51 protein-coding genes and 1 pseudogene (1 of these 52 running past the window's edge) are annotated in these 57671 nt (G+C 33.5%); 21 read left to right on the top strand and 31 right to left on the bottom strand.

The window, feature by feature from the left end; genetic code table 11:
- The 5 genes and pseudogenes from ACKI42_RS01885 to ACKI42_RS01905 all read right to left on the bottom strand — a co-directional run.
- Window positions 1-144 (bottom strand): annotated as a pseudogene (locus ACKI42_RS01885) (short-chain dehydrogenase/reductase); the annotation flags it as partial.
- Window positions 145-813 (bottom strand): hypothetical protein, encoded by a 669-nt coding sequence (locus ACKI42_RS01890; protein WP_407401873.1) that lies wholly within the window; start codon window positions 811-813, stop codon window positions 145-147.
- A 1-nt stretch (window position 814) separates the two neighbouring features.
- Entirely contained in the window at window positions 815-2032 is a 1218-nt protein-coding gene (locus ACKI42_RS01895) for a 3-phosphoshikimate 1-carboxyvinyltransferase (RefSeq protein WP_407401875.1), read from the bottom strand.
- A 70-nt stretch (window positions 2033-2102) separates the two neighbouring features.
- Window positions 2103-2429, bottom strand: coding sequence for a nucleotide pyrophosphohydrolase (locus ACKI42_RS01900; RefSeq protein ID WP_407401877.1), 327 nt, complete (start codon window positions 2427-2429; stop codon window positions 2103-2105).
- The gene (locus ACKI42_RS01905) at window positions 2429-3838 is read right to left on the bottom strand and encodes a hypothetical protein (protein ID WP_407401879.1); all 1410 of its coding nucleotides are present in this window, start codon (window positions 3836-3838) and stop codon (window positions 2429-2431) included. Before ACKI42_RS01905 ends, ACKI42_RS01900 begins: the two co-directional genes overlap by 1 nt.
- A gap of 186 nt (window positions 3839-4024) precedes the next feature.
- On the opposite strand from ACKI42_RS01905, the gene ACKI42_RS01910 reads away from it, so the two are divergent.
- Window positions 4025-4276, top strand: coding sequence for a type B 50S ribosomal protein L31 (locus ACKI42_RS01910; protein WP_407401881.1), 252 nt, complete (start codon window positions 4025-4027; stop codon window positions 4274-4276).
- 175 nt (window positions 4277-4451) lie between these two features.
- Complete coding sequence (locus ACKI42_RS01915; RefSeq protein ID WP_407401883.1) at window positions 4452-5612, top strand: GlmU family protein; 1161 nt, start codon at window positions 4452-4454, stop codon at window positions 5610-5612.
- Between the two features lie 40 nt (window positions 5613-5652).
- Here ACKI42_RS01915 and ACKI42_RS01920 read toward each other — a convergent pair whose 3' ends face one another.
- The gene (locus tag ACKI42_RS01920) at window positions 5653-6474 is read right to left on the bottom strand and encodes a hypothetical protein (protein ID WP_407401885.1); all 822 of its coding nucleotides are present in this window, start codon (window positions 6472-6474) and stop codon (window positions 5653-5655) included.
- Between the two features lie 159 nt (window positions 6475-6633).
- On the opposite strand from ACKI42_RS01920, the gene ACKI42_RS01925 reads away from it, so the two are divergent.
- The 4 genes from ACKI42_RS01925 (at window position 6634) to guaB (ending at window position 10773) form a co-directional block, all read left to right on the top strand.
- Window positions 6634-7149, top strand: a complete 516-nt coding sequence (locus ACKI42_RS01925; RefSeq protein ID WP_407401887.1) for an RNA polymerase sigma factor — start codon at window positions 6634-6636, stop codon at window positions 7147-7149.
- Window positions 7118-7780 carry a hypothetical protein gene (locus ACKI42_RS01930; RefSeq protein ID WP_407401889.1) on the top strand — a complete coding sequence of 221 codons (663 nt, stop codon included), beginning with the start codon at window positions 7118-7120 and terminating at the stop codon, window positions 7778-7780. Before ACKI42_RS01925 ends, ACKI42_RS01930 begins: the two co-directional genes overlap by 32 nt.
- A 10-nt stretch (window positions 7781-7790) precedes the next feature.
- Entirely contained in the window at window positions 7791-9071 is a 1281-nt protein-coding gene (locus ACKI42_RS01935; protein WP_407401891.1) for a DUF4252 domain-containing protein, read from the top strand.
- 241 nt (window positions 9072-9312) lie between these two features.
- Window positions 9313-10773, top strand: a complete 1461-nt coding sequence (guaB, locus tag ACKI42_RS01940) for an IMP dehydrogenase (RefSeq protein WP_407401893.1) — start codon at window positions 9313-9315, stop codon at window positions 10771-10773.
- 145 nt (window positions 10774-10918) lie between these two features.
- Here the strand turns inward: guaB and ACKI42_RS01945 are convergent, their stop codons facing one another.
- Window positions 10919-12001, bottom strand: coding sequence for a DUF4407 domain-containing protein (locus tag ACKI42_RS01945; RefSeq protein WP_407401895.1), 1083 nt, complete (start codon window positions 11999-12001; stop codon window positions 10919-10921).
- 222 nt (window positions 12002-12223) lie between these two features.
- On the opposite strand from ACKI42_RS01945, the gene ACKI42_RS01950 reads away from it, so the two are divergent.
- Window positions 12224-14134 (top strand): zinc-dependent metalloprotease, encoded by a 1911-nt coding sequence (locus ACKI42_RS01950; protein ID WP_407401897.1) that lies wholly within the window; start codon window positions 12224-12226, stop codon window positions 14132-14134.
- A gap of 112 nt (window positions 14135-14246) precedes the next feature.
- On the opposite strand, the gene ruvC is transcribed toward ACKI42_RS01950, so the two are convergent.
- Window positions 14247-14801, bottom strand: coding sequence for a crossover junction endodeoxyribonuclease RuvC (ruvC, locus tag ACKI42_RS01955; RefSeq protein ID WP_407402051.1), 555 nt, complete (start codon window positions 14799-14801; stop codon window positions 14247-14249).
- 92 nt (window positions 14802-14893) lie between these two features.
- Complete coding sequence (locus ACKI42_RS01960; RefSeq protein ID WP_407401899.1) at window positions 14894-15655, bottom strand: hypothetical protein; 762 nt, start codon at window positions 15653-15655, stop codon at window positions 14894-14896.
- A 210-nt stretch (window positions 15656-15865) separates the two neighbouring features.
- Here ACKI42_RS01960 and ACKI42_RS01965 point away from each other — a divergent pair, with 210 nt between their 5' ends.
- Genes ACKI42_RS01965 through ACKI42_RS01975 form a run of 3 tightly spaced genes read left to right on the top strand, consistent with a single transcriptional unit; the run spans window position 15866 to window position 17518 of the window.
- Window positions 15866-16189 carry a PadR family transcriptional regulator gene (locus tag ACKI42_RS01965; RefSeq protein WP_407401901.1) on the top strand — a complete coding sequence of 108 codons (324 nt, stop codon included), beginning with the start codon at window positions 15866-15868 and terminating at the stop codon, window positions 16187-16189.
- Window positions 16186-16800, top strand: a complete 615-nt coding sequence (locus ACKI42_RS01970) for a hypothetical protein (RefSeq protein ID WP_407401903.1) — start codon at window positions 16186-16188, stop codon at window positions 16798-16800. The genes ACKI42_RS01965 and ACKI42_RS01970 overlap by 4 nt, the downstream gene beginning before the upstream one ends.
- A gap of 4 nt (window positions 16801-16804) precedes the next feature.
- A complete protein-coding gene (locus tag ACKI42_RS01975; protein ID WP_407401905.1) occupies window positions 16805-17518 on the top strand; it encodes a hypothetical protein in 714 nt (237 codons plus the stop codon).
- A 3-nt stretch (window positions 17519-17521) separates the two neighbouring features.
- On the opposite strand, the gene ACKI42_RS01980 is transcribed toward ACKI42_RS01975, so the two are convergent.
- Window positions 17522-18634: a serine hydrolase domain-containing protein gene (locus tag ACKI42_RS01980; RefSeq protein WP_407401907.1), complete on the bottom strand. Its 1113-nt coding sequence runs from the start codon at window positions 18632-18634 to the stop codon at window positions 17522-17524.
- 99 nt (window positions 18635-18733) lie between these two features.
- Window positions 18734-22081 (bottom strand): methylmalonyl-CoA mutase family protein, encoded by a 3348-nt coding sequence (locus ACKI42_RS01985; protein ID WP_407401909.1) that lies wholly within the window; start codon window positions 22079-22081, stop codon window positions 18734-18736.
- Between the two features lie 214 nt (window positions 22082-22295).
- On the opposite strand from ACKI42_RS01985, the gene ACKI42_RS01990 reads away from it, so the two are divergent.
- The 5 genes from ACKI42_RS01990 (at window position 22296) to rpsB (ending at window position 26269) form a co-directional block, all read left to right on the top strand.
- A complete protein-coding gene (locus ACKI42_RS01990; RefSeq protein ID WP_407401911.1) occupies window positions 22296-23819 on the top strand; it encodes a membrane-binding protein in 1524 nt (507 codons plus the stop codon).
- A gap of 1 nt (window position 23820) precedes the next feature.
- Window positions 23821-24153 (top strand): hypothetical protein, encoded by a 333-nt coding sequence (locus ACKI42_RS01995; RefSeq protein ID WP_407401913.1) that lies wholly within the window; start codon window positions 23821-23823, stop codon window positions 24151-24153.
- A 314-nt stretch (window positions 24154-24467) separates the two neighbouring features.
- A complete protein-coding gene (gene rplM / locus ACKI42_RS02000; protein ID WP_407401915.1) occupies window positions 24468-24923 on the top strand; it encodes a 50S ribosomal protein L13 in 456 nt (151 codons plus the stop codon).
- Window positions 24924-24928: 5 nt separating this feature from the next.
- Window positions 24929-25315: a 30S ribosomal protein S9 gene (gene rpsI / locus ACKI42_RS02005; protein ID WP_407401917.1), complete on the top strand. Its 387-nt coding sequence runs from the start codon at window positions 24929-24931 to the stop codon at window positions 25313-25315.
- Between the two features lie 186 nt (window positions 25316-25501).
- The gene (rpsB, locus tag ACKI42_RS02010) at window positions 25502-26269 is read left to right on the top strand and encodes a 30S ribosomal protein S2 (protein ID WP_407401919.1); all 768 of its coding nucleotides are present in this window, start codon (window positions 25502-25504) and stop codon (window positions 26267-26269) included.
- Window positions 26270-26347: 78 nt separating this feature from the next.
- On the opposite strand, the gene ACKI42_RS02015 is transcribed toward rpsB, so the two are convergent.
- From ACKI42_RS02015 to tsf, 9 genes are all read right to left on the bottom strand, one after another.
- On the bottom strand, window positions 26348-26779 hold the full coding sequence (locus tag ACKI42_RS02015; RefSeq protein WP_407401921.1) for a DUF6759 domain-containing protein: 432 nt from the start codon (window positions 26777-26779) through the stop codon (window positions 26348-26350).
- 5 nt (window positions 26780-26784) lie between these two features.
- Window positions 26785-27492: a DUF6759 domain-containing protein gene (locus ACKI42_RS02020; protein ID WP_407401923.1), complete on the bottom strand. Its 708-nt coding sequence runs from the start codon at window positions 27490-27492 to the stop codon at window positions 26785-26787.
- A 20-nt stretch (window positions 27493-27512) separates the two neighbouring features.
- Window positions 27513-28193 (bottom strand): tRNA (guanosine(46)-N7)-methyltransferase TrmB, encoded by a 681-nt coding sequence (gene trmB, locus ACKI42_RS02025; RefSeq protein WP_407401925.1) that lies wholly within the window; start codon window positions 28191-28193, stop codon window positions 27513-27515.
- Between the two features lie 94 nt (window positions 28194-28287).
- Window positions 28288-29067, bottom strand: a complete 780-nt coding sequence (locus ACKI42_RS02030; RefSeq protein ID WP_407401927.1) for a DUF6759 domain-containing protein — start codon at window positions 29065-29067, stop codon at window positions 28288-28290.
- A 134-nt stretch (window positions 29068-29201) separates the two neighbouring features.
- On the bottom strand, window positions 29202-29996 hold the full coding sequence (locus tag ACKI42_RS02035) for a hypothetical protein (protein WP_407401929.1): 795 nt from the start codon (window positions 29994-29996) through the stop codon (window positions 29202-29204).
- Between the two features lie 161 nt (window positions 29997-30157).
- Entirely contained in the window at window positions 30158-33583 is a 3426-nt protein-coding gene (locus ACKI42_RS02040; RefSeq protein ID WP_407401931.1) for a T9SS type B sorting domain-containing protein, read from the bottom strand.
- A gap of 112 nt (window positions 33584-33695) precedes the next feature.
- Window positions 33696-36509, bottom strand: a complete 2814-nt coding sequence (locus ACKI42_RS02045; protein ID WP_407401933.1) for a T9SS type B sorting domain-containing protein — start codon at window positions 36507-36509, stop codon at window positions 33696-33698.
- Window positions 36510-36648: 139 nt separating this feature from the next.
- Window positions 36649-39723 (bottom strand): gliding motility-associated C-terminal domain-containing protein, encoded by a 3075-nt coding sequence (locus ACKI42_RS02050; RefSeq protein WP_407401935.1) that lies wholly within the window; start codon window positions 39721-39723, stop codon window positions 36649-36651.
- A 325-nt stretch (window positions 39724-40048) separates the two neighbouring features.
- The gene (gene tsf, locus ACKI42_RS02055) at window positions 40049-40873 is read right to left on the bottom strand and encodes a translation elongation factor Ts (protein WP_407401937.1); all 825 of its coding nucleotides are present in this window, start codon (window positions 40871-40873) and stop codon (window positions 40049-40051) included.
- 150 nt (window positions 40874-41023) lie between these two features.
- On the opposite strand from tsf, the gene ACKI42_RS02060 reads away from it, so the two are divergent.
- Window positions 41024-41743 carry a DUF6759 domain-containing protein gene (locus tag ACKI42_RS02060; RefSeq protein ID WP_407401939.1) on the top strand — a complete coding sequence of 240 codons (720 nt, stop codon included), beginning with the start codon at window positions 41024-41026 and terminating at the stop codon, window positions 41741-41743.
- Window positions 41744-42102: 359 nt separating this feature from the next.
- Here ACKI42_RS02060 and ACKI42_RS02065 read toward each other — a convergent pair whose 3' ends face one another.
- Together ACKI42_RS02065 and gltX are read right to left on the bottom strand one after the other, a co-directional pair.
- A complete protein-coding gene (locus tag ACKI42_RS02065; RefSeq protein ID WP_407401941.1) occupies window positions 42103-43059 on the bottom strand; it encodes an acetyl-CoA carboxylase carboxyltransferase subunit alpha in 957 nt (318 codons plus the stop codon).
- Window positions 43060-43107: 48 nt separating this feature from the next.
- Window positions 43108-44619: a glutamate--tRNA ligase gene (gltX, locus tag ACKI42_RS02070; RefSeq protein WP_407401943.1), complete on the bottom strand. Its 1512-nt coding sequence runs from the start codon at window positions 44617-44619 to the stop codon at window positions 43108-43110.
- A 119-nt stretch (window positions 44620-44738) separates the two neighbouring features.
- Here gltX and ACKI42_RS02075 point away from each other — a divergent pair, with 119 nt between their 5' ends.
- Genes ACKI42_RS02075 through ACKI42_RS02085 form a run of 3 tightly spaced genes read left to right on the top strand, consistent with a single transcriptional unit; the run spans window position 44739 to window position 46887 of the window.
- Window positions 44739-45083: a phosphomannose isomerase type II C-terminal cupin domain gene (locus ACKI42_RS02075; RefSeq protein WP_407401945.1), complete on the top strand. Its 345-nt coding sequence runs from the start codon at window positions 44739-44741 to the stop codon at window positions 45081-45083.
- Window positions 45084-45092: 9 nt separating this feature from the next.
- On the top strand, window positions 45093-46253 hold the full coding sequence (locus ACKI42_RS02080; RefSeq protein WP_407401947.1) for a glycosyltransferase family 2 protein: 1161 nt from the start codon (window positions 45093-45095) through the stop codon (window positions 46251-46253).
- Entirely contained in the window at window positions 46246-46887 is a 642-nt protein-coding gene (locus ACKI42_RS02085; protein ID WP_407401949.1) for a glycosyltransferase, read from the top strand. The genes ACKI42_RS02080 and ACKI42_RS02085 overlap by 8 nt, the downstream gene beginning before the upstream one ends.
- On the opposite strand, the gene ACKI42_RS02090 is transcribed toward ACKI42_RS02085, so the two are convergent.
- The 4 genes from ACKI42_RS02090 to ACKI42_RS02105 all read right to left on the bottom strand — a co-directional run bounded on the left by ACKI42_RS02090 (window position 46884) and on the right by ACKI42_RS02105 (window position 50891).
- Entirely contained in the window at window positions 46884-48182 is a 1299-nt protein-coding gene (locus ACKI42_RS02090) for a glycosyltransferase (protein WP_407401951.1), read from the bottom strand. The two genes, ACKI42_RS02085 and ACKI42_RS02090, sit on opposite strands and share 4 nt — an antisense overlap.
- Window positions 48183-48613: 431 nt before the next feature.
- Window positions 48614-48979 (bottom strand): hypothetical protein, encoded by a 366-nt coding sequence (locus ACKI42_RS02095; RefSeq protein WP_407401953.1) that lies wholly within the window; start codon window positions 48977-48979, stop codon window positions 48614-48616.
- Window position 48980: 1 nt separating this feature from the next.
- Entirely contained in the window at window positions 48981-49913 is a 933-nt protein-coding gene (locus ACKI42_RS02100) for a glycosyltransferase family 2 protein (RefSeq protein ID WP_407401955.1), read from the bottom strand.
- Complete coding sequence (locus ACKI42_RS02105) at window positions 49914-50891, bottom strand: hypothetical protein (RefSeq protein WP_407401957.1); 978 nt, start codon at window positions 50889-50891, stop codon at window positions 49914-49916.
- A 61-nt stretch (window positions 50892-50952) separates the two neighbouring features.
- Between ACKI42_RS02105 and ACKI42_RS02110 the strand changes: the two genes are divergently transcribed.
- Window positions 50953-52032 (top strand): glycosyltransferase family 4 protein, encoded by a 1080-nt coding sequence (locus ACKI42_RS02110; protein WP_407401959.1) that lies wholly within the window; start codon window positions 50953-50955, stop codon window positions 52030-52032.
- Here ACKI42_RS02110 and ACKI42_RS02115 read toward each other — a convergent pair.
- The 4 genes from ACKI42_RS02115 to rocD all read right to left on the bottom strand — a co-directional run bounded on the left by ACKI42_RS02115 (window position 52029) and on the right by rocD (window position 55726).
- Window positions 52029-52772: a polysaccharide deacetylase family protein gene (locus tag ACKI42_RS02115; RefSeq protein WP_407401961.1), complete on the bottom strand. Its 744-nt coding sequence runs from the start codon at window positions 52770-52772 to the stop codon at window positions 52029-52031. The two genes, ACKI42_RS02110 and ACKI42_RS02115, sit on opposite strands and share 4 nt — an antisense overlap.
- Window positions 52773-52775: 3 nt before the next feature.
- Window positions 52776-53528 carry a glycosyltransferase family 2 protein gene (locus tag ACKI42_RS02120; protein WP_407401963.1) on the bottom strand — a complete coding sequence of 251 codons (753 nt, stop codon included), beginning with the start codon at window positions 53526-53528 and terminating at the stop codon, window positions 52776-52778.
- Between the two features lie 70 nt (window positions 53529-53598).
- Window positions 53599-54357: a glycosyltransferase family 2 protein gene (locus tag ACKI42_RS02125; protein ID WP_407401965.1), complete on the bottom strand. Its 759-nt coding sequence runs from the start codon at window positions 54355-54357 to the stop codon at window positions 53599-53601.
- Between the two features lie 136 nt (window positions 54358-54493).
- A complete protein-coding gene (rocD, locus tag ACKI42_RS02130; protein ID WP_407401967.1) occupies window positions 54494-55726 on the bottom strand; it encodes an ornithine--oxo-acid transaminase in 1233 nt (410 codons plus the stop codon).
- A 638-nt stretch (window positions 55727-56364) separates the two neighbouring features.
- Here rocD and ACKI42_RS02135 point away from each other — a divergent pair.
- Window positions 56365-57054, top strand: coding sequence for a hypothetical protein (locus ACKI42_RS02135; protein WP_407401969.1), 690 nt, complete (start codon window positions 56365-56367; stop codon window positions 57052-57054).
- 51 nt (window positions 57055-57105) lie between these two features.
- On the opposite strand, the gene accC is transcribed toward ACKI42_RS02135, so the two are convergent.
- Window positions 57106-57671: the 3' portion of an acetyl-CoA carboxylase biotin carboxylase subunit gene (gene accC / locus ACKI42_RS02140; protein ID WP_407401971.1), read on the bottom strand. It continues 790 nt past the right edge of the window; 566 of the gene's 1356 nt are visible here — the last part of the coding sequence; its start codon lies beyond the right edge, outside the window; the stop codon is at window positions 57106-57108.

The raw sequence follows: 57671 nt of genomic DNA on the forward strand, positions 1-57671 counted from the left end.
ATCTGTAGGAATAGACTTGAAATACTCACTTTGTGTAAATTTTCTACTGAGTCCATATACTTGATGTCCTTTTTTTCCGAAATATTCGGCAAGCGTAAATCCGATTCCTGATGATGTTCCTGTAATTATAATGGTTTTTGACATTTAATAAGTAATTGTTTTATTTGTATTGGGAACTTTTATACTGTGTTGTCCGCTAATAAATTCTCTGAAACTAATAAGTTTTGTAAATTTATGAATAAACTCTTTGTAAATGCTGTTTGTCTTTACGGAACTATCATCTTCGCAAACTTCATAATCTTCTTTTAAGATGCATTTACCTGTTGAAAAATTTATTTCGTTTACAATTTCTCCATCACAATTTTTTTGAAAGTAAATTCTTGAACCTATTAAAAAAAGATCATTGTTTTGAAATCTAAAGGTAAAATGATCTATTTCTGTTGTTTTTGAATTCAAATATAATTTTTGATGTATGGTTAATACATTTTTTTTAACCTTTATTTCAATTGTATTATCGTCAGGATAAAAACCATCTCGTGACGAAATAAGAAAATCTCCACCTGTCTTCCAGATTTCATATTTACTATTTTTCTTTTTATAGATTAATAGTTCTCTTTTAAAATTAGCATTATCAATACCATCTAACAGGACATCTGTATTTGCTAAAATTATTTTTTCTGCTACACCATCATTATCAAGATCACCTTCTAATTCTTGTACAAGATTATAGTTTTTTGGCAATTTAAATTTATTTTGCGCTGTTACAAAAATTGTAATGAAAATAAAAAAGAAGTTGAAAATATTTTTTTTCATATTATTCTAATATTTTGTGGATATCTTCCCAAAATTGAGGGTATGATTTTTCTACCACATTTTCGTCTTCAATAGTAATTTCGGAAATCAAGCAATAAGGAGCAAAACTCATTGCCATCCTGTGATCTTGGTATGTTTTTATAGAAATATTAGGTTCTGGTTTTACAAATTCCAAAGATTGTATTGTAGAATTTGTAATGTAAGTTTTTGCACCAATCTTTATGAGTTCGTTTTGAAGAGCCAAAAGTCGATCTGTTTCTTTTACTTTTAAAGTTCCTAATCCAGAAATTTCAAAAGGAATCTGCAAAGCCGTTGCCGTTACGCAAAGAGTTTGTGCAATGTCTGGGCAATTATTCATATCCAAATTGATACTTTCAGGAAAAGAAAAATCCTCAATAGGTTCTAATGTTAAAAGCTGTTGAGATGAATCGAAAATCGTTTTTAGACCAAAAAACTTTTCGTAAATCTTAGCAATTGCAGAATCTCCTTGTGTAGATTTTGGATAAAAACTTTTCAGAGAAATTGTTTTTCGTCCAATGGTTGCAAAAGAATAAAAGTAAGATGCCGAGCTCCAATCGCTTTCTACTTCATATTGCTGATTTTCTGTAGAAGAATCTTTGTAATAATCTACTTTTATGGTATTGCCTTCGAATGTATTTTTTATTCCAAACTGATTCAGAATTTCTAAAGTCATTTCAATATAAGATCGAGAAGTAATTTCCCCAACCAAGTTTATTTCTAAACCATTTTCCAATTTTCCAGCAATAAGTAGGAGAGATGTGATAAACTGACTCGAAATATGTGCCGGAACATTTACTTTTTCTACTGAAATTTTTTCACCAACAATTTTTAAAGGTGGAAATCCTTCATTTTCTAGATAGGTAATATCAGCTCCTAGATTTTGTAGAGCCTTTACCAAATCCTTTATAGGACGTTGTTTCATCCTTTCAGAACCCGTAAGAATTGTTGTTTTACCTTCTTTTATTGCATAGTAAGAAGTGAGAAAACGCATCGCTGTCCCAGCATGATGGATATCTATCAATTCGGTCTCGGTTTCTAACGCTTTTTTGAGCAATTGAGTATCTTGAGAATTGGAAAGATTGGTAATACGAATGGCACTAAAAAGACTTTCTAAAATCAACAAACGATTCGAAATACTTTTCGAACCGCTGATTTTTATGAGTTTATTTTCAAGTAATTTGGAGTGCAGAATCTTCATTGTTTTTCTTACTTCTAAGGTGAATTTAAAGATTCATTTTGGCTAAAAATTAGAACGAATCTTTACGCTATTATTTTAATTTTTCATTGTTGTGATGACGGTCTTTATCTCGTTCTGTCCTCACTTTCATTTTCTTGTCAAATGCTTCTTGCAAATTGGTACCTGTTTGATTTGCAAGACATAAAGTAACGAAAAGAACATCGGCCAACTCCTCACCTAAATCCTTAGTTTTATCGCTTTCCTTCTCGCTTTGTTCGCCATATCGGCGGGCAATTATTCGGGCAACTTCACCTACTTCTTCGGTAAGCATTGCCATATTGGTAAGCTCATTAAAGTAGCGTACGCCAATGGTTTTTATCCATTCGTCTACTTGGTTTTGCAGTTGAGTTATTTCCATTATTGATAAGCGCCTAACGTTGGATTTGTGGTTCTAGAAACGCCTACAATATCTGTAGGAACTGTAGCAGCGATGGAAGCATTACCCTTGTTCTTAGCTGGCGAATCTGTTTTTACTCTAAGATTCATCTGCGCTGCAAAATAGTTGATGAATTTTGGGTCGTCATTCTTCGTACTTTGGATGATACTCGCATTACTGTCAAAAGGAAATCCTGCATCTGAAGTGTTAGAATATTTTAATAAAGAATTTTGAATTAAAAAATTAAATTGTTGCCCTGGCATTTGCTCGAAATTCACGGCATTATCTCTATCAGAATACACAATACTATTCAGAATATTAAGCTGCTGCAGAGCGCCTTGTTCTGGTTGTCCTGCGTCATTTTTCCACTCGTTAGTAGCAAAAATTCCTACTCGATTTCTAGAAACCATTAGATCTGAATAGTTGGCAATAGTAGAATGGGTATACTGATGGTTTCCACCTTTGAAAATCCCTACGCAAGATTCCCCGCAATTACTCATTACCAAATTGCTTGCAAGTACCTTGGAGGCAACCGCATGTATTCCATAATCGTAAAAAGTGTGGATCATCGAATTGTTGATATTAGCATTAGCTTGTCTCAAATCTAGACCTGTAGTTCCTCCGAATAATCGGGTGTGGTTCATATTCAGTATGGATGCAGCTTCCATTCTTATAGAATTCCAATTTCTTGGGATGGTATCATAATAAGTATCATTTCTATCACCACGAAGAACAATTTGTTTGTCTTTAGTTCCATTAAGATTTAGAGTTCCTCCATTCAATACCTTCATTCCACTATTTTTATGGAAATAGATTTTCGTTCCTGGTTCTACATCCAAGGTAATATTAGGATTAACAGTTAGATCTCCATAGATAATCTTTGCCTTATCACTTGTCCACGTGGTATGAGTGGATAGTACATTAGGATTAGTAGGAGTTTCTATGAAAAATTCTGCGTCTTGTACTACCGAAAATAAGGTTACATGCTGTTGTCCATTTGCCGTAGAAAATAGGACTCTATCTTCTGCTATCGCTTCTGGGCCGGTAGCTTGTGGTGCAATCTCCACAAAAATATATAAACTGTCTTTTTTTCTCAGGGGTACATTCTTGAAGTCGTGTCCAGATTTTCCATCCACATTTATTTTATAGAGTGATGCAGCGCCTTTTTCCAAATTAATTCTAGGTATCATCACATCTTTATCCTCATTATTGAAAACTTTCACTACATAGGTTTCAGAACGTACTTGGTGATAAACGGTATCACAAAATACAGTGTCTCTAGAAAATCTAAGATCTTGCGTAGGCGCATCAAAAGAGATCTCATCCTTGTTACAAGAAATGGCCAATAACAGCATCCAGAAGGAACAAAACAACAGTAATTTGAATTTCATTGATTGCATAATTTTGATAAGTTTCAAATTTAACGAAAATACTTTAGATTTCTTATAAACAAAAAAATTATGTACTTCTATTTGTATATTATAAAAAATATTGTATTTTTGCAACCTAAAATTTAGCAGAGAAATACCATTACTATTTCAGAAGCAAAAACTTTAATTTTTTTTAAAAATTGTATTATGAAAAAAGGAATTCACCCAGAAAATTATAGACTAGTTGTTTTCAAAGATATGAGTAACGACGAGGTATTTCTTAGCAAATCTACTGCTGAGACTAAAGACACAATCGAGTATGAAGGACAAGAGTATCCTTTGATCAAGATGGAAATCTCTTCAAGTTCTCACCCATTCTACACAGGAAAAACTAAATTAGTGGATACTGCTGGTAGAGTAGACAAGTTTATGAATAAATACAAAAAATTCGCTAAGTAATTTTTTGATTTTAAAGATATCAAAGTCTTCCAAATTTTTGGAAGACTTTTTTTATTGTATTTTTGTATGGAAAAATATCTGATAGATTGATGATGAAACTTTCTAGAAAAATGATAAAATCCTTTTGTACAAGAGCTTTCAGATTATTATTAAACCAAATAACTTTATATATAAAATGCAAATAGTTTTTTCAGACGCACAGTATTGGGAAGATTTTCTTCCTCTTACTTTTACTAGACCTGTAGCAGAAATGCGATGTGGCATTCTGACATTTACAGAAAGATGGATGAAGATTTTAGGCAACGGTGAGATTTCTTTTTTTACAGAACTTTTTTTGCAAACCAAATATAATAGTCCAGACGATGTAGAAAGTTTATTTTTGGTTCCCAATTTTCTACCTACATCTACGGTGATTCAGCAAATAAAAGATCTAAAGCTAGGTGAAGCTTTGGTTTATGAAGATGAGCTGGTTGCTGCAAGAATAAATATGAAAGGCTTTTCTCTCAATCAAATAGAGAAAATGACAGATATTACAGAAAACTTAGTATTCTTTAAAAAACCTACAGATTTATTCACCTTCAATAAAGACGCTATCGATTTCGATTTTGAACTTTTGACCAAAGATAAAATTTCTCAGGAACTTTCTGAAACCAACGGGTTCTTAGGCAATAAGCAAGATCTTTTCATTGAAGAGGGCGCGCAAGTAGAATTTTCTACAATTAATACCAAAACCGGTAAAATCTATATTGGGAAAAACGCTGAAGTAATGGAGGGCTGTAATCTGCGTGGACCCATTGCCTTATGTGAAGAATCCAAATTTAATCTAGGTGCAAAAATTTACGGTGCTACAACCATTGGCCCACATTGTAAAGTGGGTGGAGAAGTAAGTAATATTATTATTTTTGGATATACCAATAAGGGGCATGATGGTTTCATTGGGAATTCTGTAATAGGAGAATGGTGTAATCTTGGTGCCGATACCAACTCATCTAATCTCAAGAATAATTATGGCAATGTAAAATTATGGAGCTACAGAACTAAAGCTTTTCAGGATACAGGGTTGCAATTTGCTGGTGTTATCATGGGAGATCATTCTAAAACTGCTATTAATACCCAACTAAACACAGGTACAGTAATTGGTGTGGCATCTAATATTTTCAAGGCAGGATTTCCTCCAAACCTAATTGATAGTTTTTCTTGGGGTGGATTTAGAGACGATGAAAAATTTAAACTAGATAAAGCATACGAAGTGGCTGAAAAAGCAATGGCAAGAAGAAAAATACCTCTTACCGACGACGACAAAGCAATTCTTAAACATATTTTTAACGAATATTAAAAGAAATAGCTAAAAAACTTCAAATTATTTTGAAGTTTTTTTAGTTAGAAAATAGCAACCTTACAACATTAATATAACTTTTATTGGCTACTACGTTAGCTTCTTTGCCACTGAAGATAAAGAATTGATATTCTGGATGCTCTTTTCTAAGGTTTTCGAATTTTCTTTCGCTAATGCTTTTTCCGTTAAAATAATAGTAATCTGGCGGACTTTCTACCATTATTGCTATTCCTCCAATATAAACTTGTTTAGATTCTATTTGAAATTCTTTATCTCTTATATTATCGTTTTTAGAAAAGAAAATAGTAGCATTTTCAAACAAATCATCATCTATAACAATCGGCGGTTTTCTTTCAGGTTTATTTCTGATTTGAGAATTAATTTCATCAAAATTTATATATAATAAATTGTTTTTTTCTAAAATAGTGGTAGGTATTTCTAAAGAAAATTCACCATTTTCTGCGGAAAAAGTTTTTAAGTATTGTTTTTTAGAAACAAAAATTATTCCAGCATTTGCAATAGCTTTCTTTTTTGTTTTGTGAACGATTTTCCCCGATATTCTTGTGGTATTAGTAATTTTCTGTTCGGTAGTAGAGCCAAAATTATTTTTCGCTTGTGCTTGAGCAAATGTAAGATTTGTCATTAAGACAATTCCCGCTGCTGCGGCAGATAATGACTTTGTTGTAATTCTACCACAGATTTCATTTCCATTTTCTTTCTTTAGAAAATTCTCAATTTGTTCTTCTGTTTTATCAGTAAAATCAATGACGCATTTAGAACATTTATCGCAAAATTTTCCATTAGGATCGTCTTGCATACTTTCCCAAAGTACTGAACATGGATTTTGGAATTTAATTTTCATCAATTTTTTTAATTAAACTAAAGATAAGTAAATTATTATTCTTTAAAAAGAAAAATTAATTAAATGTGTTTTTAGGAAGATGTAGACTTTTAAATGTTTTTTTAGTTTTAGATGTAATACTTTAGCTTAATAGATTGTCTTACTTATACAAACAAAAATATGACCCAAGAGATTTTCAAGAATACGGTTTTCATTCTCAAAGATGAGATGTATCGTTTTGCGAAAAGATTTGTGGTGAGTAGTGATGAAGCGGAAGATATAGTACAAGATTTGATGATTAAATTGTGGCAGAAAAAAGAAGAGTTGGCACAGTTTGGGAATTTGAAATCTTATATTTTAAAATCTGTAAGAAACGAATGCCTAAACCGATTGAAACATCATGATGTAAAATTGGGTTTCGCAGATCTACAGCTTTATCGGTCCGAATTGTACAGCATGGATGTGAATAACCTAAAAGAGCATATCATCGGATTTATCAATAAACTTCCGGAGAAACAAAAAATGGTGATCCATCTGAAAGATGTAGAAGAGTATGAAGTTTCTGAAATTTCTAAAATGATAGATATGGAAGAAAATGCAGTAAGGCTAAACTTGATGCGCGCTAGACAAAAAGTAAAAGAACAAATTTCTCAACTGATGAGTTATGAACAAAGATCAATCTCAGGAACAATATAACCAAATCTTTCAAGACTTAAGGGAGGAGAAAATGGATTGGGATTTTGAAGATTTTCTTCAAAAGGCGGAAAATATTGAGGAAGTTCCAATTATTCCTATTCACAAAAAACCATCGTTGCCAAAATGGTTTTGGATGGCTGCCAGCGTACTATTAGTTGCTAGCTTAGGAATTGTGTATGGTTTATTCTTTCAACAAAATCTAGAAGAGCAAGGTAAGTATGTAGAAAGTGAAATTATTAAGCAAAAATCTAAATTTATAAAAGAAAATCAGGATCACGAGCATCAAGTAGCTGTACATCTTCCAGATTCTATTGTTGGTGCCAAGAAAGATTCTATTTTCCAAGAAAATACCATCGCCGAAAAAGATGTTTTGGATGATATTTTGTCTAAAAGAGCAAGAATTAAAAAAGAATCTAAACCTCGTTTTGTAGATAATAAACAGTTGAAAAATACCACTTCAGAAGATTCTACCCAATACCAATCTTCATATGTCATCGTTAATGGTAAGAAAATAACCAATGAGGAGGAAGCATTGGAAGTGACACAATACTCTCTGATGAGATTAGGCAATAAGTACCAAAAATCGGTGGCGAGTGCACATAAAAACGAAAATTATAATGAAGAATACTAAAACTAACTACATGAAATATATACTTTTCCTACTCACTATTTTTTCTACCAGCTTTGTGTTGTGTTCTGCACAAACAGAAAAACTGGATGAGTTTTTCCGAAATTTCGAAAAATCGGGTAAAGTAACTTCTATCGATATTAAAAAGCCGATGTTTAGCCTTCTTAAAAGCATTGATATAGATGATGATTATATTAAAAATATAAAACCTATTCTAAGCCAAGTGGATGGTGTCAAAATGTTAATTTTAACCAAAGCCACTTATCCAGAAAGATTAAAATCTGAGAATATCGAAATCGAAAAATTAAATGTTCAAAAAGTAGATCGTGTCAATGCTGCTTTAAGGAAATTAGATTTTGAAGAATTGATGTCGGCTAATAATAACGGTTCCTCCATAAGGTTTCTAGCAGAAGGAGAAAAAGGGGGCTATTTAGAGAATTTGATATTTAACATTGATTCCAAAGAAGAAAACATTATATTTTTATTAAATGGAAAGATAAAAAAAGTAGATGTTGACAAAATGATTTCGGCTAGTAATTTCACATTTCTTAATCCTTCAACTAGCAAAACTGAAACTATTGCAGATATTAGTAATTATCTGAATGGAGAAACAAGAAACGTTGGCGAATTTTCAGCTTTACATGTTAGTACTGGTGTAAAAGTAGTGTATAAACAAGAATCTAAAACTAGCGTTAAAGTAATTGCAGATGCAGATAAACTGGGAAATATTATCACGAAAGTAGAAAATGGAACCCTTAAAATTTATATTGATAATAAAGGTAAGAACAATTTAAGATTCAAGAATTTAAGCATCAATGTTTCTGCTCCTCATCTGAAAAACGTTAAAGCATTATCGGGTGCTCAGCTCACCATTGTAGATGAACTAAGTATGGATAATTTTGATCTTGAGACTTCATCTGGTGGTTCTGTAGTAGGAAAATTGAAAATAAGAGATGCCCTTATTATTAATGCCAGTTCAGGATCTAATGTGAAAGCTAACATTTCATCACAAAGAATTAGTGTGAAAAATTCTAGTGGTGCCAATGTAGAACTAAAAGGAAGTGCTAATGAGGGATTTTTTGATGTGAGCAGTGGTGCTTCTTTAGATGGTGTAGATTTTAGAACCAATAATACCATTATAGAATCGACCTCAGGAAGTAGTGCTAATGTAAATGTAAAAGACAAAATGAAAGTAAAGGCTTCTTCTGGTGGATCTGTTCGATACAAAGGAAATCCAGAAATAGAATCCAATATTAGCAAAGTTTCTGGAGGAAGTTTAAAACAAATCAATTAGCCAATTGATGTTGCTTTCTACAGAGCAAAAACAGATTTTGGATACCAAACGCAGTTTTATGGAGCTTCACTTTGGTATTTAGCATAAAAACGAATTCATTTCCTACTATTAATATTGTTTAAACTGTGTCCTTAGGATGCGGTTTTTTCAGTTTTAATGGTGTTTTATTAAATAAAATGTAAACTATCAAAAAGTATTTTCGTATCTCGCCAAAAAAACTTAATTTTGCAAGAAAGTAAAGATGTCTATTCATAACAAAATTGTAGAGACAGCCATCACTTTCGATGATGTTCTTCTAGTACCTTCTTATTCAGAAATTTTACCGAATCAAGTTTCTTTAAAATCACGACTTACCGACAAAATTACCCTTAACGTACCTATCGTTTCTGCTGCCATGGACACAGTTACCGAAGGCGATTTGGCGATTGCATTAGCGAGAGTTGGTGGTTTGGGTTTTATCCATAAAAATATGACGATTGCCGAGCAAGCAAGCCAAGTAAACATGGTAAAACGTTCTGAGAACGGAATGATATCAGATCCTGTTACATTAACGAAAGACCATACTTTGGCTGAAGCTAAAGAAACAATGGCTCGTTATAAAATTTCTGGTCTTCCTGTGGTAGATGCAGATAATGTATTAGTTGGTATTATCACCAATAGAGATGTGAAGTATCAGGTAGATCTAGATAGAAAGGTAGAACAGATCATGACCAAAGAAAATCTTATCACTTCAGATAAAGATACCAATCTAGAGATTGCCAAAGAGATCCTACTTAAAAATAGAGTAGAAAAATTACCTATCGTAGACAAGGAAAACAAATTGGTAGGTCTTATCACCATCAAGGATATCGATAATCAACTAGAATACCCAAACTCAAACAAAGATGATAAAGGTCGCCTTATTGTAGGAGCAGGTGTAGGGGTAGGAGAAGATACAATGGATAGAGTAGCTGCACTGGTGAAAGCTGGCGTAGATATTATCGGTATAGATTCTGCACATGGACATTCTAAAGGAGTTTTAGATAAAATTTCAGAGATACGTGCTGCTTATCCAGAATTGGATATTGTAGGTGGAAATATAGTAACTGCAGAAGCGGCAAAAGATCTTATAGAAGCAGGTGCAAATGTAGTAAAAGTAGGGGTAGGACCAGGTTCTATCTGCACAACTAGAGTTGTAGCTGGTGTAGGAGTTCCTCAGTTATCAGCAATCTACAACGTATACGAATACGCAAAAAGCAAAAACGTTACCGTAATCGCAGATGGAGGGATCAAACTTTCAGGTGATATTGTAAAAGCAATTGCTAGTGGAGCAGGAGCAGTAATGCTAGGTTCACTTTTAGCAGGAACAGACGAAGCTCCAGGAGAAGAAATTATCTTCCAAGGTAGAAAATTCAAGTCTTACCAAGGGATGGGAAGTCTTTCTGCAATGAAGAGAGGAGGTAAAGAAAGGTACTTCCAATCTGAAGCTAAGAAATTTGTTCCAGAAGGTATAGAAGGTAGAGTTCCTCACAAAGGGAAAATAGAAGACGTGATTTTCCAATTAACAGGAGGTCTTAGGGCAGGTATGGGGTACTGTGGTTCTAAAGATATTACAACTCTTCAAAACGAATCTAAAATGGTAATGATTACAGGAAGTGGTCTTAAAGAATCTCATCCTCACGACGTTATTATCACACAAGAAGCGCCTAACTATTCTCTATAAGAATTCAGTTTTTAGAAGCTAATTCCCGCTTTCCACTGTATCTTTTTTGGCCCAGCTTGCCAAAAGCTATCAAAAAAGGATGCCGCTACAATCGGGGCTATAAAATATAATAGGCTTACAGATTTCCTGTAAGCCTTTTTTGTTTTCATGAGGATGAATTTTCATCCAAATCATCCTCAAATTTCCTTATTCGATTATCTGTTGCTAAACTTCCCTTGGTTATTTTCTCTTTAGCATACAATTTATATTCGTTTTCAGTTTTTTCCAATAGATAATCATAAGGTCCAACGCCAGAGATGAGTTTTATCAAAACAGGAGAAATTTCCAAACAGATAAATAAGCCCATGATAAAGGCTGCTGCAGTAGCTATAATCGCAGAATTTTTCCCCAATTCATCTAGCGCTTGAAGTCTAGCCGCAAACCCATTGTATTTATCTTCAAACGTTTCTGTAGATTTCCTTTCTGTTTCTAGGTTGGTATATACTTTAGAAATTTCTTTATCAAGATAATCCAATCTTGGAGCAATTTGTTTTTGGTAATTTTCCAAATCTCGGAAACGCTGTTCTTTCAGTTCTTGTTTACGCTTGGCATTGGTTCCGAAGCCCACCTTACCACTCGTCAGCCCAGATTGTTTACCCAAAATTTCTTTCTCCAATTCTACTGCTGCCGAATCATAAGATTTTTGGTACAAAGCTATTTTATCGGAAATTTGTTTCTTTTCAGTTTCGAAAGGTCCACTTTGCTGAAGAATTCTGCCACTCATTTCCCCTTGCAATTGTTTTTTATTCCTTTGGATAATGGTATTCAGTTGTTTATTCACCTCTTTTTCGAATATTTTTAATTCTAAAGGTTTAGAAATAATAATTCCTAAAAATGTTGCCAAAATCAACCTCGGAATAGACATTAATATTTGGTTCCACCAAGTTCCCGTTTTTTTAATGGACGAAACAATATATCGATCTAAATTAAAAATCATTAATCCCCACAAAATCCCGAAGCTAATCGCAATCAGAAGATCATCAAATACAGTGAACATAGCATAACCTGCAGACAACGTAGCAAACACGGCAGTGAAAAGTACAATCCCTCCAATACCCGCAAATTTATTCCATTCGCTAGGAGTTTTCTTTAGGATATGAAGATTAGCTCCAGAACAGATCATCAAGAATTTCTGGAACCCATTGCTGGTATAACCTACCTGATTTATAGGTTGTTTAGTGTTTCGCATTTCACAAATAAATTATACCCTTATCATAGTAAAAATCATACCAATGTTACAACAAGTAATAGGTTTTGCCAAGTAGATTTTTATTTTCTTATTTAAACAAAGATTTTGTAGACATGTAGAATTATAATAATTTTTAATAATAAATTAAATTACCCTAATCGTTTGCTTATCATTAAAAAAAGATTAGATTTGTTGCCAAATAATCAAAAAAAATCAGAGGGAATGAATAAAATTGGTATACTGGCGCTTTTGGTATTCTTTAATCAGGCTTTTTCGCAAACTTTTCAGGGCGAGAAATGCGGTTTTGATGCTGTGATGAGCAGACTGGATAAGAAATATCCTGACCTAAAAAAGAATAGAGATGCATTCAGCGAGCGCATGGCAGATTCTAACATGAAAAAATTATTACTAAGCAAATATGGTGAATCTACTTATGCTAACGCTTTGTACACAGGACAAGTGTATGAAATACCAGTAGTAGTGCATGTAATAGAGTCATCAGCGACTTCGAATTCTAATCTTTCAGTGACGGATACAGAAATTACCAATTGGATCGATCGTGCGAATTCTATGTATGCTACTACGTATGGAAATGGATTTTATACTGAGGGACCAGGGCCAACAGGTGGTTCTGTGATGCCATTCCGTCTAGTATTAGCTAAACGTGCTCCGAATTGCGAAACTACGAGTGGTATAGTAAGATACAATGGTAGTACAATACCAGGATACGATGATTATGGAGTAAGTATGCAAACTTCTAATGGTGCAGACGATTATTTGATAAAAACACAAGTTGCCCCACATTGGCCAGAAAACTCATACTTTAATATCTACGTAGTTATAGGATTTGATGGCCAGCAACAGCTTACCTATGGTTTGATGGGATATGCTGCCTTCCCAAATTCTTACGATTTCGATTATGAAAGTTTTATGAAGGTGGCAACCATAAAAAATACAAATGATACTACACTTACACATGAATTAGGACATGCTTTTGGTCTTTATCATACCTTCCAAGGAATAGGTTATACCATTCAAAACGCTTGTCCACCTAATGGTAATTGTGCCACTACGGGAGATGGAGTATGCGACACATCGCCTTCTAGAAGTATGTACGGTGTAACAGTGCCCAATAATAATGCGATAGATCCATGCACCAATGTCAACTATGATGGGACGCAATATAACATCATGAATTATACGAGTGTTGAAAGAAAATTTACAGATGGGCAAAGAGATCGTGCGATATTGAGCATGATGGAGTATAGAAAAAATTTGATAAATTCTACAGCAGCAAAAGATCTGTCTGCTATTCCTCCTTCTACAGTCTCGGTAATCCCAGCAGTTTGTAATCCCCCTACTACATTACATCCTACTAATAACAATTTTGCGATAGGACCAACAAAAGTTAATTTCGGCTCTATAAGTAGTACGACCAATGGATATGATTCTGATGAGATAGCACCGGTATTCTTTGCAGATTTTACTGCAGCGAGTTGTATTAGACCTGCATACAGCACAGATATAGCGGTGGGTACAGCAACACCTTTGGAAGTTACTTATCTTAACGGATTTAGCATACCCAATAAATTTAGAACTAAAGTTTGGATCGATTATAATAATAACGGAAGTTTTGAAGCTAGTGAATTGGTTATCAATCATATTTCTCCTGCTAATGTAGCTTCTAATTCTTATCCTATCATCACGGGTAATGTAACGGCTCCAGCAAATGCTGTGAAAAATACTTATCTAAGGATGAGAGTAGCAGTAGATGCTGCTACATTTCAGACCACTACAGCATTGCCCGATTTCGATGCTTGTTCTCCTTTGCAATACGGACAAATGGAAGATTATGCGGTAAGAATTTTGGATGTTTTAGGAACTTCTGATGTGAAAGACAATGTGGATACGAAACTTGTTTATCTTAAAAATGAAAACAAACTAAAATTGATGGGAAGTAACAATGCGTATTTCGGAGAATATCAAATTTATGATATGAGTGGTAAATTATTTCAAAAAGGAAATACGAAAACCAACGAAATTCAAATAACCAACGAATTACTGAAGGGTTCTTACATCATCAATTATTCTAATGATAAAATTAAAGAATCTAAAAAGTTTTTGAACAACTAAAATTTTAGCAAACATACTTGCTATGGTCATGAAAAAAAGAGTTTGGTACAATGCCAAACTCTTTTGTATTTATAAAGGTTAGCGAATCTACCTTTTTATTTTATATTATAGGTTATTTCAAGCGTTCAGGGTTCTGTTTTAGGAAAGCATCCCAACCTGTATAAGATTTAGAATCGGATATCGTCCCAGAATTGAAGTGATGGCAAACGGCAACCGCCAATCCGTCTGAGGCATCCAAATATTTGGTAGGAAATTCTTTAAGGTTGAGAAGAGTTTTTAGCATTCCTGCAACTTGCTCTTTACTTGCGTTTCCATTTCCCGTAATAGCCATTTTTATTTTCTTGGGAGAATATTCTGTAATTGGGATATCTCTGTGTAAGCTTGCTGCCATGGCAACCCCTTGTGCGCGACCCAATTTCAACATAGATTGTACATTCTTACCAAAAAATGGCGCTTCCAAAGCTACTTCATCAGGATGGTATTCGTCTATAAGAGCCAAAGTTTTATCAAATATATGCTTCAGCTTAGTTTCGTGGTTAGGGTGTTTTTTTAGAATCAACTCGTGGATCGAGACCATCTTCATTTGTCCTTTTATCACAGAAATAATCCCGAATCCCATAATGGCAGTTCCGGGGTCTATTCCTAATATTATTTTCTCTGCTACAATCATCGTAGGCAAAGATAAGGCTTCTCTTATTTATTTAAATAGACAGAAACTCAGAATCTTTATTAATTTTTAACCATCGAAAAAAATGAGAATTACTCTTCCAAGCTTTTTCCGAATTCTATCAATCCTTTTGCCATGCTCGCTTTTCTACTTCCCAATTTTATCGCTTTGTCCCATTCGGAGTTTGCCTTCTCTTTTAACCCTAATATATGATAGTAACTTCCCAAGACGGTGTATCCTTCTGGATTTCCTAGGGCAACTATTTTTTTGGATAAGGCTATTAATTCAGGATGAGGTTTCAGCTTTTTAGATGCAATTTTCTCAGGTTCATTAAGAAGGGCTGGTGTATACTCTAGCATTTTCATTCCGAAGAGATTCATGCAAGATCTAGACAGCCCTTTATCACACATTTCCTGGTAAACAGGATTTGTTTTGCCAGAAAATAAGTCTTCTAAACTCGATTTTGCTTTTGTTCTGTCATAATATTCAGCTAATAATTGGGCTTCTCGCTGAGCTTGTTGCTCATTTTTTCTATTATTTGTCACAATAGAATCCTTGATAGGCTCCCAAATTCCTTTCTCTACCCAATCTGAAATTCCTTTGATTGTTTTATTTTTCTGAATTTTAAATATAAATAAGCTTTTGTCTGGATATACAATAATGCTGTCATTTCTGGTAAAAAAGTCTCCATAATCCAAACCTGCGATAAGCACTTTGCCATTGCCATCAAATTCAAATTGCTTATAGAAGGTATTGTCTTTTTTCTCTTGATAAAAGCCATGAAATGAATTGTCTACTTTCTGTGCATTTGCAAAAAAGGAAAGTAAAACAAAAATAAAAATAGGTGTTTTCATTTTGTAAAAATACAGAATTGGCTACTATTGACGAGGTTAATCCATTGCGTAATAGATATTTCACTATAAATAGTGAGAAGGATTTTTACCTTGTTAATTAGAAACGAATCTTTTAGTTTAAATAAAACTTATGAGAAATCTAAGTTTTTAATTAAAAATAAATACATAAGAAAATTATACATAATTTTACGATGTATTAATATTGGCATCTTGAAGAAAAATAGTTTATATAAAGGAACGCTACAAAATATCATTTTGAAATTGCTTTCAAAAGAAGTAAAAATGTATGGTTACCAAATGACACGGCGTGCGAAAGAGCTTACCGAAGGCGAACTAGAGATGACGGAAGGTGCGTTGTATCCATTGCTCCACAAATTGGAAGCTGATGGACTTATCTTTTCCGAAACTCAAGAAGTAAACGGAAGGAGTAGAAAATATTATCTACTGACAGAAAAAGGGAAGAAGCAACAGGCGACGCAGGAAGTTGAAATGAAATCGTATTTGTTTAATCTAAATACAATTTTTAATAGATGATCACAAACCAAGAACTACTACAAATTAAACATTATTTGAAAAGTAGAAAACTTTCTGATAATGTATTGAATGAGGTTTTAGATCATTTTGTGCCTCAAATTTCAGAACTAATGTTTTCGGAAAAAATAAATTTCCAAGAAGCTTTTATCAAAATCAAAATCTTGTGGAAGTACGATTTGGAAATGGTGAAAGCAGATATTTTTAGCTTTAAAAAAATAGCCAGGATAGAAAAAACCATTTTGCAAATGAGATTCCGAAGAATAATGGGGATTTCTCTAGTGATATCTTTAGGAATTATTGGTTTGTATGTGCTATTTCCAGATTCACTATTGTATTCTATGCTTGGTCTCAGTGCGATTCTTTTTATTTATCTTGGGTATGGATTTTTATTTAAGAATCTAAAATTTAGAGATTTAGTCGCCTTCAATTTTCATCCATTAATTATAAGAAATCAGATTTTTGCTTTGATTATTGGAATTGGATTTATGGTAAGTAGAACATTTTTCGAGGTTGAATCTATCACTTATTTTCTAATATTTTCTGTATTTGGAATTTCTACACAAATACAAATGACTTATTACAAAATGAAAAACACAACTATTTTACTTTAGAAATATGAAAAAAGAAGAACTTAAACAAATTGAAGATTATCTGTTGCTGTACAAGCTTCCATTGGATATTCTGCTAGAAGTAAAAGATCATATGTCAACACAAATTGCAGAAATACAAGCCGAAAAAGAGATTACATTCGAAAATGCATTTACCGAAACTAAATTGGCTTGGGAAAAAGATTTGAAACCAACGAAATTTAAGTTGCTTTTTCAAGATGAAGTGCCAATGATTGTAAAGAAACTGAGCAAAGAAAAATATTGGGATCTACTTAAAAAATCAATATTAGTTGCATCAATTTCTTTAGGCTTGAATCTTATTTTCGTGTTTATCTCTAAAGATGTAGATGTATTTAGTGTGCTTTTTAGGATTCAAAATGGGATTTTTGTGATACTACCAATTATTGTGTGGTTGTCTCATCTAAAAATGAAAAAATATATGAAGTATGATTTTAAATTTAGAGGCAAATCATTTTATACGATATATCAACAAAATGTAGGTTTACTACTTACAAGTAGTGGACTGATGGCTCAGGTTACGTTAAGAGATGGTTCGTTTCTATATAATTACCTACAAGGTTCAGAACATTCTCACCTGATTGGATTTCTGATGACACTATTTATACCTATAGTAATACAAATAAATGTTTCATTTGCTATTTTCAATTTTATAAACCACAAGCAAACACTCAAGAAAATTCAAAATTATATAGTAGAGTAATTGTTATTTTTTAAATTGAATCGCTGTGTTTTCTAGATGATCTGTACTGCTTTTAATATCAATATGAGGCTTGAAAATAGAGTTCTTCCCTTTTCCTTCATCTGCGAGATTAGAAAGGATTATAACCGAAGTTTTGGTTTCTGGATAATAGATATTCAGCGACGCAGAACCCTTCACATATCCGCTATGGAAGTAGGCTAGAGGTTTTTTGTCGTTCAGCATAATGCCGAGCCCGTATCCCATTTTTCCAAATATTTGGTGCATTCTTGTTGCACTTTTTGTAGTCATTGCTTTTAAAGTTTCAGGCTTTATGATTTTTCCAGTATACAATTTTTGGTTCCAAAGATGAAGATCATCAATGGTAGAAAGTATGCCACCTGCAGGCGTTCCTACATCTTTACCAGATAATCTTTTGGGCATATTGGGAAGTTCTTGTTGCTGTTTTGAATCTCCAAGATAAGCGCTCCCGAAATTTTTACCTTGATATAAATCTGCAGTGAATGTATTTTGAAGTCCAACGTTTTTAAACAATTCTAAGGCATTTTCATCAAAGGATTTTTGCGTTATATTTTCTAACACTTTCCCCAAAGCATTGTATCCATCGTTAGAATAATTGAAATCTTCGCCACTTTTGAACATTAATCTTTGTCCCATCAAATTCATTCCTGAAGTATGATTTAGCAATTGTTTGATGGTAATGTTCTCGTATTCTTTGGTTTGAAATTCTTTTAGATATTGAGAAACGGTGTCTTCTAATTTCAATGTTCCTTTTTCAATTTCTTTTAAAATAAGAACAGCAGTAAATTGCTTGCTGATAGAGCCAATGGCAAAAATAGTGGAAGAATCTATTTTTGCTTTTGTTTTAAAATTGGCAAAACCAATATTTTTTCTGTAGATGTCAACCGAATCTTTAAATAGTGCGACACTACCATTAAAATTATATTTTTTGACTATAGAATCTATTTGACTTTCGTAAAGTTTTTTTTGAAAGGCAGTAATCGTAGAATCTACAATAGCTTGCTTATTTACTTTTTGCTCTTGAATGGTTTTCTCGCTTTTACATGAATAAATGAAGATAGAAAAGATAGAAAGAAATAAAAATATATTCTTTTTCATAGGATTGATAAGTGTTTTTCGAGATCAAATGTAAGAAAAAACCCTCGAAGAATATTCTTCAAGGGTTTATTTATTATTAATTGCCTGTCCGGCTACGGACTACATATTTCTTCTGTACATACCACCCACTTCAAACAAAGCATTGGTAATTTGTCCAAGAGAACAATATTTCACCGCATCCATCATCACGGCAAATAAGTTTTGCTGATTGATTGCTGCATGTTGCAATGTTTTCAAAGCTTCTGCCGACTTGTCTTCGTTCGATTTTTGGAAATTATGAAGTGTCTGAATTTGCACTTGCTTTTCTTCCTCGGTAGAACGAATAACTTCTCCCGGACGAACCGTTGGCGAACCATCTTTTCCTAAGAAAGTATTTACTCCAATAATTGGGAATTCTCCCGTATGCTTCAACCATTCGTAGTGCATAGATTCTTCCTGAATTTTAGAACGTTGGTACATCGTTTCCATTGCACCCAATACGCCACCTCTTTCAGTGATTCTATCAAACTCTGCGTAAACAGCTTCTTCTACTAAGTCGGTAAGTTCTTCTATAATAAACGAACCTTGTAACGGATTTTCGTTTTTCGCTAAACCTAATTCTTTATTAATAATCAATTGAATCGCCATTGCTCTTCTCACAGAGTTCTCTGTAGGCGTAGTAATTGCCTCATCATACGCATTGGTGTGAAGAGAATTACAGTTGTCGTAGATTGCATACAAAGCTTGAAGCGTTGTTCTGATATCGTTAAAATCAATTTCTTGAGCGTGAAGAGATCTTCCAGAAGTTTGAATGTGGTATTTCAACATTTGGCTTCTTTCATCTGCGCCATACTTCAATTTCATAGCTTTTGCCCAAATTCTTCTTGCTACACGTCCGATTACAGAATATTCTGGATCGATACCGTTTGAGAAGAAGAAAGATAAGTTAGGAGCAAAATCATTAATGTCCATCCCTCTAGACAAATAATATTCTACATAAGTGAAACCATTTGCTAAAGTAAATGCCAACTGAGAAACCGGATTTGCACCTGCTTCAGCAATGTGATAACCAGAAATAGAAACAGAGTAGAAGTTTCTTACTTTTTCTTTGATGAAATATTCTTGTACGTCACCCATCAATCGTAATGCAAATTCTGTAGAGAAAATACACGTATTTTGAGCTTGATCTTCTTTAAGAATATCAGCTTGAACCGTTCCACGAACGTTAGCAATTGTTTTAGCTTTAATTTCAGCATAAACATCTGCAGGTATTACCTCATCTCCTGTGATTCCTAGTAATTGTAACCCTAAACCATTATTAGAAGGCGGAAGTTCTCCGTTGTATTTTGGTCTTGCTAAACCTTTATCGTCGAATTTTGCTTTTAAAACTGCTTCTACTTTAGATTCCAAACCATTTTCGGCAATATATTTCTCAACATTTTGGTCAATAGCAGCATTCATAAAGAAAGCCAAAAGCATCGGCGCTGGTCCATTGATCGTCATTGATACAGACGTCATTGCATTAATCAAATCAAAACCTGAATACAATTTTTTGGCATCGTCCAAAGTTGCAATAGAAACTCCAGCATTACCAATTTTACCATAAATATCTGGTGGTAAAGCAGGATCTTGTCCGTACAATGTTACCGAGTCAAATGCTGTAGAAAGTCTTTTTGCTGGCATATCTGAAGATACATAATGGAATCTTCTGTTGGTTCTTTCTGGGCCACCTTCTCCTGCAAACATTCTTGTAGGATCTTCGCCAGTTCTTTTGAAAGGATAAATACCAGACGTATAAGGGAATCCACCAGGAAGATTTTCTTGCCCTTTCCATAGGATAAGATCGCCCCAATCTTTGTATTTTGGTAATGCTATTTTTGGAATTTTCAGGTGAGAAAGAGACTCTGATGAGGTAGCCACTTTGATTTCTTTACCACGTACAATATAAGAGAAAAATTCTTCTTGGAAAGCTTTTTTGGTATCTTCCCAATTGTTTAGGAAATCTATATTTTCTTGTTGAAGTTCTTTTTCGGCTTTTTGATATTCAGCGTCTAAAACTTCATTAGATATTAATTTTTTTACACCATCAATGTGGTACATGGTTCTTGCAAGTTCAGCTTGCTTTTGTAGGTGCGCGTCGTAGATTCTATTGTTTTCTACAATTTCAGATAGGTAACGAACTCTTTTTGGAGGGATAATTGTTACTTCATCACTCACTTCCTGTTCTGCGAATGGTTTTAAATTCAAACCTGAAAATTTATCATTAACCTGAGAAATCAAAGTATTGAAAAGTGCAGTTGTTCCGTGATCATTAAACTGAGAAGCCTTTGTAGCATAAACAGGCATTTCTTCTAACGGTGTTTCCCATAAAAGATGATTTCTCTGGAACTGTTTTTTTACCGCTTGCAAAGCATCTAGAGCGCCACGTTTGTCAGATTTATTTAGAGCAATGAGATCTGCATAATCTAGCATATCTATCTTTTCTAATTGCGTAGACGCACCGTATTCTGGAGTCATTACATACATAGAAACGTCTGCGTAATCTGAAACTTCAGAACCCGATTGCCCAATTCCTGATGTTTCTAAAATAATGATGTCTGGATGAGCTAGTTTTAGGATATTGAGTGCAGAATGGATGTATGGAGAAACTGAAACGTTATTTTCTCTAGTTGCCATAGAACGCATATAAACTCTTGGGTCATTGATGGCATTCATCCTGATTCTATCGCCTAAAAGTGCGCCTCCAGTTTTCTTTTTGGATGGATCTATAGAAATAATTGCAATTTTTTGCTCTGGGTTAGAACGAAGAAAACGTCTTACCAATTCGTCTGTAAGAGAAGATTTTCCAGCACCTCCAGTTCCTGTAATCCCGATAATTGGGGTGGTAAGATCTTTAGATTTTTCTTCAATAGCTTTTACCAATTCTGGTTTCTCTTCTGAAAAGTTTTCTACCGCCGAAATAATTTTGGCAATGCTTGTAGAATTGTCGAAGCTGATATTTTCTAAATCCTCCACAGAAACATCTCTTCCAGTAGCAAAATCTGATCTTTTTACCAAATCGTCAATCATACCTTGAAGTCCCAATTCTCTACCATCATCTGGAGAGTAAATTCTATCGATTCCGTAAGCCATCAATTCGTCTATTTCTTCGGGCAAGATAACGCCACCACCACCACCAAAAATCTTGATTTGTGGGGAGTTTTTTTCTCTTAAAAGGTCATAGATGTATTTGAAATATTCGTTGTGTCCACCTTGATAAGAGGTAAGAGCTATAGCATTAGCATCTTCTTGTATAGCAGTGTTTACTACTTCTTCGGCAGATTTATCGTGTCCTAGGTGGATAACTTCGCATCCTGTACCTTGTATCACACGTCTCATAATGTTAATCGCTGCATCGTGCCCATCAAAAAGTGAGGCTGCTGTTACAATCCTTACCTTATTTTTAGGGGTGTATTTTTGAGTGTCCATATAGTAATTTAGTCAAGTTTCAAATATAATGATTTATGATTATATGCAAAATGGGGATTTTAAAAATGCTTTTACTATGGATTGGAACATCTGTACATGTATCATTTTTATAGGATTAGATCTCCAAAAAAATCACTATTTTCAGCGAAGGATATACTTTTCTTTAATAATTATCTTTATATCCTTAAAAATTAAATCTAAAAAGTAGATAGATATGAATCTAAAATCGTTACTAGTAGCAACAACAATAGGCGTTTATTCTTTGGCAAATGCTCAGCAGATCATTTATTTTAATGAAGATTGGGAGGTGACCACGAAGGATAAGATGGAATATTACCGCGAAACCACAAAACAAGGAAATCTCACACTGGTAAAAGATTTTTACAAAAACGGAACTCCTCAGATGCAAGGTTTAGCCTCTGATAGTACGCCTAATGCGGAAGTTTGGGATGGGCAAGTAACTTGGTATTATCCTAATGGTAAAGTGCAAACTACATCTAATTTTAAGAATGGGACCCAAATGGGCATTTCAAAAGGGTTTGATGAAAATGGAAGAGTACTGGAAGATATGGTGTATGATAAAGATATCAATTTTAGAGGAACTCGATATGCGTACAAGGATGACTACGGAACCTATAATAGCATTACAGAATATGAAAAATCCGAGCCAACTAAAGAAGTAGTTTATGACGAAGATAAAGATAAAATACGTTATGAAACCGTCTATACTAATGGTTATGAGGCTACGGAGACTAAATATTATGATGAAAGGGGAAAATATATAGGGACTAAATACAGTAAGGACTATGTAACCTCGGGAGTTGTAGTAGAGTATTATTACCAACCAATGAAGGTAAAATCTATTAGTAAATATGGTAAAGATGAAAGTATTGTAGAAGAAAAGCTATTCTATAAAAATGGTAAGGTAGCCAAAGAGAAAAAACTGAATAAAAAAGATGGAGTAGAAAAGACCTATGATGTGAATGGAGTCAAAATAGCAGAACTTGCCTACGCTTTGGATAAGGATAGTAATAGCTTATCTCCCGCAGATGGTGTAAGCTATGATTTTTCTGAGGATTTGGATACTCCAATTAGAATTGCAACGTATGCAAAAGGAATGTTAGTTTCAGAAAAAACTTACAATGAAGAAACAAAGAGACTATCCTCTGAAGTTACCTATAAAGATGGCGAAAATGATAAATTATCTTATTATGATGACAATGGTAATTTGAGAAGTACGCTTCAATATAAAGATGGTATGCCTTACAACGGAAATATTATTACCAATAATTCAGAAACCGTATTTAGTGATGGAAAGGTTCAAACGATGAAAATAACAGATCAAGATGGTAAAATTTTTCTTGAAAAAAAATACAATTTAGCCAAAAATATCTACGAGGCTAAAATATACAATATGGACCAGAAAATGATCATGTCATATACTTCAGATCCAGAAAGTGATTTGCTGAATGGGGTAATTACTCAATATGAAAATGGTAAAGCAGTAAGAAAAGCTACAATAAAGGATGATTATCTAATAGATGGTAAGCTTTCATTGAAAACTGATGACCAAAGAGTAGAAAGAGAAGTATCAAAGAAAATGCAATATTATAGAGTTTACAATGACAAAAATGTGCTGATAGAAGAAACCAAAAAACTGAAACAAGAAGAAGATGATTTTTCAGAATTAATGTACGTAGCAGAAACTTCATTATTCGAAAACTTTGTACCTTTGTAGGATGCAAAGAGCACTTATATATTTCGTTTTAGGAACTGTTGCAAGTTTCGTTATCAACTATTTTTTTGGTGATAATAAAGACATGGGTTTGGCAATTTTTTATGCTACCGCATTTGGTTCTGCTTGGGGATTATCGTATTATTTAGATAATCCGTCATTCAGTTTAGTACAGAAATTGGGCATCTCATTTGCCGCTATGGCAGTACTTGTAGGTGTAGGAACTTTTATCTATAATCTAGATTTGGCAGTTCCAGCAATTCTTAAGTTTTCTACAGTATTTGTAGCTTATTATTTAATTGCTAGTATGCGCAGTTCCAAATCTTTAAGAAGCTAAATGTATTTTAATAATATATAATAGAGCAATAAATCTTTTTGGAGGTTTATTGCTTTTTTATAACTAAAATTATCAACCTATAATTGAATTAATTTTCTATTTAAATATGAATTTTGAAATAGGAGAAGATTCATCACATAATCTTGCATTTTATATTTTAATTATTATTTTAAAATGTATTTGACTGGCGAGAATTTATAAGATGTAGTGAAAGTCAGATGATTTAAATGAAATTTATTATTACATTATAAAAATATTGTGTACCTTTGCACACCCTTACGGGGAAAATTATGTTTAATCTTTAACTAAAACGTGTGAATACATTAAGTTACAAAACTGTTTCAGCGAACAAAGCTACTGCAAATAAAGAATGGGTTGTAGTAGACGCTGAAGGACAACCATTGGGGAGATTAGCTTCTCAGGTTGCAAAGATTTTGAGAGGTAAGCACAAAGCAAACTTTACACCTCACGTAGATTGTGGTGATAATGTTATTGTTTTGAATGCTGGGAAAATTACTCTTTCTGGAAATAAGTGGGCAGACAAGACTTACATCTGGCATACAGGTTACCCTGGAGGTCAAAAGTCTATGACGGCTACAGAACTTCTTGCGAAGGATTCTTTAAAAGTATTGGAAAGATCTGTAAAAGGTATGCTTCCAAAAACTAGATTGGGATCTGCATTGTTCAAAAACCTTTATTTATATGAGGGAACAGAGCACAAGCATGAAGCTCAACAGCCTAAAACAATTAATATTAACGAATTTAAATAATTAATATGTCTATAATTCACAAAATTGGAAGAAGAAAAACTTCTGTTGCGAGAGTTTACGTAAAGCCAGGTACTGGTAACATTACAGTGAACGGTAAAGACGCTAAAGATTATTTCTCTACAGACGTAATGGTTTACAAGCTAAACCAGCCGTTTATCCTTTCTGAAACTGTTGGTCAGTATGACGTTACCGTAAATGTTTTCGGTGGTGGTAATACAGGTCAAGCAGAAGCTATCAGATTAGGTGTATCTAGAGCGCTTTGCGAAATCAACGCTGAGTATAGATTAGCATTGAAGCCTGCAGGTTTACTTACAAGAGATGCAAGAATGGTAGAAAGAAAGAAACCAGGTCAGAAAAAAGCAAGAAAGAGATTCCAGTTCTCAAAACGTTAATTTTCAGACTCAAGATTGGAGGTATCAGTGTACAGAATTTATTTCGTCTGTTATCCTATATCTGAAATCTATTAATCTAAATTTTTTTAAAATTGCCCGTTATGTTTAGCATCCAAACCCTTCTCCCATCTAAAGAAGTTGTTGATTGCTTAAAAAGCGGAAAGTAAACTAACACACAACAAAAACATGGCAAAAGCAAATGTAAAAGACCTTCTAGAGGCTGGTGTACACTTCGGTCACATGACTAGAAAGTGGAATCCAAATATGGCTCCATACATTTTTATGGAGAAAAATGGTATTCACATTGTAGACTTACATAAAACAGCTGTTAAATTGGATGAAGCGTGTAGCGCTTTAGAAAAATTAACTTCTGCAGGTAAAAAAGTTCTTTTTGTAGCTACTAAAAAGCAAGCAAAAGAAGTGGTTGCAAAACACGCTGCTGAACTTAATATGCCTTATATTACAGAAAGATGGCCAGGTGGTATGTTAACAAACTTTGTTACTATCAGAAAGGCTGTAAAGAAAATGAACTCTATCGACAAAATGAAAAAAGACGGTACGTTCGAAACTTTATCTAAAAAAGAAAGACTTCAAGTGGACAGACAGAGAGCTAACCTAGAAAAGAACTTAGGTTCTATTTCTGACATGGTGCGTCTTCCTTCTGCAATCTTTGTAGTTGATATTATGAGAGAACACATTGCTGTAACTGAAGCTAAAAAATTAGGTATTCCAGTTTTCGGTATCGTGGATACTAACTCTGACCCAAGAAAAGTAGACTTCGTTATCCCAGGAAACGATGATGCTTCTAAATCTATTGATATGATCTTGAACGTAGTTTCAGATTCTATCAAAGAAGGTCAGTCTCAAAGAAAAGCTGATAAAGAAAAATCTAAAGAAGAAGGAGAAGTAGTATCTGCTGAAAAAGATGCAGATTTCGAAGCTTCTGCTGAATAATTCTAAAAGATTTATCTTTGAAATATAAAACCCCACTCATTATCTTGAGTGGGGTTTTTGTTGATTATAATGATTCCTCTATTGAGACACTTTAATAGTGGTAACTCCTGTAATGTACTTGTTGCTTTTGTAATTAGAATTACAAATCTTCCCAGATAGCTGATAATTTTTATTCTTCAAGATCATAGCAGATCCTATTTTACCAGCAGCAATCGGAATTTTTTTCTGATAATTATTGCCAATAATGGTAAGAACCATAGGACAAGGAGAGGTGTTCTCTACGGTAATAGCAGTTTTCGGGCTATTGGGGTCTTCTTCATTTAGGAGATAAGTGAGGACTTCGGGAGTTTCAGATTTGTAGTTCTTTGCCAAATCTTCATAGCTAGTATCCATACTTCTAGAAGGTAGAGTAGAGGATTTATTATATGTTGGTGAGTGAAGAGGTGTGGGATAAGTTTCGCAACTTACTACCGTAATAATGGCACCCATATACATCATTATTTTACTCATTATTTTCAACTTTTCTTTTTTGTGTACTTTCTTTTTTTAACTTTCTTCTTTACCTTTTCTATATCACTACTTTTCGCTAAACTCTTTTTCTCATTTTCATTTCGGTCAATAGGATTGCCAATGCTCAGTTGAAGATGATTCTTTACTACTTTCTGCGTATTGTACTTTACATCACAAACATTCGTGGTGATTGAATAATTCCCCTTTTCCAAAATCAAGAAATTATCATTATGGGCAGGTACAGCTAGATTATAAAACTTTTTTCCGTTTATTTTTAAAACCAAATTGCAATCCGAATTATTTTTAAATAACAATATAGCTTCGTTATTACTAACATCTTTATCCAGCATCGAATTTAAAAGTTCTTTAGTTCTTTTTTGATGCTGAATAGCAGTTTCTGATAGCAGACGTTTGTATTCTTCTGAATCCTCAACTTGGGCTTTACTATGATTTGAGGGTACATTCATTATTACAGGTCTTGCCTCCATAGGTTTTGCGTTGGCTGCGCCCTTTGTCCATTCTTTATTCTTCAAAGCGATCAATTTACCTTCAAGAATGCGCTTTTTGGGATCCTCTGGATGTGCATTTTTTAAATATTCTGTAACCTCATCTATACTTGTGCTTTTTAAGATTTCTTTCTGCCGTATTTCCAATTGTGGAGAGCAGGAGAAGAGTATCGTTAGCAGCGCTACAACGATATAAAATTTTTTCATCAGAGTGTTTTTGTGTGTTTTTAGTTTATTCTGAACTTGATATAAGTAATCGTCTTCCCTTTAGCAGAGAACAATCCTTCATAGTAAGTCCTGATGTCTCTTAGGTGTGGTGTATTGGGATCGTATTCCTTTGCTCCATAGATATCGTGATGTGCAGAAATGATCTCATAGCCAGCTCCTTGTAAATATCCCAATGTATATCCATGCAAAAATTCAGAATCTGTTTTTAAATGAACAATTCCGCCAGGTTTTAAGAATTTTTTATAGCGTTCTAGGAAATCAGGATGTGTTAATCTATGTTTTGTCCGTTTGTATTTTATCTGTGGATCTGGGAAAGTAATCCAGATTTCATCTACTTCATTCTCCCCGAAGAAATAATCTACTAGCTCAATTTGGGTCCTAAGAAAAGCCACATTATTCATGTTGTTTTCTATAGCTTCTTTAGCACCAAACCAAAATCTTGCTCCTTTGATGTCTATCCCAATAAAGTTTTTATCCGTAAATGTTTTTGCTAATCCTACTGTGTATTCTCCTTTTCCGCATCCCAATTCTAGCACAATTGGATTTTCATTCTTGAAGAAATCTTTTCTCCAATTTCCTCTTAGTTCAAAAGATCCTGCTACGGCTTCTTCTCTTGTTGGTTGTATTACATTTGGTAATAAGTTGTTTTCTGTAAATCTAGCTAGTTTATTCTTGCCCATGTATGGTGTATATAAAATTATGCAAAATTACAAAAAATAATAAGCAAATATTTACATAAAAGTAATAAGCTAACCTATAAGATATTTTACAAAATTATTTGGATGCGCTTCCAAGTGCAACCATTAGAGGCTTCAGAATACTTTTCTGTGAGGCATATTGCGAGCCACAAACCAAACTTGTAAGTAGGTAATTTCCTTTTTCTACTACTACAGAATTGTTTTCGTGTGCAGGAATGGCTAATCTGTATTTGATATTTCCTACACCTTCTATTCTCACAATGATATTACAATCCGATTTGTTTTCAATCATCACAATACATTCTTTAGCATTAGGATCATTATCAAATAATGAATTTAATATTTTTACAGTTTTATTCTTGTGTTCTACAGGGTTAGACGCCATAAGCATATTGAACTCGTCTGCTTCGGTGTTTGCTATCACCGGAAGTTTAGCATTAGCTACAGTGGGAGTTACATATACGTTTTGCGTAGTACTGGGCGTATATTTTATCAGAGTTTGAGGAGAATTCAGTTCTGCTTGGTAACGGGCTATTTGTTTTTGTTTGATGTTGGCATTCATCTCTTCAAAAGTTATCTTGGTAGAAGCTCTTCTGCTTAATATTGCCAACATTTCTTGCATTTCTTTCACCTTTCTATCACTTCCTTCCGCATTTTTAATATATTCCTTCATCATACCCAAGACTTTTGGTCTCAGAACGCTTCTACGAGGATCATCTGGATGAGCATCTCTTAGAAATGCATTTATCTCGTAGATGTTTTTACTCTGCAAAATGTTTTTGTAGTCTTTATTTCTATTTTGCGCAGATAGAGATACGAACACTGTTGAAAGAATAATAAAGAATAATTTTTTCATTGTTTGTGTTAAAAAATAATTTGTCTTCACTTTATTAATTTAATTAAAATTTAATAATAATGATTTATTTATGTTAAATTTAAATTTCAGGTTGCTCTAATTTTATATTTAGCTGAAAATATAATGCCAAAACACTATTTAGCTTTCAATACTTCCTGCAGTTGAGAGTTTTGTAATCTTTTTTGATAGATAGGTAAGTATTTTTCAATGGGTATTTTCACTGCCTCAAAATTTCCAGACAATACATAGCTTTCTATATTTTCTGAGGTATAGACGAATTGTAAAAAGTTATCAATCAGATTTTCGGGGATTTTTATTCTTAAAAAATAATCTTTACCAAGATAATTTCTAATCTGAGCAACAGAATTACCCATTCTTTCGTAAGCCAAATAGCGCTGCTTTTTCTTTTTTTCCCCTGATAACATATCAAAAATACTTTCTAGATTAAATGTAAGTCCACCATCACGAAATCCTGCCATAGGAAGTTCTGGTGAGCTACCGTCACCTTTTGGCTCGGGTAACCCTATCACTTTTTTCAGAGCATATGCTTTATCCTCTTTTCGAAGGGTATTTACATCATATCGCAGATTTCCAGTGGGCCTGAATTTGCTGATTACCACTTCCTGAATGTCATGATAGGCTACCTTTAACTCCACAAAATTTGTATTACCAAGCATGGTTTCCGTAGTGGGTATATCTCTTCTCTCGGTAACAATAGAAGTAAATCTTATGGCATCACCAGCCTCCGCCTTTATAGAAAATTCGCCATTATAATTGGTAAGCACAGTGGTATAAGTTCTAAGGTTGGTCACATATACTTGGTTGAGGTATAAACTAGAGTTGTCTCTAAGGAAAACCTGTCCTTTAAAAATTTGTGCATTGATCCCTATGGCCAATAGGAATAACAATAGAGATAGCAGTTTCTTCATATAGACTGCAAAATTACGCAAGATATCAGGAATTAAGAGAATTTAAATGAAACCCATGGGTTAAAATTATATTAAACTTTTACCATAAATGTTAATGAGTGTTATAATATATTACCAACTTTTATTTTGATTTCATAATCGATAGTATAATAATCCATTCCCTATCGATCCCATAAATTATCATTTCTATGTTTTACTAATAGCCAACTAGAATATTTTACTGTTGTAGAGGATCCAAACTCTGTCCAGCTGATAAAATACCAATAGGTAGCCGTAGGCACTGGGCGACCTTTTATATTTCCATCCCAAGTAAATTGGTTAGATGGGGTTCCTCTGAACACTTCGGCACCGTAACGATCAAATATTCTAAATTCTAAATTGTCTTTCGACATCAGCGAAGCATAGTTTATCATATCATTGATTCCATCACCATTTGGGGTAATTGTATTAATGAGATTAATAATCACAAAATCTTTCACCACTTCTTTACATTGTAAAGAATCTCTCACAAAAATCTTATAATTACCAGTTCCTATATTGGTGAAAATATTTGAGGGTTGCCAAAAGATACCATCCAATGAATACTCGTAAGGAGCAATACCTCCAGTAACGCCTATGGTAACCGTAGTTTCATTAATATCAATGGAGGTAATAACAGGTAACGAAGATTCAGATACATTCACAAATTGTTTATAAGTACATCCGTTGAAACCAAGTTCAACCCAATAGTTTCCAATACCAACATTCGTAATAGAAGAAGTGGTATCGCCTGTACTCCATAGGTAAGTGTCGAATCCTGGCCCTGCATCTAGAGTAGTTTTTGTATTGGGACAAATCTTTTTATCTTGGAGAATTTCAGACTTTTTGGCTGATTTAATATTCAAAATTAAAGTTACAATTTCAGAACACAAATCCTGTTTTTCTAATCTCACAAAAAAAGTGTGCGACCCCGATAGAGTAATAGGATTGGCAAGAGGACTTATATTGTTTTGGGCATCAGCAAGCGAGTTAAAAAATTGTGCTGTGACTGCCGGATCTGTTGTAAAATTTGAAAGGTATTGATTAAGATCAACCAATTGAGAGCCATCAAGATCCTCATCACAATAAGATTGAGTATGATTTCTTACCAATACAGGTACTTTGGATCCTACTTGCAAGTTTACCCACTGTACTACTGCTCCACAGCCATCTGGGGATTGTACTCTAATGTAGATTGTTGTATTGGCAGTAATACTCCAGTTGTTGGGAAGCGGAGTTCCCGTATTATTCATAGCATCGGTAAGATCTGCATAGTAGTTTACATTGGTGAAATAGCCAGAATTGGTAAGAATAATGGGTGTAATATCCGATAGTGTAACGGTGAATATTCCATCGAAATTATCATCACAAAGTAGATTTATAGAATTTGGAGTCACAATAATTTTTGGAAACAAATTCAAGGTAATTTTTGCAATCTCTTTACATCCTGTATTATTTTTTACCAAAGCATAAACAAAAGTTCCTGAAGACGCAGAATAATTGGTTGGAACAGTAATCAAACCCGCTGAATCTTCATTCTGTGCCGCTAATAATGACGTATAAAACGTAGTAGTAACTGGTGTGTTGGAAGTGATATTCGCATTATTTAAATTAAAAAATCCATTATTCGAATTGTTTGAAGAACAGACGGTAAGTGCAGCATCTTGTACCAAAAGGGGTTGATAATTGATATTTACAGTCACCGTTTCGCAATCCGGAAAATCTGGATTGTTGCCAAAAAAAGTATAAATGAAAGTGTCTGTACTCGGGATGTTTGCATTATTCGGGGTGTAGGTAATCACGCCAGTGGTAGCATTTATAGTTGCATTACCAGAAGTTGGTGCTGTAAGAATAGAAATCGTATTAATAACTGGCGTTTGCGTAGAATTACTAAACGTGGGAACAAATGTTTTTGGACTACAAATTGTGATATTCTCATGGGTGAGTTTAGTACAATTTTGTACTTTATATAATGCTGTTACCAAAGGAGCGCAACTTCCCATTGTAACCGAACAAGTATAATTTCCGGAAGCTGTAGGAGAGTAGGTACTGTTGGTTGCCCCAGGAATAATTACTCCATTCAGGTACCATTGGTAATTGTCATAGATAAGAGGATCTGCAGTAAGGATAATACCAGGTGCGCAATCTGAGCCAGATTTAATGATTTCGGGTTGAGTAGCAAATCCAGCAAAAAAACCTCCATATCCTACCGCATCACTTCCTGCAGTGATGCCTGCAGTAATGGCCTTTGAAGAAACAACGGTGATGTTTCCTACAGTATTTGGGATGCCATAGGTTACCCAATTGCTAATTCCTGTCATGTCATAAGGGCCAGTTCCTGCTGGAGGATTAGCTCCATTTACTGTAACAACGGCACCACGTTCTGTAATAAGATTAAGTTTTGTTGGTACATTGAGTATGCCCAGTGGATTGGCATTGGTGTAGACAAAATTTTCATTAATAAGACCTATTTCATCTATTCTTTTAGGCAAATAACAATTGAGCGCGGGAATAAAATTAAATCCTCCTGTTGCCAATTCTGTACTTGAGGCATTGTCTCCTGCAAGGATTTGGTACACATATGCATTTTGAGTTGTTCTAATATAAAGATTATAATGATTGGTACCTTGCAATTTGTATTTGGTATCCTGAATTACATAATATTGTCCAGAATTCAATGTAACTACTGGAATTGTTTCGTCATTTACATACACTTGAGTATTGTTTTGTGTAGCAATCACCAAAGCTCCTTCCATATGAGAGCCAATAGTACCATTACCTTTTACCAAGGCAAACTGGCTTCCTAGCTGTTCTACTGGAATAGATTGATCCATCAAAATATCAGAACTCAACGGCACATTACCTGCATATTGTCCATTAAAGTTTCCATTAGTTACATTAATAGGTTTGTTGGCAACAATTTTGGCACCCAAAAAACCATCCGAATTCCCAGTGAGATCACCACTACCATCAATGATATAAGATTGTCCTTTGTTTAGTGTAAAGGTGATGGTAGGATTGGTAGCCCCTGTAGTGCCATTAGAAAATTGCGTAGTAGATTTATATCCAGAAAGAGTTACTGTAGTGTTATCTTGGGTTGCCAAAATACTTGTCATGAAATTGAGAATCGTATTGCTAACGGTAATGGGAGCAAATGCTGCATAAAAGTTTTTCCCGGTAGAGGCAATTCCTTTCGAGGTAATGATTTCAGCATGGTTGTATACAGAGAATCTAAGATTTGCATAAAAAGGGAAATCTGCTTTTAGGTAAATACCTTTCGATGTTGGAGTGAATAAATCTGTCTGAAGATTGGTAATAATGTAGTTCCTTAGGATATCAAACTTTTGTGGATTATTTTTGCTAATATTCACAGTACCTATCAGTACATTATTGTTGTAGATGCTTACTGGAAATGGAGTAACGCGGCTTGTAGAAAGATATACTTTTTGGTTGGGATTAGGATTTCCTGAACGATCTACCATAGGTGCAAACCAATGCTCTCTATCTAATTGTGCAAAAGAAACACAGTATATACAGAGAAAAAGGAAAAAAGATAAAATTTTCTTCATTTACAATTAGATTTATCACAAATTTAATAATAATTAAGAAGTAATATTTATAAATAAACAAAAAACCACGATATAAATCGTGGTTTTCATTCTATTGAGAGATGAGAAGAATTTATTCTCTATTTTTTACCATGATCCAGCCAGAATACTTGATCGCTGTCTTATTGATGGTATTTTCGTTCCAAGAAATATTGTACCAATAGTTTCCTGTAGCTACTTTTTTGCTGCCATTCGTAGTACCATCCCAAGTATAACCATTTTCTTTGGTTCCTTGGTGAATTTTGTTGCCATATCTATCAAATATTCCGAATACCAAATTTGGTTTGTTTGCTAACGAAGAGTAATCTAAAATATCATTGATGCCATCACTGTTTGGAGTGATTACGTTAACAAGATTAGGAATTGTAACAGCTACTTCTAGAGGGAGACAATTATAGCTATCTTTTACATATACCTTTACGTCTCCTCTTGGTAAACTAGTGAAGACATTAGAGTCTTGCCAATTGATATTATCAATAGAATATTGGTAAGGAGCAGTTCCTCCTACCGCATTTACAGTGATCGTGTTGGTTGATATATCAATATTAGAAATGACAGGTTGCTCAGAAGCATATACCTTCACATATTGTCTTGTTACACAGTCACCAGATTTCAAGTCTACCCAATAGACACCAACTCCTACATTAGAGATAGTTTGAGTAAGATCTCCAGTACTCCAAACATAATCAAATCCAGGTCCTGCATCCAAAGTTGTTCTATCTTCTATACAGATTATTTTATCTTGTAGAACTGTAGAGTAAGTAGGAGGGAAGACAACTAATGTAATTTCAGCCACTCTGAAACATCCATTAGCGTTACTCACTCTTACGTATACTACTCCATTGGGAGCGATATAAGTGGTAGGATTTAGTATTTCGTTAGTTCCATTATTAGCATCCGTTAAAGAGGGGTAATAATTATACGTAACTCCTGTCTGTAATGTAACAGTAGCATTAGAAAGATCGAACAAACCTGTAGCTACATTGTCTGGCAAATAACAAGTTCTAAGCGTTGCATTTTGAACTACAGGGCTTGCTGCAATGGTAAGTGTTAATGTGATTTGTTCGCAGTCTATGAAATCAGCAGTGTTTCCACAAAATTGATATGTAATGGTATCATTACCTACATATCCATAAGTAGGTACATATCCGATAACACCTGTAGTAGGATTGATGATTGCTGTACCATGTGCTGGCGGTGTAATGATCTGTACCGATCCTGGTGCAAATAATTGTGTAGAACTGGTGAAAGCTGGTACAATATTTAGATATCCTTCACACACTGTTTGCGCTGCTGTAGATTCTGCCAAACAGGTATAAACTTTAAAAGGAGGTGTAGTTACAGGGACACAAGATCCTACTGTAATTCTTACGGTATAGTTTCCTGATTCCGTAGGTGTAAATGAGTTGCTATTAGCACCAGGAATAGGGACGTCGTTTCTGAACCATTGATAAGTCTCATAACTATCATCTACTTCCAGTACAAGACCTGGTATACAGTCGCCAGTTTGTTTAGCGATTAATGGAATAGATGAGAAACCTGCGAAATATCCTCCGTATCCAGCTGAGCTATATCCACCGTTGATACCTGCAGTCACAGCTTTGGTAGACGTAATGGTAAGATTTCCAGTAACACCAGATAAAGCATAGGTTACCCAGTTTGCATTACCAGTAAGAGGGTATGGCCCCTGTGCTGCAGTAGGTGTAACCCCATTTACAGTAACTGCGGCCCCAGCCTCAGTAAGAATATTCAGTTTTAAAGTAATAGCTGCTGTAGCACCTGGCATAGCATTTACCAAACCAATTTCGTCAATTTTTCTTGGTAAGAAACAGTTTAATGGGGGAATGTAGTTGTAACCTCCAGTATTGTTAGCAGTTCCTGCAGCTACCAATTGATATAGGTATACATTTTTAGACGTATTCACATAAATATTAGAGTGTCCACCTCCTTGTGCCACATATGAATTTTGGAGAATTCTATAATATTGACCAGCACTCAAAGTAGCAACTGGCGTAGCACTCCCGTTGATGAAAACCTGAGTGCCATTTTCTGTGGCGATAATAATACCTCCTTCCATATTGGTGTTACCTGTAGAAATACTTTTTACCATGGCAAATTCATTTCCCAGACGGTCTGTAGGAACGGATTGGTCCATAATAAGATCCGAACCATCCTGTGATCCACCAATTGCATAGAAACCATTAGAGTTTCCATTGGTAACAGATATGGGCTTGGTAGCCACAATTTTAGCACCAATAAATCCGTCCCTATTGGCAACTACGTTTGCCTTTCCAGTGAAAATGTAAGATTGTCCTTTATTTAGTGTGAATGTAGTGGTTGTACCAGGTGTCATATTATTCACGAATTGTACATTTGGATTATATCCAGAAACTGTAACGATCGTATTGTCTTCTGTAGCAAGAATACCTGTAGAGAAGTTGAATGAAGTAGTAGTAGCAGTAAGTGGTGCTGCGGCTGCAAAAAATGTAGTTCCTATGCCTGCTTTCCCTTTAGAGGTGATAATTTCTCCGTGCGACCCCACCGCTGCTCTAAGAGAGGTAAAATAGGGTCTATCACCTTTTGTATACAATCCCATCGTAACAATATTAGCAGCATCACTTTCTGCAGTAGTACGGATGTATTGAGAAGGCACAGTGAATGGTTGAGGCGCTCCTTTGCTTATAGTTACCGTTCCTATTACCGTTCCATTATTATATATTGTAACGGGAAAAGGCGTTAAAGAATCTGTGGAAAAAAATAAAGTGTGAATATAATTGCTTCCTGAAACATCAAAATAGGGTGCAAACCAATGGTCTGTATCTCTTTGTGCAAAGAGAGAGCTAAAACTAAAGAATATTAATAAAAATGATAGTAAAAGTTTTTTCATAAATTTATAATTTAGGATTTTCACAAAAATAATACATTATTTGAAATTCTTTGCTAATTTTTTAAAATATATAGTTTTTTCATACAAAAAAAAGCCACGACTTTGGAAAAGTCGTGGCTTTTTAATGATTAATAAAGTTTTATTCTCTATTTTTTACTAAAATCCAACCTGTAAACTTAATTGGTGTTTTAGCAGTATTGTTCTCAGTCCAATTGATATTGTACCAATAGGTTCCAGTTACAATTTTTTTGTTGAAGTGAGTTCCGTCCCATTTATAAGAATTGAATTTGTCACCTTCAAAAACTTTATTTCCATATCTATCAAAAATAGAAAATGTAAGATTTTGCTTGTATGATAATTCCTTATAGTCTATATAATCATTTACATTATCACCATTAGGGGTAATCGCATTGATAAGGTTTGGTACAGTAACTTCCGCAGAAACTGGTTCGCAGTTCAAGGCATCCTTTACATGGAAGGTATGTTGTCCTCTTGTAAGACCTGTAAACACATTGGAGTCTTGCCATACATTAGTTCCATCTAATGAATACTTGTAAGGTGATTTTCCACCTGTTACAATTACTGTTGCTGTATTATTGGATAGTTCTACCGCAGAAATTACAGGTGATAAAGCTTTTTTAACACTCAGTTTCTGAGTGATAAAGCAATCATCAAATTGTAGTGTTACCCAGTAATCTCCTACAGGTACATTGGTAATAGTTTGTGTAGTGTCTCCCGTGCTCCATCTATAAGACTGATATCCTGGTCCTGCATCAAGGGTAGTTCTTGCATCAATACAGATGTATTGATCTACTAATAGTGAAGATCTTTTTGGTTTTTTTACAACAAGATTAATTTTTGCAATTGCATAACAATCATTAGAGTTCATTACTCTTGCATATAAGCTTGCATCTCCAGAAATATATTGTGTGAAATTAGCAATCTCATTAGTATTATTACTAGCATCTGTAAATGTTGGGTAGAACTTCTTAGTGATAGGATCTTCGTCTGAAATGTTAGCAGTCATTAGATTAAATTCACCTTTAGACTCATTATCTGGTAAGAAACATACATTAATAGTAGCTTCTTTTACTACAGGAACAGGGAAAAAATCTAGAGTAATTTTTGCATTGGCTGTACATCCCTCTGCTGTTGCTACCAATACATAAACAAAACCTGCTCCAGAGAAATAATTAGTGGGGTTGGTAATTTGGTTGGTATTTGCATTTAGGTCTGCAAGTGTAGGATAGTATTTTTTAGTTACAGGTGTTGTATAATCCGTAACATTGGCAGTAGTAAGGTCAAAAAATCCTTTACCTGCATACTGACAAGAGTAGATGGTTCTATCTGTAAGTGTAAATGGTATTAAATTTAAATTTAAAGTAAACTCTTCACAATCTACAAACTCAGGAGCAGTACCACAGAATTTATATACAATTTGATCTGGACCTAGGTATCCTGGATTTGGAATATAAGTGATTACTCCAGTAGTAGTATTAACGGTAGCTGTACCATTTTGAGGCTGAGTAACAATTGTTACAGTACTAGCTTGTGGTACTTGAGTAAATGTAGTAAATGTAGGAGTAATTACTTTAGAACCACAAATGTTAACCGCTTGTGTTGTTTGTTGAAGACATGTAAATACTTTAAAGATTGGTGTTGTTACTGGTGCACAAGTACCCATTGTTACTCTTACTGTATAGTTTCCACCTGTAGTTGGTGTATAATTATTAGAGGTTGCTCCAGCGATGGCTACACCATTGAGGAACCATTGATAGCTATCAAAACCAGCATCCACTTCCAGGATGATTCCTGGTACGCAATCCCCAGTTTGTTTTGCAATGGCTGGTACAGAGGAGAAACCTGCAAAATAGCCTCCATAACCTGCAGAGCTATAGCCTCCATTAATACCAGCTGTAACAGCTTTATCAGAAGCAATTTTTACGTTTCCAGTGATATTGTTTCTTGCATAAGTTACCCAACCTGCATTTCCAGTAAGAGGGAATGGGCCTTCTGTGGGAAGCATTGGTAAATCGTTTACTGTAACTACAGCTCCAGCCTCGGTGATAATATTTAGTTTTACTTCAATCGCTGAATTTACATTTGGCATTTCATTAATCTTCCCTATTTCATCAATCACTCTAGGTAAAAAACAGTTTAATGGAGGTATGTAGTTGAAGCCTCCAGTGTTATTACTAGTACTTGCAGAAGACCCTACAGATACCAATTGATATAAATAAATATTTTGACTTGAAGTAATAAACATGTTATAATGATCTGATGTCCCTTGTTGTACATAGTTATCACCACGTATTCTATACCATTGTCCTTTATTTAAAGTAGTAATTGGAGTTGTAGACCCATTGAGGAAAACTTGTGTGTTATCTACAGTTGCTATCACAATTCCACCTTCCAAATCTGGAAGAGTAGATCTTGTTCTTACCATTGCAAATGTACTTCCTAGTCTTTCCACAGGTACAGATTGATCCATAATAGCATCAGAACCTCCACCTGTATTATCTCCAAAGTTTCCATTCATATTACCATTGGTAAGCGTGATAGGCTTATCAGAAACTATTCTTGCACCAATGAAAGAGTCTATATTACCTCCAATAGATCCATTGCCAGCATAGATGAAAGATTCACCTTTTTGTAAGGTAATGGTATTGGTATTAGCAGTGGGCGCTCCACCAATAAAAGTTGTGGGACCTGCCCAAGTAGTGGTAACTACCGTATTATTTTCAGTTGCCATGATACCTGCGGTAAAATTGTTGCTAGAGTTGGTCCCAATAAAAGGAGTACCAGCAACGTGAAATTCTCTACCAAGCCCTGCTTTACCTTTACTAGTAATGACTTCGCCATGAGAACCTTGTGCAATTCTTAAAGTGCAGAAAAAAGGTTTTGTAGCATTTAAATATAATCCTTTAGTGATCACATTGAAAGCGTCTGGTGGTGTATTTACACTGATATTTGCAATAGGAACTGGATAGGTATTGGGATTGCCTTTGCTGATAGTTACGGTACCCAAAACTGCATTATTACTACTAATGGTTACGTCAAAGGGAGTTACAGAATCTGTAGATAGATAAAGCTGATTAGTGTAACCTCCACTTGAAGCGTAATAGGGTGCGATCCAATGTTCTGTATCTCGTTGAGCAAATAAATTGCTGACTGTGAGGACAATCAATAAAAAACTCAGTAGAAATTTTTTCATAAATTATTGAATTAGTATTTCTACAAAATTAAAATAATATTTAATATAATGTTAATAAATTTTAACTAATTATTTTAAATTATTCACTGATTTTATTGCGTACTAATTCTGAATATGAAATTCAACATATATAAATAAGATATATTATCAATTTTTATAGAAGTGGATTTATTTTTTAATTATTATTAAAAGTATTTTACAATAATTATTATATATACAAAAATAATATGTTTTTAGTAATTTTTAAAATGCTTCATCTCGTTATATCGCAAAAAAAAATCCCAATGCCAAGGCACCGAGATTTATATTATTTTGGAAGATAATATTATGCTAAGCTAACTCTTACAAAACCTGTAACTTTAAGGTCTCCATTTACAGATTTTACATAGTCTGCTACTGACATACCATTATCTTTAATGAAAGATTGGTGTACCAAAGTATTATCTTTGTAGAATTTTTGCATTTTACCTTTCAAGATATTATCGATAATATTAGCTGGTTTCCCTTCTTTTTCTAATAATTCTCTTTCAATTTCCAATTCTTTATCAATAGTTTCTTGAGAAACGTGAGTTTCGTCTAGAGCAATTGGGTTCATTGCGGCAACTTGCATAGAAACAGATTTTGCAGCTTCATCAGCACCTTCTACTTTTGCAGAAAGAGAAGTGATAGCAGCAATTTTGTTACCTGCGTGGATGTATGCTCCTAAGAAATCTCCTTGAATTCTTTCGAAAGTTCCGATTTCAATTTTCTCACCGATAACTCCTGTTTGCTCGATTAATTTTTCAGCAACAGTCATACCGTGGAACTCAGTAGCCAATAATTCTTCTTTAGTAGCAGCCGTAAGTGCTACCTCCGCAAGTTCGTAAGCTAATTCTACAAAAGCCTCGTTTTTACCAACAAAGTCAGTCTCACAGTTTAGAGAGATAATAACACCCATAGTGTTGTCCTCGTTTACTCTCGCAATTACAGCACCTTCTGTAGATTCTCTGTCAGCTCTATTAGCAGCTACTTTTTGTCCTTTTTTTCTAAGGATATCAACTGCTTTTTCGAAATCTCCTTCAGCTTCTACTAATGCTTTCTTGCAGTCCATCATACCTGCACCTGTTTGGTTTCTTAATTTTGCTACATCTGCAGCTACTGGTGTATACATAATATTTATTATTTTAGTTATTTAAAAATTAGTATTAATAATTTTAGTTTATTTTTGAGCTGTGCAAAGATAATGATTTTAATGATAAACTAAAAAATGTCTTTTTACGTTATAGTATTTATTTAGTAATTTTTTAAAATGTATTATTTGATGAAAAAAATATTTTTTGTTCTGTTTTTATCTATTTTTTGCGTGGGCTTTGCTCAAAAGAAAAAAAAACAAAAACCAAAGGTAGTTGCCGAGAAAGAAACGGTAATTATCTATACAGAGGCGGAAGCCGAGGCCACAGCTGAACCCAGAATTATTGCTGGTTTCCTAAAGCAAAATCCTGGGCACGCAAGAACAGATTTTTTCAAGAGAAAGCTTATCAATATTATAATGGCAGACAATTCCCCAGAAGCCAAACCTACCATAAAACCTTTGAGCAAAGAAAAAATTGCCAAAATTGTAACCAATAACGAGCTCAATAAAGATAAAGTAATCACACCAGAAATCTCAAAAAATACATCGATATCCAAAGCTGCAGATACAAGGAAGAATACTAGCTTCGCAGGTAATTCTACCACTACAAAAAGTAGAGTAGCAAGTGAAAATCACAAGAAAACAGCAGCGATGCTCACCCATCTTTTTAATGATGATCCCAATGATAAGGATGCATATATCAATATAAAAAATAAATCGGATTGTAGGCTTATTGTAAAGATAAATGGCAAGAAATATTATAATCTAGATGTGCCAGCAAAAGGCCAGAACTTTATTCAGATAGAAAAGGGAGAGTATGTTTTGACAACCATGGTGTGTGGCGCAAAATATTCTTCTTTGAAGAAAATATCTAAAGATATTGAAATACAGCTTAATGTAACAGATTGAATTTTAATTGAGGACTTTAGTTATAAAACCATTAGATATAATTTTCATCGCTTTGGCTTTGCTCATACCGTATATAGTTGCAATATCCAATTTGGTTAAAAATAACTCGGGTCTTCACTTTAAGTAGTACTTTTAGTCCCTATTAATGGACCATTGGCAATTATAATGGGCTTGGGGAAAAGAAGTAATTAGTTTATTATTAAATTGAAAGAAAAATATCATGCGCATGAAATGAATAATTCATGCGCATGATTTTAAACATTCACCCGCATGAATATCCAAATTCATGCGGGTGAATATTTTTAGGCTAGATAACTCAATTGGTAAAGGCTCCGAAATTATCGAAGCCTTTGTTTTTTTTATCCTTTAAATTGTCCCATGGCAATGAATTTATCTTGCCTCTGAGTTTCCAATTCTACTCCTGTAAATTTGGAGAATGCTTTTATGTTTTGTAAGATAGAAGCTTTCAAATTTAAGAAAGTAGTTTCTGTATCATAATGTGCTCCACCTAGTGGCTCTTCTATAATACCATCTATGAAACCTTCTCTTAGGGCATCTTTTGGGGTAAGATTTAGAGCATTGGCTGCATCTTCTTTGTGATCCCAATTTCTCCATAAGATAGAAGAGCAACTTTCTGGTGCAATTACAGTATACCACGTATTTTCTAGCATATACACTTTGTTACCAACACCAATACCTAAAGCTCCACCACTAGCACCTTCGCCAATAATATAAGTGAAGATAGGTGTCTTTAGTTGAACCATTTCAAAGATATTTCTTGCAATAGCTTCACCTTGTCCTCTCTCTTCTGCCTCCAATCCTGGGTAAGCTCCTGGGGTATCTACTAAAGTAACTACAGGAATACCAAATTTTTCAGCAAGCTTCATCAATCGTAATGCTTTTCTGTATCCTTCAGGATTTGGCATGCCAAATCTTCTGTATTGTCTTTCCTTTGTGGTTCTGCCTTTTTGGGTACCAATGATCATCACTTTTTGACCATCTAATGTAGCCAAACCGCCAATCATTGCGGGATCATCTGCATAGTTTCTATCCCCATGAAGCTCCAAGAAGCTTCCTTTATCTACCATACCATTGATATAATCTATAGTATAAGGGCGATCTGGGTGACGCGATAACTGTACTCTTTGCCAAGGCGTAAGATTAAGATAGATTTCTTTTTTCTTTTCTATAATCTTGTCCTCTATTTGGCTGCATGCTAATTTTACATCAACACCACTTTCTTCACCTACCAAAGAACACGTTTGGTACTGATCCATTAGATCTTTAATAGGGAGCTCGAAACTTAAATATTCCATTCTTGAAGTAAATTAAATCTTTCAAATTTAATGAAAAATTATGTAACACTATTTAAAATTATTCACAGCATTGCTTATTCTTGCTGTACTTTCTTGTTTACCAATAAGTTCTAATATATCTGGTACATCTGGACCTTTCAGTTCTCCCACCAAAGCCAAACGTAGAGGCATCATTACTTTACCCATACCTAAGCCTTTATTCTCAGCAAAGTCGTGAATATGTTGTTTTAGATTTTCTGAAGTGTAAACTTCAGTTGATTCCAGAACTTCAGCAAATTCTGTAAGGATAGCTGAGGTTTCTTCATTCCATGCTTTCTTAGACGCTTTTTCGTCATAAGAAGTTGGTGCTTGAAAGAAGAATTTTCCGTTTTCGTAGATATCTTTAGGGAAAGTAGCTCTCTCTTTCATCAAATGAATAATCTTTAATAATTGTTCATCTGAAACAGAACCAATAGCAACATCAGAATTTTTTAGTAATGCCAAAAGCTCTTCATCAGATTGCATTTGCATATATTGATGATTGAACCATTCTGATTTTTCTTTGCTGAACCTTGCACCTGCTTTGTGTACTTTATAAAGATCAAATTCAGATATCATTTCCTCCATCGTTAAAATCTCTTTATCATCTGCTGGAGACCAACCTAATAAAGCTACCATATTAATGAAAGCATTGGGTAGATAACCATTTTCTCTATATCCCTTAGATACTACGCCAGTTTCAGGATCTTTGAAATCTAAAGGAAATACAGGGAACCCAAATTTATCACCATCTCTTTTGCTTAATTTTCCTTTTCCTTCTGGTTTCAAAATAAGAGAAAGGTGAGCGAATTGTGGTGCTTCCCATCCCATTGCTTCATACAAAAGCATGTGGAGTCCTAGAGAGGGTAGCCATTCTTCACCTCTGATGACGTGAGAAATTTCCATCTCATGATCGTCAACTATATTAGCAAAATGATAAGTTGGCATCCCATCATTCTTTACCAAAACTTTATCATCTAGAGTATTGGTATTTACAGATGATGTACCACGGATAATATCTACAAGGTTTAGAATTCTGTCAACAGGCATTTTAAATCTTACCACATACGGTACTTTTTGCTCTAGCAAAGATTGAACTTCTGCTTCTGATAACGAAATACTGTTGCGCAGTCTGTTTCTAGTAATATTATTATAAGAGAAAACATCGCCTTTAGCTTCGTATTCTGCACGGATAGCATCTAGCTCTTCTGGTGTATCGAATGCTAAATAGGCATAGTCTGTTTTTAAGATTTCTGAGGTGTATCTATCGTATATATCTCTTCTTTCAGATTGTTTGTAAGGAGCAAATTTACCTCCTTTTTTGGGGCTTTCGTCTGGTATGATTCCGCACCATTCTAGTGCTTCTTCAATATATTCTTCGGCACCCTCTACATATCGAGCAGTGTCTGTATCCTCTATTCTCAATACAAACTCTCCACCCTTATTTTTTGCAAAAAGGTAATCGTATAATGCAGTTCTTACGCCTCCCAAATGTAATGGCCCTGTAGGACTCGGAGCGAAACGTACTCTTACTTTCTCCATTTATAAAAATTTTGTTACAAATTTACTCAAAATAATAAGTTTTAAGAATAATTTATTGTTTCGTTTTTTGCTTTTTTAATCTTAATATATACATTTGTATAATTAATATATAATAAACGATGTTAGAGATTGGAGAAAGACCTTGGGGGAAGTATTTTGTGTTGGCAGATGAGGCTCATTATAAGCTGAAAAGAATAGTTGTAAATCCTGGGCAGAAGCTTTCTTACCAATTTCATCACAAAAGACAAGAGCAATGGACGATCATAGAAGGAAATGCCATTGTTATTTTAGATGATAAAGAAATTCCTCTTGCTTACGGAGAAAGTATTTTTATCCCATTAGGTACCAAACACCGCATTATGAATCTTACCGATAAGCCTGTAGTTTTCATCGAAGTACAAACAGGTACTTATTTTGGCGAAGATGATATTGTAAGATTGGAAGATGAGTATGATAGACTGTAATTGATTACCATGTATAATATTTCTCTATTAATAGGTCTTAAAAATAATTTGGAGTATTCAAGAAGTTGTTATGATAGTATTCGTTCAAATTATAGTGATATTGAAATTGTTTTTGTAAGTTATGGAAGTACTGATGGAACTCATGATTGGCTTGAGTCTATTACTGATGAAAATCTTATTTATTATTTCGATAAAGAAGAAAAAACACTCTCTGATACTTATAACAAAGCTATAGAAATTTCTACTAAGGAGTATATTTGTTTTTTACATAATGATATGGTTCTAGGAAGAAATTTTGTATTTTCACTAAGTAGAGCATTAGAAAGACACAATCTTGTGTATTATAAGGTAATAGAACCACCAATTTTTAATACTGATAAGAGAATATGGAAGGAGATACTAGATTTCGGGAGAGATTTTGATTCTTTCAAGTTTACAGAATTTTTTGAATTTGAAAATAATCAAAATTCTACTGATATAGTTGCGACAGAAGATAAAAGTTTTTTTTTAGCTGCTAAGAAAAAAATATTGACTAAGATTAATGGATTAGATCCTCTTTATAATCCAATGTTTTGCGAAGATGATGATTTAATACTAAGATTAAGAATGTCAGGACAGAAAACTTTTGTTTGCAAAAATGCTATGGTATATCACTTTGTAAGCAAAACATCTAGATTTTCAGAAGAATTCAAAAATAAAACTTCCGATATAGAACAAAATTCAATTAGAAATTTTGTAAGAAAATGGGGTTTCATGAATAATTCTACAAAAATGGAGAAAAGGAAGTTTGGACTTATTTTAAAAAATCCGAATTATGATGCTATAAAGACGTTGGAAATTTTTGTAGATCATATTTATTCAAATTATAATTCGAATGAATATATATTGGAAGAACAGCCAAAAACTATTTTTGATCTTAAAGAGAAATTTAAATCTACAGATAGTATTTTATTAGATGATGTAATTATAAAATTTGATGCTAAGAAACTTTCTACTAAAAATTTACACAGTTTCCAAAATTTATCAGCTATTATTAGCGAAAAGAAAAATGAAAAAAAAATATTTTCATTTTTAAGGAAAGAAAAATATTTTAAAATTAATAATTTGCAAGTCGAGATTATAAAAGATATAACTTACAAGCAAGATCTAATAATAAGAGAAAATGTTTAGTATTTTTAGACAAATATCAATTACTTATGGAATTACTGTTTGTAATGAGCATACCGAGTTACAACTACTATTAGATAAGCTATTAACATTAATAGATAAAAATGATGAAATTATTGTCATTCATGATATTACGACTCCTAATCATTTAGTCGGAGAAGTCTTACGAAAATATAGTCTAAATATTAAAGTTATAGAAACAAAATTAAACGGTGATTTTTCTACCTTTAAGAATAATATTATTCATAATGCTAACTGCAGATATATTTTCCAAATAGATGCTGATGAACTTCCCACAGAGCAATTTATTAAAATATTAAAACCCTATTTAAGAAAAGAAAAAAGTGTTGATGTCTTCTATGTACCTAGGATTAATATTGTAGAAGGTATAACAAATGAATATGTTGAAAAAATGGGTTGGAAAAGAAATAATGAAGGTTACATTAATTATCCAGATTATCAAGCTCGTATATTAAAAAATAATAAAAAGATCTTTTGGAAGAACAAGGTTCATGAAATTCTTACTGGAAATAAAAATTTCACAGAGATTGAAAAAAGATATGAATATTCTCTGATTCATATAAAAAATTTTGAAAAACAAAAACTTCAAAATAAATTCTATGAAACTCTAGATTAATCTTCCCAAAAATATTTTCTATTTTTGCCTGTCAACTTGTTTTGAATGTTTTTAAACTTAATTTTCCATTGAATTGGTCTTAAACTTCTTAATTTGTTTATTTTTTCTTCTAATAACTTAATTTCAAATTTTAATAATGATTCCTCATTAGAATTATTTTTAGTCAATGAGGGAATAATTTCCGTATTTATAATTTCTAATCTTTGTTTTATTTTATCCCCTAATCTGATTGGTGAAAGGAATTTATGAATATCTTCTTGCCCTTTTTTTGCTATTGATTGTGCTACTCTATTTTCTTTAAATACATATAACATTTGTTCAGCTGCATGATCTATATCAGCATCTGCCCAAAAATCATTATCAGAACTAAAATAGTAAAGATTTCCAGTTTTAATTAAATTATAACGCACTAAAAAAGAATTATTTATATTCATAAACTCCGTATTAGCAGAATAAGCTGTAGCAATTACAGGTTTCCCTAGAAACATTGCCTCTGCCATAGTCAAGCCAAATCCCTCAGAGCGATGCAATGAAATAAAGCAGTCACAAAGGTTGATTAGGCTAAATAGTTTATTTTTTTCTAAAATTTCTTCAATAATAATTATACTATTATTGTCCGAAATCCTATTTAATAATTTTTTTTTCTCAGTTGGAAATTCATTACTAATGGAGGTTTTAATTACTAGAATGACATTTGGATTATTTTTACCAAATGATTTTTCGTAAGCATCAATAGTGGCAATAGGATTTTTTCTTTCAATAGAACTATAATAATCAAACATAGTCAAGTAAATAAACTTTTCATCAGGTAGCTTAAAGTCAATTCTTTTATATATTGGCTTTTCAATTTCAATTGAATGCATTATTTTGATTACTGGAACGCTAGATAATTTTGAAATAGCTTCAGCACAAAAATTACTTGGTACCCATATTTCATTAAAAAGATTAAAAAAAACTTTTGACTCCTCAGGGAAATTTTCTAATTCCCATGCCCAAAATGCAATATTATACTTGCCTTGGAAATAGGTTTTAGGAGTATTCTGCATAACAGAATGCAATCTATCTATATTTATTTGAACAAGATTTATATTGTAAGGATTTTTTTCAGATATTTCTAATGTATCTTGAGTTTCATCTTGTACATATTTTGATATTGTAATATTAAAATCATTGATTACATAAGGAATATTAGTTGTTTTAATTGCCCTGATATTAGATCGTACGCCTTCTCCTAATCCAAATTGCTTGTTTATATAACCAGATATGTTAATCCCAAAGTTTTCTTTATTGCTCATAGATATTTTAGTGAGATAGTAGTTTTAAAAGTTGATATCATAAAAAATTTGTTCTATTCAGATAAGTATTAAGATATAATAGATAATCTTCAATATTTGTAAGAATTGATACAAAGATAGGTATGTCAGAGTTATTTTCAATTGATAAAATCTTTTTCTTTTTTTTTTTAATAATATTATCCTTCTTTTCATTATCCTGAAAGGAATATTATTATTTCTAGTATTAAATCTTTGTAATTATTTTTCATCACTACCTAAGAAAAATATTTCACCTACCTATTGATCATTATGAATTCTGTAAAAGGATTTTTTAGCGCAATAAACATAAAAGTATAATAAAAATAGCATGTAAGGCTATCCAATAGTCATGGCGAAAGTGTTTATGAGGAAGAGGTACTACATCTGCAATAAAATCCTTTCTGATAGCCATATTAGTTCCAATCCCAATGATTTCCTACCAATTTTGAGGTTTTAGTTTTTAGAATAGTTAGAAATTCATCAGAAAAAAAATCAGTATTCATCACAATAATTCTGTCGTAATGTTTTAGCTTGCGAGCTTTCTCTAGCAATGTATTTTCTATAAACTCTAACCTAAGTTTTTCTTTAAATGTTTTATCTCGTAAGAATGTTTTTCTCCAAATATTCTGCAAACGATCGATCCCATTTTTATACCTAAATTTTTCTTGGCTATAAAACATGAAATCTACATTTTTATAACCCAAAAAGTCTAGATTCTTCTTTATCTGAGCTGGGATTTCTGCATAATTATGCATAACGATGAGGATCTGCTGCGTCATATCAATACAAATATTTAAAAAATAAGTAAAAAAGTAGATTTTTTTCTTTAGTTTTCTTTTCTAATGTTTTCTTAGATATTTTCAAACTTTCTAGAATTTCAGAAAGTATAGGTTGTGTGTGATTTTGTAGGTAATTAGAAAATTTATTTTCTTTGTCACGATAACTTCTGTACTGAGTTTTGAAATCCTTAAATGTTGCTAGCACTCTCTCGGTATCGTATTTGCGTAAAATTGCTGTCTTTCCACTTTCATTTTTAGCATAAAATATCCCACCAACTTGCTGGTTTTGGTGACAACGATAAGAGAATAATGGAGTAGGGATATAGCCCAAGGCTTTGTTTTTGGCAGCAACAATAGCAATCCATACGTCATGATGAAAATTCTCAATGATGGGAAAAGGCAATATTTGTTTTTTCAACTGCTTTTTAAAAGCCATAGAAGCACCAGTAGCGTAATTTCCTAGGTGCGTAAGTATTTTATAATGATCTACCCGATTTCCCTTTTCCTCCATGAATTTCGGTGCATCCCAAACGGTATAGGTTTCGATGGCTTTATTGTTTTCATTAATAATAAATCCGTTTGTAAATAGTGCTTGGATATCAGAATGAGTATTAAAGTAATCTACCATCGTTTCTACTTTATTCTGTTCCCAAACATCATCTTGATCACTCAAAAAAATAATATCTCCAGTACAAAGTGTAATAGCTTTCTCGAAGTTTTTTACACTTCTCAGATTAATTTCGTTTTTGTGAATTTTAAATATTAATGGATAATTATTGAAATATCCTTGTAAAATAGCAATTGTTTTATCACTAGAGCCATCATCGCAAACTACAATTTCGTCCACATCACAAGTTTGTTGCAAAATAGAATCTAACTGATCTTTCAAATATTTTTCCCCATTGTACGTGCAAAGCGCTACAGAAATCTTCATTTATTTTTCTAGTTTAAAAACAGTATTTACCCAATTGTCTAGCGTATATTTTTGATAAATGTCTTCAGGTAACTTTTCATATCCTGTTTCAAAAAATGATCTTTCAATATTGCTGAAATCCTCATTTAAAACCAAAATATTGTTTGGGTTATAAAAATCTTTCTTTTTTATTTCTTCATTATCGGTAATAATCTTCTTCTCCAAAGCCATTGCTTCAAAAATTCTAAAACTCAGACCAGTTTGGTTTTCCCTCATTAAATCCAATATCACTTTAGAGTTTTTATAATATTTCGGAAGTTGAGTATGGCAAATGTTTTTTCTTTTAAATTTTAATATCGTTGCATTTTTTGGATCTATAAGTTGGGATAATTTATTTTTCCAACCTTTTTTTCCTGCGATAATAACTTCAAATTTTATTTTTAAATCTGCCAATTGGGTAATAAGAAGATTCAATCTATTAATCCTGTTTTTGTCATGAGAAGTAATGTAAAACAAGTCTAATTTCGGATTCTGTTTATCGGCTGGACAATGCGCAAGATAGTTGTAATTGGTTATTTTTTCGAATCCAAATTTCTTCACATCTTCATCCTCAAAAGAAAAAACAGTATCAAAAAAGTGCAGAATATGCTCCGCCGGATTTCTAGACATACTATCGTATAGATAAGCCATATTTCTATCCGTATGCTTCCTTATTTCTACATGTACGCGCTCTTCTATAGACTCCGGATTGATGACTAAGATTTGATCTTGTCTTCCAATCTTTTTCAGAGATTCTATAATGAAATTTTGTCTCTTTGCATGCTTTAGGTTTTTACCTAGAAATACTTTACTAAAAGTGTTCTTTAGCCTTTCTTTATTGTTTTTGTGCGTAAATGCACCAATATTAATATGGGTCGCTTCAATGCCTTTCTCTTTCAGTTTATGCACGATGTATTCGTCGTAATGCCAGAAATCAAAACTTATTAAACAAATTTTCATGGAACAAAAATAAAGATTTTAATGTTTAAATGTATATTTTTGAACAAAAGCTTACATTTCAATGAAAAAGGAAATACTTATAGATGTAGAAAGATTAAAATACCCGAAGTCGGGCATTGCCAATGTTTGTTTCGCTTTGATGAAAGGATTAGACAAAGATTTCAATGCTTTTTCCTACACTTTCTATGGTCCAACTGTAAATATGCCACCTTCAACATTTGGTTTTCAGCAAGTTGAATGGAAGATTTGGCAAAAAATATTTCCCATTAATCTTAGCAAATTTGCTCTAGTTCATGTGACGCATCAACTATCAGATTATTTTCATCAAGTAAAAAATGGTCAGAAAAAAATTGTTACTCTTCACGATTTAAATTTCCTTCACGATCACAGTTCTCCCCAAAAAATGCAGAAAAGTAAGCGTTTAGTACAGAAAAATATAGGAAATGCAGATGCCATTGTTTGTATTTCTCAATTTGTGAAAGACGATTTTATAAAAAATAAACACCTTTTCCAGTTAAAAGAGAATGTGAAAATAGAAGTAATTCATAACGGATTAATTTTTCCCGAAACAAAAAAGTTTACTTCTGAGCAGAAATATGAATTTATAGACAAGAAATACATTTTGTCAATTGGAGTTTTATTTTCAAAGAAAAACCAGATGGTTTTATTGGATTTAATTCAACAAACTGATCGAGATTTGGTGCTCGTTTCCGCTTCTTCTAAATCTGATTACAAAGATCAATTTTTAGCAAAAGTTAAAGAATTAGGTTTAGAAAAAAGAGTTCACATAGTAGAAAACGCTAATCAGAATGAGAAATTTTTTCTTCTTCAAAATTGCGAATCTTACGCGCATCCATCATTAGCAGAAGGTTTCGGCATTCCTCCCGTAGAAGCAATGTATTTCGGGAAACCTATTTTCCTAAGCACTTTTACAAGTTTGCCAGAGATTGGTGGCGACGTAGCGTTTTACTTTCCAGATTTTTCTTCAAATGGTTTAAAAGAAACTTATCAAAACGGAATGTCAGCATTTAATCAAAACAAATTTGAGTATGAAACTCGTCTAAAACAACGTGCATTGCAGTTTGGACATGAAAAAATGGCAGAATCTTATGAAAAATTATACCAAGAAATTTTAGCCTAAAGTTTTAGTTTTCCTAATCTTAGTTTCCATTTGAATCTAGAGAAATCATCTTTATATTGTATATCAATACGGTTGATTTCGTATTTGTTTTTCCAAGGATAAGATTCTAATGTATTGCCAATTCTCAGCGCAGATTGAATGCCTATTTTCTCTAACATCTGAAAAAATATTTTCTTTTCTGGCTGTTTTCTTGGGAATCTACCGTAAGGATAAGCAAGCACTTTGGTAAATTGTATCTGATTTTGTTCTAAAAATTTCATGTTATCAAGAAGATCTTTTTCTGCCTCTTCAATAGAAATTTCGGATAAATTACGGTGTGTATGACTGTGCAAAGCGATTTCAATACAATCTGAAGGTAGACTTTTGATCTCCTCAAAATTCATGAATTTTTTTTCTTCCTCCCTTTCATTTTCTTTAATCAAATGGGTCGGAATGAAGAGCGTAGCTTTTAGTTGATGCTTTTTCAGCAATGGAATTAGATATTCCAAATTATCAAAATATCCATCATCAAACGTAATGATAAGTTTGTTTTCTATTCCTTTATTGTTTTCTAAATCTCTAAAAAATACTGTTGTGTAGTGTTCCTTAATGTGAGAAAATTGTTGATCTAGATTTTCTAGTGTTACATAAAGATTATCTGTATTGCAAACATTCTTCGGCATTACATGATGGTACATCAATATTTTTACGCTTTTATTTTTAGAAATACCTAAAGCGTTTTTTAAAATTCCGATCAGCATATATTAAGAATTATGTTTTTCGTACAATTTTTTATACTTTAAAAAAGTATAGAAAGCAGCCGTTTTTGCAGCATAGTAACCCACCAAACCATCTAGAAACCCGAAACGCAAAAAGTAAGATTTGAAAAACTGAAATCTCGGACTTATTACTATTTTAAAAACACTAGATTTTTTGCCTCTTGCATGCATTTTATCCGCCATCATAGAAGTGTATTTGTTGGATTTTTCTATATGATGATAGATATCTTTGTAGGTATAATGATTGATGCGGCCTTGTAGCAAGCCTTTTCTCTCTTTAGTCAAAAATTCTTCGTGAACTATATCTTCAGAATATTGGGCAAATCCTTTTTTGAAAAGTCTTTCTCTTTTCAGATTTCCCCAACCTCCATATTTCAAGATTTTCCCCAAAAATATATTGTTGAATTGAATTTGGTACACAGAAAAAGTAGATTGTGGATTGGTAACCACTTTGTTTATAGATTCTAAAGCTTCTGCATCGGGTATTTCATCAGCATCCAAAAATAAAATCCAAGGCGCATTGCATTGGGTAATGGCAAAGTTTTTTTGCTTGCCAAAACCATCAAATTTTCTTTCGATAAAGTGTACTTTAGAAAATTGCGAACAAATTTCTTTGGTTTTATCCGTTGAAAAACTATCTACAATGATAATTTCATCCACCAAATCGTGGATAGAACGGAGAGTTCTTTCCAAAATTCTTTCTTCATTAAAGGTTATTATTGCTGCAGAAAGCTTCATACTCATTTGTGTAACTGCTACAAAAATAAACTTTATTTTGAGATTCGAAAATTAAAAATAAATTAAAGACTTACGTCCATTCTTGCTTCAGGTATTCGTATGTTTTATAGGAACTTAGCGCGCTTAGGTAAGATAAAGTAAGTCCGTTTTTACCATCCAAAATACCCAATTTAAGAATGTACATTTTGAAAAAATTGAACCCTGCTTTGCTTATTTGCTTTAAAAATTGATAAGAGACTTGTTTTTCTTTCAGATCCTTTGCCTTTAGTTGGGCGTAATGCAAAACTTTGTTGTAATAAGATTCATAAGAATCAAAAGAGTAATGGAGTAGGAAATGCTGTAGTGTGCCTGCATTTTTCACATTGGTAAGTCCTTCGTGTACGCGCTTATTTTCATCATATTTCCCTACCGATTTTCGGAACAATCTTACATTTGTATCGTTTTGAGTTCCCGAAAAATTCACGCGTTCCCCTTTAAAATAGAATTTCCTTTTAAAAAAATACACATCTTTCGCTGTTGGCTGATTGATTTCCTTAATGATTTCCGATTTCAATTTTGGCGTTATTCTTTCATCAGCGTCCAAAAATAAAATCCATTCGTGGGTCGCATAGCTTAAACACAAATTTCTTTGCTTGGTAAAATCTTCAAACTTGTTTTGGTAAAGTTTTACTTGTGGAAATTGGGTTTTTATAATTTCGATAGTTGCATCGGTACTGAAAGAATCTAAAACGATAATTTCATCTGCAAAAGAAACCGATTCTAGGGCTTCTGTGATATTTTTTTCTTCATTATACACAATTAGTAAGGCACTTATTTTCGCATTCTCCATAGCATTTTATATTTCTGAGTATTATTCGATGCATAAAATACGAAAAAGTTAAATGTATGTTTAAATTATTTTCGCCTAAAAAAATAACACCCTGATGCAGAGTGTTATAATTATTGTTGTTTTTTTTTGGATTTAATTATTTAACAAAAGCCAATACCGTTTTTTCGATAATCTGTACACAATCTATTAATTGCGCTTCTGTAATCACCAATGGTGGAGCCAAACGAATAATGTTTCCGTGTGTAGGTTTCGCCAACAGTCCGTTTTCTTTTAAAGCTAAACACAATTCCCAAGCGGTAGTACTCTCGGGTGTATCGTTGATGAGAATCGCATTGAGCAATCCTTTTCCTCTTACACTAGAAAGTAAATCTGTTTTTTCTATTAGTTTTTCAATTTCAGCACGGAATAATTGTCCTAAAGTTTCTGCTCTTTCGGATAGTTTTTCTTCTGCCACAACATCCAAAGCAGCAATGGCAACTGCGCATGCAATAGGGTTTCCTCCAAAAGTAGAACCGTGTTGACCTGGTTTTATCACATTCATGATTTCATCATTCGCCAAAACTGCAGATACAGGATACATTCCTCCAGAAAGCGCTTTACCCAAGATAAGAATATCGGGTTGTACATTTTCGTGGTGACACGCTATTAATTTCCCTGTTCTTGCGATACCCGTTTGAACCTCATCAGCAATGAATAAAACGTTGTGTTTTTTACACAATTCGGAAGCTTTTTTTAGGTAATTTTCATCGGGTACATATACGCCCGCTTCCCCTTGTATAGGCTCTACCAAGAAGGCAGCAATGTTTGCAGCATCTTGTTCTAAAGCTGTTTCTAAAGCCTGCAAATCGTTGTAAGGAATTTTCACAAATCCTGGCGTGAAAGGACCGTAATTTTTGTTGGCATCTGGATCATTAGAGAAAGACACAATTGTAGTAGTTCTCCCATGAAAGTTATTTTCGCAAACAATAATCTTAGCTGCATTCTCCGCAATACCTTTCACTTCATAACTCCATTTTCTAGCCAATTTCACGGCAGTTTCTACAGCTTCAGCACCCGAATTCATAGGTAACACTTTATCAAAACCAAAAAGAGTCGTAATTTTTTTCTCGTATTCTCCCAAATTAGAATTGTAAAAAGCTCTAGAGGTAAGCGCCAATTTTTTAGCCTGATTCACCAATGCATCAACGATTTTTGGATGAGAATGCCCTTGGTTTACCGCAGAATAAGCGGATAAAAAGTCAAAGTACTTTTTGCCTTCAACATCCCAAACGAAAACGCCTTCGCCTTTGTCCAAAACCACAGGAAGTGGGTGATAATTGTGCGCACCGTATTGGTTTTCTAAATCTATATAATATTGAGAATCTTTCATATGTGGATAATTTACATTTAAACAAAAATAAGAATAATTTGGCGCTTACCCTCTAGTGACAACGCATTTACTTTTCTATACAGATTGTTTACCTACTCAAACTTTTATTAGAAGTTGGTTTTTATTTAAATTTAAAAATTAGGTAGATTATAATAACTGTTTGTTCAAATTGATTTCTAATAATAAATAGATATTGGGGTGAAAAACGCAAATGATTGATGTTTAAAATTCCATTTTACAAGTTCACTCATGCTAATTTCTACCTCCGTAATTCGATGGATTAAATAAAAATTGCACCAATTTTCATCCGATTATTTGAATTTTTGCTTAAAATGTTAAAATTCCCATTCAGAAGCACTTGAGATGCCCTCCCGGAGGATTCGGAGTACGGATTTAGAGCTTCGGAGTGCGGATTTAGAGCTTCGGAGTAAGGATTTAAAGCTTCGGAGTAAGGATTTGATGCTTCGGACTGCTGCGTTAATACTTCTGCCATCTACTTTACATCTTATAAAGAATGAGAAGATAATTCGGGCAATATTTTTTAATTTAATTATGAATAATTGTTAATTTTTAAAAGATAATTAAATAGTATGGTTTAAATTTTTACATTTGTTAAGATAATCATAAAACATATTATTATGAAAAAAAATGAAGTTACTAGGCTGTACAATTTTTCCGATGCAAGATTAATAGAGGTAGGAAATGAGAAAATAGCTTTTATGCGAAGAGATCTGGAGGCATTTCTATCTTTTGGATTGAATGAGGCTAAATTTTTAGATTTAGAAACAAAAATTTCCCAATTTTCCGATCTCGTTACGGATATAGAATCTTCCAACGAGCAAGTGCAAATCACCGAACAAAAAGACGCTAAAGCTGAAGAACTAAGAACTGCAATACGCAGTGTAATGACGCGAGTGGCACAAAAATACGGCGATACAAGTGCGCGATATGCCAACTACGGAACGGATGGATTGAGCAAACAAAGTGATGCCGAACTCTTGGTGACCGCAAAAAGAGTGGTGCGTGTGGGCACTACCAATCTTGCCAACCTTTCGGAAGAGGGGCTTACTAATGCACATTTGGAGACTATCACTCAGCTGAATGATGATTTTAATAATTTACTTATCAACCAGAAACTAAAGATTGGCGAAAGAGATATTTTGCAAGAAGACAGGGTAGAAGAGGGCAATGCTATCTATGCACTTTTGATGAAATATACCCAAACGGCACAAGATATTTGGGAAACCAGTGATGTAGCAAAGTATAACGACTATGTGCTCTACAATACGCCTTCGGGCGAGGAAGAACCTAGCAACCCAATAGTATAAAAACAAAAAACCACCTCTTGTGAAGGTGGTTTTCTTATATTGGAAATTAAATTAATGATTATCGTATTTTTTGTCCATTACAAAATCTTCCATGAATTTTGTAGTGTAGTTTCCAGAAAGATAAGCTTCATCTTCCATCAATTGTCTGTGGAAAGGAATAGTAGTTTTCACTCCTTCTACATAAAATTCTTCTAATGCACGCTTCATTTTTGCAATGGCTTCTTCACGAGTTTGTGCCGTCGTGATTAGTTTTGCAATCATAGAATCGTAGTTAGATGGAATGGTGTATCCAGAATAAACGTGAGTATCTACTCTGATTCCGTGCCCACCAGGAATATTAAGTCCTGTAATTTTCCCTGGAGAAGGTCTAAAGTCTGCGTATGGATCTTCAGCATTGATTCTACATTCTATAGAGTGTAATTTTGGATAATAGTTGATTCCTGAGATTGGAGTACCAGAAGCTAATAAAATCTGCTCACGGATAAGATCGTAATCTACTACCTGCTCTGTGATTGGGTGTTCTACTTGTATTCTTGTATTCATCTCCATAAAGTAGAAGTTTCTGTGCTTGTCTACCAAGAATTCTATCGTTCCTACCCCTTCGTATCCAATGAATT

The sequence above is a fragment of the Chryseobacterium sp. genome, from assembly GCF_045629545.1.
Taxonomy (GTDB): Bacteria; Bacteroidota; Bacteroidia; order Flavobacteriales; family Weeksellaceae; genus Chryseobacterium.

Coding starts and splice junctions, on each gene's coding strand:
- ACKI42_RS01890 (WP_407401873.1), bottom strand. CDS start 813: ATGAAAAAAAATATTTTCAACTTCTTTTTTATTTTCATTACAATTTTT.
- ACKI42_RS01895 (WP_407401875.1), bottom strand. CDS start 2,032: ATGAAGATTCTGCACTCCAAATTACTTGAAAATAAACTCATAAAAATC.
- ACKI42_RS01900 (WP_407401877.1), bottom strand. CDS start 2,429: ATGGAAATAACTCAACTGCAAAACCAAGTAGACGAATGGATAAAAACC.
- ACKI42_RS01905 (WP_407401879.1), bottom strand. CDS start 3,838: ATGAAATTCAAATTACTGTTGTTTTGTTCCTTCTGGATGCTGTTATTG.
- ACKI42_RS01910 (WP_407401881.1), top strand. CDS start 4,025: ATGAAAAAAGGAATTCACCCAGAAAATTATAGACTAGTTGTTTTCAAA.
- ACKI42_RS01915 (WP_407401883.1), top strand. CDS start 4,452: ATGCAAATAGTTTTTTCAGACGCACAGTATTGGGAAGATTTTCTTCCT.
- ACKI42_RS01920 (WP_407401885.1), bottom strand. CDS start 6,474: ATGAAAATTAAATTCCAAAATCCATGTTCAGTACTTTGGGAAAGTATG.
- ACKI42_RS01925 (WP_407401887.1), top strand. CDS start 6,634: ATGACCCAAGAGATTTTCAAGAATACGGTTTTCATTCTCAAAGATGAG.
- ACKI42_RS01930 (WP_407401889.1), top strand. CDS start 7,118: ATGAACAAAGATCAATCTCAGGAACAATATAACCAAATCTTTCAAGAC.
- ACKI42_RS01935 (WP_407401891.1), top strand. CDS start 7,791: ATGAAATATATACTTTTCCTACTCACTATTTTTTCTACCAGCTTTGTG.
- guaB (WP_407401893.1), top strand. CDS start 9,313: ATGTCTATTCATAACAAAATTGTAGAGACAGCCATCACTTTCGATGAT.
- ACKI42_RS01945 (WP_407401895.1), bottom strand. CDS start 12,001: ATGCGAAACACTAAACAACCTATAAATCAGGTAGGTTATACCAGCAAT.
- ACKI42_RS01950 (WP_407401897.1), top strand. CDS start 12,224: ATGAATAAAATTGGTATACTGGCGCTTTTGGTATTCTTTAATCAGGCT.
- ACKI42_RS01960 (WP_407401899.1), bottom strand. CDS start 15,655: ATGAAAACACCTATTTTTATTTTTGTTTTACTTTCCTTTTTTGCAAAT.
- ACKI42_RS01970 (WP_407401903.1), top strand. CDS start 16,186: ATGATCACAAACCAAGAACTACTACAAATTAAACATTATTTGAAAAGT.
- ACKI42_RS01975 (WP_407401905.1), top strand. CDS start 16,805: ATGAAAAAAGAAGAACTTAAACAAATTGAAGATTATCTGTTGCTGTAC.
- ACKI42_RS01980 (WP_407401907.1), bottom strand. CDS start 18,634: ATGAAAAAGAATATATTTTTATTTCTTTCTATCTTTTCTATCTTCATT.
- ACKI42_RS01985 (WP_407401909.1), bottom strand. CDS start 22,081: ATGGACACTCAAAAATACACCCCTAAAAATAAGGTAAGGATTGTAACA.
- ACKI42_RS01990 (WP_407401911.1), top strand. CDS start 22,296: ATGAATCTAAAATCGTTACTAGTAGCAACAACAATAGGCGTTTATTCT.
- ACKI42_RS01995 (WP_407401913.1), top strand. CDS start 23,821: ATGCAAAGAGCACTTATATATTTCGTTTTAGGAACTGTTGCAAGTTTC.
- rpsI (WP_407401917.1), top strand. CDS start 24,929: ATGTCTATAATTCACAAAATTGGAAGAAGAAAAACTTCTGTTGCGAGA.
- rpsB (WP_407401919.1), top strand. CDS start 25,502: ATGGCAAAAGCAAATGTAAAAGACCTTCTAGAGGCTGGTGTACACTTC.
- ACKI42_RS02015 (WP_407401921.1), bottom strand. CDS start 26,779: ATGAGTAAAATAATGATGTATATGGGTGCCATTATTACGGTAGTAAGT.
- ACKI42_RS02020 (WP_407401923.1), bottom strand. CDS start 27,492: ATGAAAAAATTTTATATCGTTGTAGCGCTGCTAACGATACTCTTCTCC.
- trmB (WP_407401925.1), bottom strand. CDS start 28,193: ATGGGCAAGAATAAACTAGCTAGATTTACAGAAAACAACTTATTACCA.
- ACKI42_RS02030 (WP_407401927.1), bottom strand. CDS start 29,067: ATGAAAAAATTATTCTTTATTATTCTTTCAACAGTGTTCGTATCTCTA.
- ACKI42_RS02035 (WP_407401929.1), bottom strand. CDS start 29,996: ATGAAGAAACTGCTATCTCTATTGTTATTCCTATTGGCCATAGGGATC.
- ACKI42_RS02040 (WP_407401931.1), bottom strand. CDS start 33,583: ATGAAGAAAATTTTATCTTTTTTCCTTTTTCTCTGTATATACTGTGTT.
- ACKI42_RS02045 (WP_407401933.1), bottom strand. CDS start 36,509: ATGAAAAAACTTTTACTATCATTTTTATTAATATTCTTTAGTTTTAGC.
- ACKI42_RS02050 (WP_407401935.1), bottom strand. CDS start 39,723: ATGAAAAAATTTCTACTGAGTTTTTTATTGATTGTCCTCACAGTCAGC.
- tsf (WP_407401937.1), bottom strand. CDS start 40,873: ATGTATACACCAGTAGCTGCAGATGTAGCAAAATTAAGAAACCAAACA.
- ACKI42_RS02060 (WP_407401939.1), top strand. CDS start 41,024: ATGAAAAAAATATTTTTTGTTCTGTTTTTATCTATTTTTTGCGTGGGC.
- ACKI42_RS02065 (WP_407401941.1), bottom strand. CDS start 43,059: ATGGAATATTTAAGTTTCGAGCTCCCTATTAAAGATCTAATGGATCAG.
- gltX (WP_407401943.1), bottom strand. CDS start 44,619: ATGGAGAAAGTAAGAGTACGTTTCGCTCCGAGTCCTACAGGGCCATTA.
- ACKI42_RS02075 (WP_407401945.1), top strand. CDS start 44,739: ATGTTAGAGATTGGAGAAAGACCTTGGGGGAAGTATTTTGTGTTGGCA.
- ACKI42_RS02080 (WP_407401947.1), top strand. CDS start 45,093: ATGTATAATATTTCTCTATTAATAGGTCTTAAAAATAATTTGGAGTAT.
- ACKI42_RS02085 (WP_407401949.1), top strand. CDS start 46,246: ATGTTTAGTATTTTTAGACAAATATCAATTACTTATGGAATTACTGTT.
- ACKI42_RS02090 (WP_407401951.1), bottom strand. CDS start 48,182: ATGAGCAATAAAGAAAACTTTGGGATTAACATATCTGGTTATATAAAC.
- ACKI42_RS02095 (WP_407401953.1), bottom strand. CDS start 48,979: ATGACGCAGCAGATCCTCATCGTTATGCATAATTATGCAGAAATCCCA.
- ACKI42_RS02100 (WP_407401955.1), bottom strand. CDS start 49,913: ATGAAGATTTCTGTAGCGCTTTGCACGTACAATGGGGAAAAATATTTG.
- ACKI42_RS02105 (WP_407401957.1), bottom strand. CDS start 50,891: ATGAAAATTTGTTTAATAAGTTTTGATTTCTGGCATTACGACGAATAC.
- ACKI42_RS02110 (WP_407401959.1), top strand. CDS start 50,953: ATGAAAAAGGAAATACTTATAGATGTAGAAAGATTAAAATACCCGAAG.
- ACKI42_RS02115 (WP_407401961.1), bottom strand. CDS start 52,772: ATGCTGATCGGAATTTTAAAAAACGCTTTAGGTATTTCTAAAAATAAA.
- ACKI42_RS02120 (WP_407401963.1), bottom strand. CDS start 53,528: ATGAAGCTTTCTGCAGCAATAATAACCTTTAATGAAGAAAGAATTTTG.
- ACKI42_RS02125 (WP_407401965.1), bottom strand. CDS start 54,357: ATGGAGAATGCGAAAATAAGTGCCTTACTAATTGTGTATAATGAAGAA.
- rocD (WP_407401967.1), bottom strand. CDS start 55,726: ATGAAAGATTCTCAATATTATATAGATTTAGAAAACCAATACGGTGCG.
- ACKI42_RS02135 (WP_407401969.1), top strand. CDS start 56,365: ATGAAAAAAAATGAAGTTACTAGGCTGTACAATTTTTCCGATGCAAGA.